This is a genomic window from Amycolatopsis sp. NPDC114484, assembly GCF_055633755.1.
Window position 1 is genome coordinate 284,232 of the sequence record NZ_JBVKDQ010000004.1, and the last position, 56,318, is coordinate 340,549.

The 56,318-nt window shown below is 69.1% G+C and carries 53 protein-coding genes and 1 riboswitch (1 of these 54 only partly in view); of the genes, 34 read left to right on the top strand and 19 right to left on the bottom strand.

The annotated features are described in order from the left end of the window. The 6 genes from ACZ7SW_RS13705 to ACZ7SW_RS13730 form a co-directional block, all read right to left on the bottom strand. A protein-coding gene (locus tag ACZ7SW_RS13705; protein ID WP_470230722.1) for an MCE family protein crosses the window boundary here: on the bottom strand, positions 1–366 show its start. Its footprint begins 876 nt before the window's first position; only the first 366 of its 1,242 coding nucleotides appear in the window; the start codon lies at positions 364–366; its stop codon lies off the left edge, out of view. Continuing rightward, the gene (locus ACZ7SW_RS13710; protein ID WP_037712855.1) at positions 363–1,205 is read right to left on the bottom strand and encodes an MlaE family ABC transporter permease; all 843 of its coding nucleotides are present in this window, start codon (positions 1,203–1,205) and stop codon (positions 363–365) included. Before ACZ7SW_RS13710 ends, ACZ7SW_RS13705 begins: the two co-directional genes overlap by 4 nt. Then, a complete protein-coding gene (locus ACZ7SW_RS13715; RefSeq protein WP_009074192.1) occupies positions 1,205–1,978 on the bottom strand; it encodes an MlaE family ABC transporter permease in 774 nt (257 codons plus the stop codon). Before ACZ7SW_RS13715 ends, ACZ7SW_RS13710 begins: the two co-directional genes overlap by 1 nt. Positions 1,979–2,267: 289 nt before the next feature. Continuing rightward, positions 2,268–3,071, bottom strand: a complete 804-nt coding sequence (locus tag ACZ7SW_RS13720; protein WP_470230723.1) for an alpha/beta fold hydrolase — start codon at positions 3,069–3,071, stop codon at positions 2,268–2,270. Beyond that, positions 3,071–4,066: an LLM class flavin-dependent oxidoreductase gene (locus ACZ7SW_RS13725; protein WP_470230724.1), complete on the bottom strand. Its 996-nt coding sequence runs from the start codon at positions 4,064–4,066 to the stop codon at positions 3,071–3,073. The genes ACZ7SW_RS13720 and ACZ7SW_RS13725 overlap by 1 nt, the downstream gene beginning before the upstream one ends. A gap of 40 nt (positions 4,067–4,106) precedes the next feature. Further along, a complete protein-coding gene (locus ACZ7SW_RS13730) occupies positions 4,107–6,230 on the bottom strand; it encodes a HelD family protein (protein WP_470230725.1) in 2,124 nt (707 codons plus the stop codon). A 125-nt stretch (positions 6,231–6,355) separates the two neighbouring features. On the opposite strand from ACZ7SW_RS13730, the gene rsmD reads away from it, so the two are divergent. The 8 genes from rsmD to mutM all read left to right on the top strand — a co-directional run bounded on the left by rsmD (position 6,356) and on the right by mutM (position 11,946). After that, positions 6,356–6,922 (top strand): 16S rRNA (guanine(966)-N(2))-methyltransferase RsmD, encoded by a 567-nt coding sequence (gene rsmD, locus ACZ7SW_RS13735; RefSeq protein WP_470230726.1) that lies wholly within the window; start codon positions 6,356–6,358, stop codon positions 6,920–6,922. 52 nt (positions 6,923–6,974) lie between these two features. Next, positions 6,975–7,457, top strand: a complete 483-nt coding sequence (coaD, locus tag ACZ7SW_RS13740) for a pantetheine-phosphate adenylyltransferase (protein ID WP_344285825.1) — start codon at positions 6,975–6,977, stop codon at positions 7,455–7,457. Positions 7,458–7,602: 145 nt separating this feature from the next. Then, the gene (locus tag ACZ7SW_RS13745) at positions 7,603–8,322 is read left to right on the top strand and encodes a ribonuclease domain-containing protein (protein WP_470230727.1); all 720 of its coding nucleotides are present in this window, start codon (positions 7,603–7,605) and stop codon (positions 8,320–8,322) included. A gap of 153 nt (positions 8,323–8,475) precedes the next feature. Beyond that, on the top strand, positions 8,476–9,201 hold the full coding sequence (locus ACZ7SW_RS13750) for a DivIVA domain-containing protein (RefSeq protein WP_344285830.1): 726 nt from the start codon (positions 8,476–8,478) through the stop codon (positions 9,199–9,201). Between the two features lie 145 nt (positions 9,202–9,346). Beyond that, positions 9,347–9,964: a YceD family protein gene (locus ACZ7SW_RS13755; protein ID WP_470230728.1), complete on the top strand. Its 618-nt coding sequence runs from the start codon at positions 9,347–9,349 to the stop codon at positions 9,962–9,964. 74 nt (positions 9,965–10,038) lie between these two features. Then, the gene (rpmF, locus tag ACZ7SW_RS13760; protein WP_470230729.1) at positions 10,039–10,221 is read left to right on the top strand and encodes a 50S ribosomal protein L32; all 183 of its coding nucleotides are present in this window, start codon (positions 10,039–10,041) and stop codon (positions 10,219–10,221) included. A 14-nt stretch (positions 10,222–10,235) separates the two neighbouring features. After that, on the top strand, positions 10,236–10,976 hold the full coding sequence (gene rnc, locus ACZ7SW_RS13765) for a ribonuclease III (protein WP_470230730.1): 741 nt from the start codon (positions 10,236–10,238) through the stop codon (positions 10,974–10,976). Positions 10,977–11,085: 109 nt separating this feature from the next. Continuing rightward, a complete protein-coding gene (gene mutM / locus ACZ7SW_RS13770; RefSeq protein ID WP_470230731.1) occupies positions 11,086–11,946 on the top strand; it encodes a bifunctional DNA-formamidopyrimidine glycosylase/DNA-(apurinic or apyrimidinic site) lyase in 861 nt (286 codons plus the stop codon). A gap of 169 nt (positions 11,947–12,115) precedes the next feature. On the opposite strand, the gene ACZ7SW_RS13775 is transcribed toward mutM, so the two are convergent. Next, complete coding sequence (locus ACZ7SW_RS13775) at positions 12,116–13,087, bottom strand: ketopantoate reductase family protein (RefSeq protein ID WP_470230732.1); 972 nt, start codon at positions 13,085–13,087, stop codon at positions 12,116–12,118. Between the two features lie 89 nt (positions 13,088–13,176). On the opposite strand from ACZ7SW_RS13775, the gene ACZ7SW_RS13780 reads away from it, so the two are divergent. Further along, positions 13,177–13,746 (top strand): TetR/AcrR family transcriptional regulator, encoded by a 570-nt coding sequence (locus tag ACZ7SW_RS13780; RefSeq protein ID WP_470230733.1) that lies wholly within the window; start codon positions 13,177–13,179, stop codon positions 13,744–13,746. Between the two features lie 101 nt (positions 13,747–13,847). Here the strand turns inward: ACZ7SW_RS13780 and ACZ7SW_RS13785 are convergent, their stop codons facing one another. Then, entirely contained in the window at positions 13,848–15,320 is a 1,473-nt protein-coding gene (locus ACZ7SW_RS13785) for a nitrilase-related carbon-nitrogen hydrolase (RefSeq protein WP_470230734.1), read from the bottom strand. Next, the gene (locus tag ACZ7SW_RS13790; protein ID WP_470230735.1) at positions 15,304–15,885 is read right to left on the bottom strand and encodes a TetR/AcrR family transcriptional regulator; all 582 of its coding nucleotides are present in this window, start codon (positions 15,883–15,885) and stop codon (positions 15,304–15,306) included. The genes ACZ7SW_RS13785 and ACZ7SW_RS13790 overlap by 17 nt, the downstream gene beginning before the upstream one ends. Before the next feature lie 160 nt (positions 15,886–16,045). Between ACZ7SW_RS13790 and ACZ7SW_RS13795 the strand changes: the two genes are divergently transcribed. Both ACZ7SW_RS13795 and ACZ7SW_RS13800 read left to right on the top strand, forming a co-directional pair. After that, on the top strand, positions 16,046–16,369 hold the full coding sequence (locus ACZ7SW_RS13795) for a PadR family transcriptional regulator (protein WP_470230736.1): 324 nt from the start codon (positions 16,046–16,048) through the stop codon (positions 16,367–16,369). 46 nt (positions 16,370–16,415) lie between these two features. Next, on the top strand, positions 16,416–17,639 hold the full coding sequence (locus ACZ7SW_RS13800; RefSeq protein WP_470230737.1) for an HAAS signaling domain-containing protein: 1,224 nt from the start codon (positions 16,416–16,418) through the stop codon (positions 17,637–17,639). 436 nt (positions 17,640–18,075) lie between these two features. Here ACZ7SW_RS13800 and ACZ7SW_RS13805 read toward each other — a convergent pair whose 3' ends face one another. Continuing rightward, the gene (locus ACZ7SW_RS13805; protein WP_344285862.1) at positions 18,076–18,597 is read right to left on the bottom strand and encodes a YflT domain-containing protein; all 522 of its coding nucleotides are present in this window, start codon (positions 18,595–18,597) and stop codon (positions 18,076–18,078) included. A 238-nt stretch (positions 18,598–18,835) separates the two neighbouring features. Here ACZ7SW_RS13805 and ACZ7SW_RS13810 point away from each other — a divergent pair, with 238 nt between their 5' ends. From ACZ7SW_RS13810 to ACZ7SW_RS13855, 10 genes are all read left to right on the top strand, one after another. Continuing rightward, complete coding sequence (locus ACZ7SW_RS13810) at positions 18,836–20,200, top strand: glutamine synthetase family protein (protein WP_470230738.1); 1,365 nt, start codon at positions 18,836–18,838, stop codon at positions 20,198–20,200. Continuing rightward, a complete protein-coding gene (locus tag ACZ7SW_RS13815; RefSeq protein ID WP_470230739.1) occupies positions 20,181–20,894 on the top strand; it encodes a gamma-glutamyl-gamma-aminobutyrate hydrolase family protein in 714 nt (237 codons plus the stop codon). Before ACZ7SW_RS13810 ends, ACZ7SW_RS13815 begins: the two co-directional genes overlap by 20 nt. Beyond that, positions 20,891–22,255 (top strand): aldehyde dehydrogenase family protein, encoded by a 1,365-nt coding sequence (locus tag ACZ7SW_RS13820; protein WP_470230740.1) that lies wholly within the window; start codon positions 20,891–20,893, stop codon positions 22,253–22,255. The genes ACZ7SW_RS13815 and ACZ7SW_RS13820 overlap by 4 nt, the downstream gene beginning before the upstream one ends. 6 nt (positions 22,256–22,261) lie before the next feature. Then, entirely contained in the window at positions 22,262–23,029 is a 768-nt protein-coding gene (locus ACZ7SW_RS13825) for a 3-oxoacyl-ACP reductase (RefSeq protein WP_470230741.1), read from the top strand. A gap of 242 nt (positions 23,030–23,271) precedes the next feature. Then, positions 23,272–23,371: riboswitch (glycine riboswitch) on the top strand. Positions 23,372–23,414: 43 nt separating this feature from the next. Further along, positions 23,415–26,246, top strand: a complete 2,832-nt coding sequence (gene gcvP / locus ACZ7SW_RS13830) for an aminomethyl-transferring glycine dehydrogenase (protein ID WP_470230953.1) — start codon at positions 23,415–23,417, stop codon at positions 26,244–26,246. 35 nt (positions 26,247–26,281) lie between these two features. After that, entirely contained in the window at positions 26,282–27,370 is a 1,089-nt protein-coding gene (gcvT, locus tag ACZ7SW_RS13835; protein WP_470230742.1) for a glycine cleavage system aminomethyltransferase GcvT, read from the top strand. Between the two features lie 15 nt (positions 27,371–27,385). Then, on the top strand, positions 27,386–27,763 hold the full coding sequence (gcvH, locus tag ACZ7SW_RS13840) for a glycine cleavage system protein GcvH (protein ID WP_067589411.1): 378 nt from the start codon (positions 27,386–27,388) through the stop codon (positions 27,761–27,763). After that, positions 27,763–29,040: a serine hydroxymethyltransferase gene (gene glyA, locus ACZ7SW_RS13845; protein WP_470230743.1), complete on the top strand. Its 1,278-nt coding sequence runs from the start codon at positions 27,763–27,765 to the stop codon at positions 29,038–29,040. Before gcvH ends, glyA begins: the two co-directional genes overlap by 1 nt. Further along, entirely contained in the window at positions 29,037–30,041 is a 1,005-nt protein-coding gene (gene lipA, locus ACZ7SW_RS13850) for a lipoyl synthase (protein WP_470230744.1), read from the top strand. The genes glyA and lipA overlap by 4 nt, the downstream gene beginning before the upstream one ends. 16 nt (positions 30,042–30,057) lie before the next feature. Further along, positions 30,058–31,431 carry an L-serine ammonia-lyase gene (locus ACZ7SW_RS13855; protein WP_470230745.1) on the top strand — a complete coding sequence of 458 codons (1,374 nt, stop codon included), beginning with the start codon at positions 30,058–30,060 and terminating at the stop codon, positions 31,429–31,431. 31 nt (positions 31,432–31,462) lie between these two features. On the opposite strand, the gene ACZ7SW_RS13860 is transcribed toward ACZ7SW_RS13855, so the two are convergent. After that, positions 31,463–31,642: a hypothetical protein gene (locus ACZ7SW_RS13860; RefSeq protein ID WP_470230746.1), complete on the bottom strand. Its 180-nt coding sequence runs from the start codon at positions 31,640–31,642 to the stop codon at positions 31,463–31,465. Then, the gene (locus tag ACZ7SW_RS13865) at positions 31,639–32,229 is read right to left on the bottom strand and encodes an ArsR/SmtB family transcription factor (RefSeq protein WP_470230747.1); all 591 of its coding nucleotides are present in this window, start codon (positions 32,227–32,229) and stop codon (positions 31,639–31,641) included. The genes ACZ7SW_RS13860 and ACZ7SW_RS13865 overlap by 4 nt, the downstream gene beginning before the upstream one ends. A gap of 72 nt (positions 32,230–32,301) precedes the next feature. On the opposite strand from ACZ7SW_RS13865, the gene ACZ7SW_RS13870 reads away from it, so the two are divergent. Beyond that, the gene (locus ACZ7SW_RS13870; protein WP_470230748.1) at positions 32,302–33,024 is read left to right on the top strand and encodes a FadR/GntR family transcriptional regulator; all 723 of its coding nucleotides are present in this window, start codon (positions 32,302–32,304) and stop codon (positions 33,022–33,024) included. Between the two features lie 52 nt (positions 33,025–33,076). Further along, entirely contained in the window at positions 33,077–34,900 is a 1,824-nt protein-coding gene (locus ACZ7SW_RS13875) for a transglycosylase domain-containing protein (RefSeq protein ID WP_470230749.1), read from the top strand. On the opposite strand, the gene ACZ7SW_RS13880 is transcribed toward ACZ7SW_RS13875, so the two are convergent. Then, a complete protein-coding gene (locus tag ACZ7SW_RS13880) occupies positions 34,901–35,710 on the bottom strand; it encodes an ABC transporter ATP-binding protein (RefSeq protein WP_470230750.1) in 810 nt (269 codons plus the stop codon). It lies immediately after the preceding gene. Between the two features lie 116 nt (positions 35,711–35,826). Here ACZ7SW_RS13880 and ACZ7SW_RS13885 point away from each other — a divergent pair, with 116 nt between their 5' ends. Continuing rightward, the gene (locus ACZ7SW_RS13885) at positions 35,827–37,155 is read left to right on the top strand and encodes an aminotransferase-like domain-containing protein (RefSeq protein ID WP_470230751.1); all 1,329 of its coding nucleotides are present in this window, start codon (positions 35,827–35,829) and stop codon (positions 37,153–37,155) included. Between the two features lie 33 nt (positions 37,156–37,188). On the opposite strand, the gene ACZ7SW_RS13890 is transcribed toward ACZ7SW_RS13885, so the two are convergent. Together ACZ7SW_RS13890 and ACZ7SW_RS13895 are read right to left on the bottom strand one after the other, a co-directional pair. Then, positions 37,189–39,159 (bottom strand): SDR family oxidoreductase, encoded by a 1,971-nt coding sequence (locus ACZ7SW_RS13890; protein WP_470230752.1) that lies wholly within the window; start codon positions 39,157–39,159, stop codon positions 37,189–37,191. A gap of 64 nt (positions 39,160–39,223) precedes the next feature. Next, positions 39,224–39,460: a hypothetical protein gene (locus ACZ7SW_RS13895; RefSeq protein ID WP_037810157.1), complete on the bottom strand. Its 237-nt coding sequence runs from the start codon at positions 39,458–39,460 to the stop codon at positions 39,224–39,226. 180 nt (positions 39,461–39,640) lie between these two features. On the opposite strand from ACZ7SW_RS13895, the gene ACZ7SW_RS13900 reads away from it, so the two are divergent. Continuing rightward, positions 39,641–40,885: an NAD(P)/FAD-dependent oxidoreductase gene (locus ACZ7SW_RS13900; RefSeq protein WP_470230753.1), complete on the top strand. Its 1,245-nt coding sequence runs from the start codon at positions 39,641–39,643 to the stop codon at positions 40,883–40,885. Here ACZ7SW_RS13900 and ACZ7SW_RS13905 read toward each other — a convergent pair. Continuing rightward, positions 40,839–42,035 (bottom strand): Bcr/CflA family multidrug efflux MFS transporter, encoded by a 1,197-nt coding sequence (locus ACZ7SW_RS13905; protein ID WP_470230954.1) that lies wholly within the window; start codon positions 42,033–42,035, stop codon positions 40,839–40,841. The genes ACZ7SW_RS13900 and ACZ7SW_RS13905 overlap by 47 nt on opposite strands. A 580-nt stretch (positions 42,036–42,615) precedes the next feature. Between ACZ7SW_RS13905 and ACZ7SW_RS13910 the strand changes: the two genes are divergently transcribed. The 6 genes from ACZ7SW_RS13910 to ACZ7SW_RS13935 are packed head-to-tail and all read left to right on the top strand — an operon-like array spanning position 42,616 to position 49,116. After that, on the top strand, positions 42,616–43,470 hold the full coding sequence (locus ACZ7SW_RS13910) for a fumarylacetoacetate hydrolase family protein (RefSeq protein WP_470230754.1): 855 nt from the start codon (positions 42,616–42,618) through the stop codon (positions 43,468–43,470). 1 nt (position 43,471) lies between these two features. Further along, positions 43,472–44,773 carry an enolase C-terminal domain-like protein gene (locus ACZ7SW_RS13915; protein WP_470230755.1) on the top strand — a complete coding sequence of 434 codons (1,302 nt, stop codon included), beginning with the start codon at positions 43,472–43,474 and terminating at the stop codon, positions 44,771–44,773. Further along, a complete protein-coding gene (locus tag ACZ7SW_RS13920; protein WP_470230756.1) occupies positions 44,770–45,528 on the top strand; it encodes an SDR family NAD(P)-dependent oxidoreductase in 759 nt (252 codons plus the stop codon). The genes ACZ7SW_RS13915 and ACZ7SW_RS13920 overlap by 4 nt, the downstream gene beginning before the upstream one ends. Before the next feature lie 39 nt (positions 45,529–45,567). Beyond that, positions 45,568–46,608: a sugar ABC transporter substrate-binding protein gene (locus ACZ7SW_RS13925; protein ID WP_470230757.1), complete on the top strand. Its 1,041-nt coding sequence runs from the start codon at positions 45,568–45,570 to the stop codon at positions 46,606–46,608. Next, positions 46,605–48,107, top strand: coding sequence for a sugar ABC transporter ATP-binding protein (locus ACZ7SW_RS13930; protein ID WP_470230758.1), 1,503 nt, complete (start codon positions 46,605–46,607; stop codon positions 48,105–48,107). The genes ACZ7SW_RS13925 and ACZ7SW_RS13930 overlap by 4 nt, the downstream gene beginning before the upstream one ends. After that, entirely contained in the window at positions 48,100–49,116 is a 1,017-nt protein-coding gene (locus ACZ7SW_RS13935; RefSeq protein WP_470230759.1) for an ABC transporter permease, read from the top strand. The genes ACZ7SW_RS13930 and ACZ7SW_RS13935 overlap by 8 nt, the downstream gene beginning before the upstream one ends. Before the next feature lie 1,152 nt (positions 49,117–50,268). Here ACZ7SW_RS13935 and ACZ7SW_RS13940 read toward each other — a convergent pair. Then, positions 50,269–50,985: a FadR/GntR family transcriptional regulator gene (locus tag ACZ7SW_RS13940; protein ID WP_470230760.1), complete on the bottom strand. Its 717-nt coding sequence runs from the start codon at positions 50,983–50,985 to the stop codon at positions 50,269–50,271. Positions 50,986–51,059: 74 nt separating this feature from the next. Between ACZ7SW_RS13940 and ACZ7SW_RS13945 the strand changes: the two genes are divergently transcribed. The 3 genes from ACZ7SW_RS13945 to ACZ7SW_RS13955 are packed head-to-tail and all read left to right on the top strand — an operon-like array spanning position 51,060 to position 53,190. Then, positions 51,060–51,392, top strand: coding sequence for an L-rhamnose mutarotase (locus tag ACZ7SW_RS13945; RefSeq protein WP_470230761.1), 333 nt, complete (start codon positions 51,060–51,062; stop codon positions 51,390–51,392). After that, positions 51,389–52,363 (top strand): aldo/keto reductase, encoded by a 975-nt coding sequence (locus ACZ7SW_RS13950; protein WP_470230762.1) that lies wholly within the window; start codon positions 51,389–51,391, stop codon positions 52,361–52,363. Before ACZ7SW_RS13945 ends, ACZ7SW_RS13950 begins: the two co-directional genes overlap by 4 nt. Further along, positions 52,360–53,190: an amidohydrolase family protein gene (locus ACZ7SW_RS13955; protein WP_470230763.1), complete on the top strand. Its 831-nt coding sequence runs from the start codon at positions 52,360–52,362 to the stop codon at positions 53,188–53,190. Before ACZ7SW_RS13950 ends, ACZ7SW_RS13955 begins: the two co-directional genes overlap by 4 nt. A 101-nt stretch (positions 53,191–53,291) precedes the next feature. Here ACZ7SW_RS13955 and shbA read toward each other — a convergent pair whose 3' ends face one another. Both shbA and ACZ7SW_RS13965 read right to left on the bottom strand, forming a co-directional pair. Further along, complete coding sequence (shbA, locus tag ACZ7SW_RS13960; RefSeq protein WP_470230764.1) at positions 53,292–53,948, bottom strand: RNA polymerase sigma factor ShbA; 657 nt, start codon at positions 53,946–53,948, stop codon at positions 53,292–53,294. A gap of 324 nt (positions 53,949–54,272) precedes the next feature. Further along, the gene (locus ACZ7SW_RS13965; RefSeq protein ID WP_470230955.1) at positions 54,273–54,689 is read right to left on the bottom strand and encodes a GtrA family protein; all 417 of its coding nucleotides are present in this window, start codon (positions 54,687–54,689) and stop codon (positions 54,273–54,275) included. Positions 54,690–56,318: the final 1,629 nt, after the last annotated feature.

Genomic DNA, 56,318 nt, shown 5'->3' on the forward strand with positions numbered 1-56,318 from the left:
CTGCCGGTCAGTGTCCGGAATGGACAGTTGCACGTACCGTTCGCCGAAGAGGGTCTTGGGCACGAGCAACGCGGAAACGTTGACCGGCAGCCACTTCACCTGCTCCGGCTCCAGCGCCAGCGAGATCTCCGCGCCGCCGCGGACCGCGTGCACGCCCCGGACCTCGCCGACGACCACCCCGCGCGCCTTCACCTGCCCGCCCGCGCGCAGCTGGTTGCCGACGCGATCGGCCCGCAGCGTCACCGGGACCGTGGTGGTGAAGTCCTTGTTGTAGATCTTGACCGTGAGCAGCACGAACGCCGACAGCGCCGCCAGGAACAGCACCCCGGCGGTGCGGACTCGGGTCTTGTGCCAGCGCCGGTTCATCCGGCCACCTGGACCGTCGTCGTGGCGCCCCAGATAGCGAGGCTGAGGAAGAAGTCGAGGACGCTGATCGCGACGATCGCCGTCCGCACCGCCCGCCCGACCGCGACGCCGACGCCAGCCGGGCCGCCGCTCGCGCGGAAGCCGTAATAGCAATGCGCGAGCACCACGACGACGCTGAAGATCAGCACTTTCCCGAATGACCAGAGCACGTCGCCGGGTGGCAGGAACAGCAGGAAGTAATGGTCATATGTGCCCGCTGACTGGCCGAAGCCCCACACCGTGACCTGCCGCGACGCGAGATACGACGACAACAGCCCCACCGCGTACAGCGGAATCACCGCGATGAACCCGGCGATCACCCGCGTGGTCACCAGATACGGCACGCTCGGGATGCCCATCACCTCGAGCGCGTCGATCTCCTCCGAGATCCGCATCGCGCCCAGTTGCGCGGTGAACCCGCAGCCGACCGTCGCCGACAACGCCAGCCCGGCTACCAGCGGCGCGATCTCGCGCGTGTTGAAGTACGCCGAGATGAACCCGGCGAACGCCGAAGTGCCCACCTGGTTCAGTGCCGAATACCCTTGCAGCCCAACGACAGTCCCGGTCGCGACGGTCATCCCGACCATCACGCCGATCGTCCCGCCGATGACCGCCAGTGCGCCGCTGCCGAAGCTCACCTCGGCCAGCAGCCGGACGATCTCGCGCAGGTACCGGCGCACCGCGCGCGGCACCCAGCCGAGCGCGCGCAGGAAGAACAGGATCTGGTCGCCGAGAGTGTCGAGGAAGCCCAGCCTGCGGTCGATGGCTTCGAGCACGCGCGTCGGAGTCGGGGTGGCCATCAGCTTCCCTTCGGCGGCACGAGCTGGAGATATACCGTGGTGAGGATCAGGTTCAGCACGAACAGCAGCAGGAACGTGATCACGACGGACTGGTTCACCGCGTCGCCGACGCCCTTCGGCCCGCCGCGCGGGTTCAGCCCGCGATACGACGCCACGACTGCCGCGACGAACCCGAACAGAAGCGCCTTGATCTCGCTGATCCACAGGTCGGGAAGCTGTGCCAGCGCGGAGAAACTCGCCAGGTACGCGCCCGGCGTGCCGCCCTGCATGATCACGTTGAAGAAGTAGCCGCCGAGGACGCCGACCACGCTGACCATGCCGTTGAGGAACACCGCCACGCCCATCGCGGCCAGCACGCGCGGCACGATCAGCCGCTGGATCGGCGAAACCCCGAGCACCTCCATCGCGTCGATTTCCTCGCGGATCGTGCGCGAACCCAGGTCGGCGCACATCGCGCTGCCGCCCGCGCCCGCGATCAGCAGCGCGGTCACGATCGGGCTGGCCTGCTGGATGATCGCCAGCACGCTCGCCGCGCCGGTGAACGACTGCGCGCCGATCTGCGTGGTCAGCGACCCGATGTGCAGCGCGATCACCGCGCCGAACGGGATCGACACCAGCGCGGTCGGCAGGATCGACACGCTCGCGATGAACCAGAACTGCTGCACGAGTTCACGGAACTGGAACGGACGGCGGAACGTCAGCCGGACGACGTCGAGCCCCAGCGCGTAAAGCCGGCCGGTCTGGTGCAGTGCCGCGGCGCCGGGAAACGCCATCGCCCGACCTCCCAGCAATTTCCGGGCACGGCGGAATGCCCGCCGAACGTCCGTTCCGGTGCTGATCCGTTTGGCGGACCGGTCCGGAAGGAAAGCGCCGGCGGGGTTACCGTGCGGTTTCGTTACTGGTCAGTACGCTAACGAGGGCCTTGCCCGCAGACAAGAACTTGCCCCGTCCCGCGGGGTCACGGCGTCGTAACCGCCGAATTCTTGTGCGGTTGTGACAACTGCCGGGAATGCGGTTGTCAGTGCCGGAGAATAAATACCGGTGCGGCGGTTTCCGGATATTTCAGCGGGCGAGCCAGCGGTGCAGCGAAGCCGTCAACGCCTCGGGCGCGTCCAGTTGGATGAGGTGCCCGGCCGAACGGACCAATTCCAGTCCGGCGCCCGGGATCGTCCCGGCGAGCCGGTGCGCGCGGTCGACCGGGATCCAGGTGTCCTCGGTGCCCCACACGACGAGCGTGGGCACGCTGACGTCGCGATAGCGCGGCTCGATTTCGTCGGTGTACCGCTGATCGGCCTGCGCGATCTGCCGGTAAAAGGCCGCTTGTCCAGCCTCGCCGAGCCACGGCGTGACAAGCATGTCGTGCGCTTCGGCGGACAGCGGACGGTGAGCCGCTCCGGCGATGTACTCGCGCACCAGCGCTTCGTGCAGATTCGGCGGCAGCTGCGCGAACACCGCCGCGTTTTCCGCCACCAGACGGAAGAACTCCGAACCCCACGGTGCCAGCGCGACGACGTCCACCAGCGCCAGCGACCGGTAAACCGCGCCGTGCAACAGAAACGCGCGCAGGCTGACCGCGCCGCCGTAGTCGTGTGCGACCACGTCCGGCTCATCGAGGTCCCAATGGTCCAGCAGCGCGGCGAACGTCTCGCCCTGCGCGGCCAGCGAAACGTCCTGGCCCTCGGCCATCGTGGAACTGCCGTAGCCCGGCATGTCCCACAGGTACACGGTGAAGTCCGGCGCGAACGTCGAGGCGATCGGTTCCCACAGCTTCGACGACCACGGCGTGCCGTGGCAGAACACGAGCGGCGGCCCCGAACCCTGCCGGGACCACCGCACCTGCTGGCCGTGCCAGTCGAAGACCTCCATCAGCGCTTCAGGTCCGCGACGATCTCGTACGAACGCACGCGGTCCTCGTGGCCGTGCACCATCGTGGTGATCATCAGCTCGTTGGCGTCGGTGTCGGCCAGCAGCTGGTCCAGTCCCTTCCGGACGCTCTCCGGCCCGCCGACGATGCTCGACCCGAACCGCTCGGAGAGGAACGCGCGATCCATCTCGGTGTACGGGTACTCGGCGGCGTCCTCCGGCGTCGGCAGCGCGATCGGGCGGCCGCGGCGCAGGCTGAGGAAGGTCAGCCCGCTCGGACCGGCCAGGTACTCCGCGCGCTCGTCGGTCTCGGCGGCGATCACCTGCACGCCCAGCATCACGTACGGCTCGGAAAGCACCTCGGACGGCTGGAAGTTCTCGCGGTACAGCCGCACCGCCGGAATCGTGTTCTCGGCCGCGAAGTGGTGCGCGAAGGAGAACGGCAGCCCCAGCCGTCCGGCGAGCTGCGCGCTGAAGCCGGACGAGCCGAGCAGCCACACCGGCGGCTTGTTGCCCTCGGCGGTGACCGCGTTGACGCCGCGCGCCGCGTCCGGCTCGAAGTAGCTGATGAGCTCCATCAGGTGCTCGGGGAAGTTCTCCGCGGACAGCCCGCCCGGCCCGCGAAGCGCGAGCGCGGTGCGCTGGTCGGTACCCGGCGCGCGGCCGATGCCCAGGTCGATCCGGCCCGGGTGGAACGCCTCCAGCGTGCCGAACTGCTCGGCCACCACGAGCGGCGCGTGGTTCGGCAGCATGATCCCGCCGGAGCCGACGCGGATGCTCTCGGTGGCGTCCGCGACGTGCCCGATCAGCACCGCCGTGGCCGAGCTGGCGATGCCGGGCATGTTGTGGTGCTCGGCGAGCCAGTACCGGTGGTAGCCCAGCCGCTCGGCGTTGCGGGCGAGATCGAGCGTGTTGCGCAGCGCCTCGCCGACCCCCTTCCCTTCGGAAACGGGGGACAGGTCGAGCACGGACAGCGGCACGTCAGGCAGGGAAGTCACGTACAGCAGTAACGCGCGCGGCCGCGATTCCCTTCCCGCCTTACGCGTGCGGCAGCCAGTCCGGGTTCGAGGCGAGCACGATCAGCTGCTGCGTCGCGCGGGTGAGCGCGACGTAGAGCACGCGCCGCCCGGTCGAGGACTCGGTGACCAGGTCCATCGGCTCGACCAGCACGACCGCGTCGTATTCGAGGCCCTTCGAATCGAGACTGCCGACGACCTTGAGCCGCTCGTCGGTCTGCCCGGCGAGCCAGCCTTCGACCTCTTCGACGCGGTCCATGGCAGTGATCACACCGACCGTGCCCTCGACCGCGCCGAGCAGTTCCTTCGCCGCGGTCTGCGTCGCCGTCACCAGCGCGGCCTGGTCGACCGGCCGGACCTCCGGCTCGATTCCGGTGGTGCGCACGGCCTTGGGCAGCTCGTCGGCCTGCGCGTGGCCGGCCACGACCTTCGCCGCCAGGTCGAAGATCTCCGCCGAGTTCCGGTAGTTCGTGCGCAGCGTGAACCGCCGCCGCGTGGTCTTCACGCCGAACGCCTGGTCACGCGCCTGCGCCGCCTCGTCCGGATCCGGCCACGAACTCTGCACCGGGTCGCCCACGACGGTCCAGCTCGCGTACTTGCCGCGACGACCGACCATCCGCCACTGCATCGGCGAAAGATCCTGCGATTCGTCGACGACCACGTGCGAGTACTCGTCGTAATGCTCCGGACGGTGCGGCGCGCCCCCGGAACTGCCGCGCTCCGGGGCCACCTCGACCACGGTCTGCCGACGACGCCGCTTCGGCTCCGGCCCGACCAGCACGCGCAGCTCGTCCAGCAACGCTACGTCGGCCACCGACCAGCCGCGCGAACGGTCCGCGAAATCGGCCGCCAGCAAGCTGATCTCGTTGCGGTTCAGGATGCCCTTGGCCGCCGCGGCCAGCCGCTTCTCGGCACCGAGCCACTTGAGCACCTGCGCCGGGTACAGCACCGGCCACCACACCACGAGAAAACGGTGGAAGTCGATGCGCTCGCCGAGATCGGTGATCAGCTCCGCGCGGTCGATCTCCTTGCCGTCCGCCTTCGCGTACTCCTCGGCCTTGTCCGCGAGCGCGGCCAAAAGCAGCTCTGCCACGCGTACGCGCGACCGGTTCGGCGGCGCGCCCTGCGTGTGCGCCTTGCGCCGTACCTTCTCCAGCTCGCGCGCGGTGAGCTTCAGGACTTCGCCGCGGTACACGATCTTCAGCTCCGTCGCCGCTTCGGGCGGGGTGTCGCGCAACGCGCGCAGAAGCACCTTTCGCATCCGCAGCGAGCCCTTGATCGCGGCCAGGGCCGCTGTGTCCTGTCGCGTCGCTTCGAGACCGTCGAGCACTTCGCCGAGCGCGCGCAGTTCTACGTTCGTTTCGCCCATCGACGGCAACACGCGCGAGATGTACGTCGTGAAGACGCCCGACGGGCCGATCACCAGCACGCCCGCGCCGCCGAGCTGACGGCGGTGCCGGTACAGCAGGTACGCCGCGCGGTGCAGCGCGACAGCCGTCTTGCCGGTGCCCGGACCGCCGGTGATCTCGGTGACCCCGCGCCACGGCGCGCGGATGACGTCGTCCTGTTCCTTTTGGATCGTGGCGACGATGTCGCGCATCTTCTCGCCGCGCGAGCGGCCGAGCGCGGCCATCAGCGCGCCCTCGCCGACGATCTGCATGTCCTCGGGCACGGCGTCGGCGATCAGCACGTCGTCGTCCACGTCCAGCACCGTCTGCCCGGAGCAGCGGATCACCCGGCGGCGCACGACGTCCATCGGCTCTTCGGCGGTGGCCTGGTAGAACGCGGCGGCGGCGGGCGCGCGCCAGTCGGTGACCAGGTTGTCGAACTCGGTGTCGCGGATGCCGAGGCGGCCCACGTAGATGTGCTCGCGGTCGAGGTGGTCGAGCCTTCCGAAGACCAGGCCCTCGTACTCGGCGTCGAGCGTCTGCAGGGTCTGGTTCGCGTGGTAGACCATCATGTCGCGTTCGAACAGCATCGACGCCTGCTCGAAGATCGCTTCGCGCTGGGCGCCCTGGCCCAGCTCGTAGCCCTTGGCCCGCATCGCCTCGGCCTGGGTCCGCAGCTCGGCGAGCCGCGTGTAGACCCGGTCGACGTGTGCCTGCTCGACGGCGATCTCAGCCCGTCTCACCCGGGGTTCCGACACGCAACGCTCCCTTGAACACCATGACTTCGCCTCTGGAGGGCGAAGAACGACTCTACGCGCCCGCGCGCGAGGGTTCGGCAAGTCCTGCCCAACGCCACATCGCGACCTTGGGCGAAGATGGCCGGGTGACGAGGATCGTGGCGGGCAAGGCGGGCGGACGGCGGCTGAAGGTGCCGCCCAAAGGCACCCGTCCGACGTCGGAGCGGGTGCGCGAAGCACTGTTCAACGCCCTCGAAGTGGCCGGTGAGCTGGACGGGGCCCGCGTGCTCGACCTCTACGCCGGCTCGGGCGCGCTCGGTCTCGAAGCGCTTTCGCGGGGTGCCGCGGACGCGTGGTTCGTAGAAGCCGACCGTCGGGCGGCAGACGTGCTTCGCGGCAACGTCGCTGATCTACGGCTAGGCGGAACGGTGCGCGCCGGCCAGGTCGAGACGGTCGTCGCCACTCCTGCGGCGGTGCAGTTCGACGTCGTGCTCGCAGACCCGCCGTACGCGGTCGACGCTGCTTCGCTGGGCACAGTGCTCGCTTCGCTGCACAGTGGTGGCTGGCTCGCGGACGGCGCGTTGGCAGTGATCGAACGAGCTGCGCGCGACGGTGCTCCAGATTGGCCGTCGACCTTTAAGCCGCTTCGCGACAAGCGCTACGGAGACACGGCGTTGTACTGGGCGGAGTACGACAGCTCATCTGGGGTGTGACGCAGTCGTCACGAGTGCGCGCGCGACCGCGTGGCTTGATAGCGTCCGCGCCATGCGGCGTGCGGTCTGTCCCGGTTCTTACGATCCGGCTACCAACGGACATCTCGACATCATCGAGCGTGCTTCGGCGCTCTTCGACGAGGTTGTCGTCGCGGTGGGGGTGAACAAGAGCAAGAAGGGCCTCTTCAGCGTCGAGGAACGCATGGAGATCCTGCGCGAGATCACCGCGAAGCTGCCGAACGTACGCGTCGATTCGTGGCAGGGCCTGCTCGTGGACTACTGCCGCGACAACGACATCGCCGCGGTCGCGAAGGGCCTTCGCTCGGTCAGCGACTTCGACTACGAGCTGCAGATGGCTCAGATGAACCGCGAGCTCACCGGCCTCGAAACGCTGCTGATGGCCAACAACCCGGCGTACGGCTTCGTGTCCAGCTCGCTGGTCAAGGAGATCGCGGCGCTCGGCGGCGACATCGAGAACCTGGTGCCGCCGGTGGTGTACGAACGCCTCGTCGCGGTCTACGCCAAACAGGACTGAGCCCTTCACGGACTTCGGCCGAAGGCCAGCCCACCGGCCGATTTAGCCTGAACGGATTACAGCCTTCGTCGGGACTTCGGCCGCGGCCCGAAGCTGTTCACCTCGCGTCATTCTGCAGACCACCCCACCGGGTTACCGTCCGAAAATGACCAACAACCGCAGCCGCATAGTCGGTGTCCTTTTCGCACTGCTGGTCGGTTTCCTGGGGTTCGGCACGGCCGCGGAGGCCGTCCCGATGTCCCCGGCGGCACCGGCGTCGGTGCAGCCGAAGCAGAACTCCTGCGGGGATCTGTCCGGCTTCACGCACGTCAAGCTGTCGGCGCTGCCCGCGCAGGCGACTGACACCTACAAGCTCATCCAGACGAACGGGCCGTTCCCGTACCCGAAGAACGACGGCGTCGTCTTCACCAACCGCGAGGGGATCCTGCCCTCCTGCGCGTCGAGCTACTACCACGAGTACACCGTGCCCACGCCCGGTTCGAGCAACCGCGGCACCCGCCGGATCGTGACCGGCCAGGGCGGCGAGTACTTCTACACCGGCGACCACTACGCGACGTTCCAGGTCATCGACATCGACGGCGGCAGCACTCCGACGAAGTGCGGCGACCTGTCGAAGCTGAGCCCGGTCGGCTACTCGACGCTGTCGGACGAGGCCAAGAAGGTCGTCGACGGCGTGCGCGCGGGCACCCTCAGCGACGGCACGACCTACCAGAACCGCGAGGGCGTCCTTCCCGCGTGCGACGCCGGTTACTACACGCTGTACGACGTCGGCTCGGAGGACCGCGTGATCTCCGGCGACGGCGGCGAGCTCGTCTACACGCCGGACCACTACGCCACCTTCCAGAAGATCGATCTCAACGGCTGATTCCGCCGCGAAGGGGCGGTCCCGCCAGCGGGTGGGGCCGCCCCTTCTGTTCTGCGCCAGGACACGCCCGGTCGGGTGCTCGTTCACCGGTTCAGGCTGCGAAGCGGGCAGACTGGAAGCCAGTGATCGGGGAAACTGCTTGAGGGAGTTGCCGTGTACCGGGTTTTCGAGGCACTCGACGAGCTCGTCACGATCGTCGAAGAGGCCCGTGGGGTTCCCATGACGTCCAGCTGCGTGGTGCCCCGCGGCGACGTCCTCGAGCTGCTCGACGACGTCCGCGACGCGCTTCCCGGCGAAGTGGACGACGCGCAGGACGTGCTCGACAAGCGCGACGACCTGCTGCTGGCCGCGCGCAAGGAGGCGGGGGAGACCGTCGCCGGCGCGAACGAGGAAGCCGAGCGGACGGTGTCGGACGCCACGTCCGAGGCCGAGCGGATCCTCGCCGACGCGCGCGCCCGCGCGGAGCAGATGCTGGGCGACGCCCACAACGAGGCCGAGCGCATGGTCGCGGGCGGGCAGGCCGAGTACCAGAACCTCACCGAACGGTCCCGCGCCGAGTCCGAGCGGATGATCCAGGCCGGCCGCGACGCCTACGACCGCGCGATCGAGGACGCCCGCGCCGAACAGGCCCGGCTCGTTTCGCAGACCGAGGTCGTGCAGGCCGCGCACGCCGAATCCGCGCGCATCGTCGACGAGGCGCACGCCGAAGCCGACCGTCAGCGAGCCGACTGCGACGCGTACGTGGACGGCAAGCTGGCCGAGTTCTCCGAACTGCTGGCCACCACGCTGCGCACCGTCGACTCCGGCCGCAACCACCTGCGTTCGCCGTCCACCGGCCACGGCGGCGGCCGCTCGACGCTGTACGACTACCAGGTCTGAGGGTTCTGGCCGGTAAAGCCCGCACCCGGCCTGAGCGCGGGCGGTGCACGCCCGGCGGCGGGAGTCCCGCCGCCGGTGCCCGCGTTCACCACGTCTGGCCAGCCGCCGCAGCGACCTGCGCGGGGCCTGCGTACGCTGGTGGGCGATGTCCGAAAACCCTGCCCAGAACCCCCGCCCCGCGCAGCTCGACAACCGCAGCCCGTGGGTGGTCGACACCCGTGAGCTCGGCCGCCGCGCGGGACTCAGCCGGGAGCTGCGCCGCAGCGCGCCCGTGCCGACCGCGCTCGGCGTCCCCGGCGTGCTCGAAATCCGCGAAGGCGAGCCCGTCGAGCTCGACCTGATGCTCGAATCCGTCGTCGAAGGCGTCCTCGTCACCGGCACCGCCGAGGCCGTGGCCGCCGGCGAGTGCTCGCGCTGCCTCGACCCGGTCGCCGAGACCATCGAGGTGGACCTCACCGAGCTGTTCGCCTACCCGGGCTCGGCCACCGAGGAGACCACCGACGAGGACGAGATCCCTCGCCTGGTCGACGACCGGATCGACCTCGAGCCGACCGTCCGCGACGCCGTGGTGCTGGCGCTTCCGCTCGCCCCGCTGTGCCGCGAGGACTGCCCGGGACTGTGCATCGAATGCGGCGTCAAGTGGGCCGATCTCGAGCCCGGACACGGGCATGAGAAGATAGATCCTCGGTGGGCCGCGCTGGTCGAGCGATTCGACGAGAACGCGGGCGAAAAGCCTGCGCACGGCTCCGGAGAGCAAGCCTGACGAGCGTCCAGCTCGATCCGGGAGAAGTAAGTTCGCTCGCATCCGCGAGCAGACCGTTTGAAGGAGATCTACTCGTGGCCGTCCCGAAGCGGAAGATGTCGCGATCCAACACGCGCTCCCGCCGCAGCCAGTGGAAGGCGGCTCCGGTTCAGCTGGTGCCCTGCTCCAACCGCGCCTGCCGCCAGCCGAAAATCCAGCACATCGCTTGCCCGGCTTGCGGCCAGCACAACGGCCGCCAGGTCGTCGAGCCCGCCTGAGCGGGCAGCCGACCATGGGGGGTAAGCCCGTCGGAGGACCCGCGGCCGAACCCGCATCGTTGCTCGAGGCGCTCGGGGTCGTTCTCGACCCCGAGCTGCTCCGTCTTTCGCTCACGCACCGCTCGTACGCGTACGAGCACGGCGGCCTGCCGCCGAACGAGCGACTGGAGTTCCTCGGAGACGCGGTGCTCGGTCTCGTCGTCACCGACCACCTCTACACCACCCACCCCGACCTGCCCGAGGGCCAGCTCGCGAAGCTGCGCGCCAGCGTCGTCAACATGCACGCGCTGGCGGGCGTCGCACGCGGGCTCGGCGAGGGCGGGCTCGGGGCGCACCTGCTGCTGGGCAAGGGCGAAGAGCTCACCGGCGGCCGGGACAAGGCGAGCATCCTCGCCGACGGTCTCGAAGCCGTCATCGGCGCCACGTACCTCGCGCACGGCATCGAGGTCGCGCGCAAACTGGTGCACCACCTCTTCGACGGGTTGCTGGCCGAGGCTCCGCTGCGCGGGGCAGGCCTCGACTGGAAGACCAGCCTGCAGGAGCTGACCGCCTCCGGGGGGCTCGGCGTGCCCGAGTACCGCGTCGAGGACAGCGGTCCCGACCACCGCAAGGAATTCACCGCTACCGTGCTGGTGGCGGGCCGGGCGCTGGGCAAAGGCAACGGCACCACGAAGAAGGAAGCCGAGCAGAAGGCCGCGGAGACCGCCTGGCGGGCGCTGTCGGAGGAACTCGGCACGGGCGACGACGCGAGCTGAGTCGTTTTCTCTCTTCCCGGGGCTGGTCGGCACACTGTGTCGGCCAGCCCCGTTTTCGCTGCTGAGGACCGGCCCGTTTTTTGTCGGGGGCGCCGGGCAGAATGAGCGCATGCCCGAACTACCCGAGGTCGAGACCGTCCGCGCCGGTCTCGAAGCGCACGTCGCCGGCCGTACCGTCCGGGCCGTCGAGGTGCTGCACGACCGTGCCATCCGGCGGCACGCCCAAGGAGCCGCCGACTTCACCGGACGGCTCGCCGGAGTCACGATCGAGGCGGCCCGGCGGCGCGGCAAATACCTGTGGCTGGAACTGTCGGACGGCGAGGCGGTGCTGGCGCATCTCGGCATGAGCGGCCAGATGCTGGTGCAGGCCGAGGGCTCGCCGGACGAGAAACACCTGCGCGTCCGGGTCCGTTTCGCCGACGGCGGACCAGAACTGCGTTTCGTCGACCAGCGCACGTTCGGCGGCCTGGCACTGGACGAACTGGTCGAGGTCGACGGCGACAGCCTGCCCGGCACCATCGCGCACATCGCCCGGGACCCGATGGATCCGAAGTTCGACCCGGAGGCCGCCATGCGCGCGTTGCGTTCGCGGCGGACCGAGGTGAAACGCGCGCTGCTCGACCAGACGCTGGTGTCCGGGGTGGGCAACATTTATGCCGACGAGGCGTTGTGGCGCTCCAAACTGCACTGGTCGCGGCCGACCGAGAAACTCACCGCCGCACAAGGGCGAACGCTGGTGTCCGCGGCCAGCGACGTGATGTCGGCGGCGCTGGTCGCGGGTGGCACGTCGTTCGACGCGCTTTATGTGAATGTGAACGGAGAATCGGGGTATTTCGAGCGCTCGCTCGACGCGTACGGCCAGGAAGGGATGCCGTGCCGCCGATGCGGTTCGCCGATCCGGAGGGAGCCGTTCATGAACCGGTCGTCGTTTTCGTGTCCGAGGTGCCAGCGACGGGCGCGGGCGGCTTAGCTGCTCGGCGTGAGTGCCGGGACAGTGGCTATGACGTGACTTTCCGGCTGTCGCAGTCGGTGTCGCCGTGCTGGCCCGCGTCGACCTCCATCGTCAGCTACCGCGTGGGGACGCGGCGGAACAGCGGGTCCCGGCTTGCCGAATAACCGAGCGCCTTCGCCCGCACGGATCAGCTGTCCGCCGTCCGCGACGCCTCACGGGCAAAGAGCGGTTCCGCAGCTTCCAGCCGTGGTGCCGAGATGCCTAGCCGTCGTGCTTCGGCCAGCGTGTCCCGGCAGACCTCGCGCGGTTCCTCCGCGTCGGGGTCGGAATGCGCCGTGAAACTCATGCGCACGAGTGCGACATGAGCAGTCAGCCAGGCGAGCACGGGGGCCGTCAGCCAGGTGGGCGCTCGCAGCAGAAGCACGCCGCCTCGGTTACGTCGCAGGTCAAGGCCGCGCGCCTGGAGGAGCGGCAGAAGCTCGCGGCCGGCGAGCAGTCCCTCGCGCAGGTCGCCCGTCGCCCCGGCCAGCTTGGACAGGGAACCCCGCCGCAGGCCCTGCGAGAACAGGCCGGCGTCCGACACGAAATGGACCCACAGCCAGCTGCGGAAGTCAGGACGCTCCTTAATCCGGAGCCCCGCCTCGCGAAACGCCTGGCGCACGGCCAGTTCCCGGTCGGTCGGGGGCTGGCCCAGAGTGCCGAAGATGACCGACGGCATCAGCACGCCACGGAGCACGCCGTCCTCGCCGAAACCGCCACCGGCCTGGGGAAAGCCCCAGGCGACCTGGTCGACGGGGAGGGTGCCGATCGCGTCGAGCGGCTCGGTCCAGAGGTTGCCGAAGACCAGCACCGTGGCCTTGCCGACGCGCGAGGACAGGAAGGCTGTCGCCTCCGGGAGGCGATGGTGCGGCACGCTGAGCACGATCAGGTCGAAGTCGTGGTCCGGCTCCAATTCCTCGCGGAGGCGCACCGGCCACTTCTCGACGACGCGCTTCCCCCGCCGCCGGTGCCGTGTATCGAACAGGTCGAGGTCGACGGTGTCTCCGTACGTCGCCGCGCGGCCCGGCCGGACGTAGAACTCGACGTCGTGTCCTGCCTGTCGCAGGGCCCGGCCGTAGACAGTGGCGACCACGCCTCGGCCGAACATCAGGATCTTCATGGGGTGCCTCGCGGGGTACGATCGAAGTGGAGGTAATCTCCACTTTCAAAATATGGAGATGATCTCCACTTGTCAACGCGAGGGAGCGCATGACCGCCGACAAGCCGCTGCGGGCCGACGCCCGGCGCAACCGCGAGGTCCTGATCGCCAAGGCGCGAGAGATCTTCGACGCCGGCGAGTTCTTCGACCTGCGCTTCGACGATTTCGCCCGCTTGGCCGGGGTGGGCACCGGCACGCTGTACCGGCATTTCCCCACCCGGGAGGCGCTGGCCGAGGCGGTCTACCACGGGGAAGTCGCCGCGCTGTGCGACCGCGCCCGTCAACTGCGGGCCACGCTGCCCGCGGCGGAGGCTTTGGCCACCTTCCTGCGCGGCATGGTCGACCACATCGAGGCCCACGAGGGCCTGGCCCGGACGCTGGCCACGCTCATGGCCGAGCGCTCGGGCGACCTCGCCGCGGGTAGCCAGGCGTTGGAGCAGGCTGTCGCCGACCTGGTGGCCGCCGCTGTTCAGGACGGCACCGTTCGCGACGACGTGGATTCCGGTGCCGTGATGATGGTGCTGCACGGCATCGGCGCGGCCCACGATCGCCCCGGTTGGCGGGCCGAGGCCGACGATGTCATCACCCTTGTGCTGGACGGGCTGCGCCGCCCGTTATGACAAGGCGCGGCACGCGATGAAGCAGTCGGGCGGCGGCGATGCGGTTATGCAGTTTCAGAATGGGTGCGGGCGCGGCTCTGCGATGGGGTCGCCGGAGCCGTTCAGGAGCCGATCGTGGTCGTGTCGGCGGTGGGCTGCGTAGCCGCGCGGAGGCGAGCGAAAACCAAGCCAGCAAAGGTGATCGTAAGCGCGAGCCAGGCGAACCAATCACCGAAGCGCGTGTGGAACGTCTTGCCGGGACCGGCGGGAACGTCGGCAACGACCGTCGTGAACGGGGCTGGTCCGCCGGTGCGGGCTTCGCCGAGGACGCGGCCGTAGCCGTCGGACAGCAGCAGGCTGCCGTTCGCGTCGGAGAGCGCGATCGACTGTCCACTTTCGACACCCCGGAGCAGTGCGTTGCGGGTGTGCTGCCAGCCGCCTTCGTCGTTGTTGCCCGGAGGGACCGCCAGTTCCGCCGGGATCGCGAGCACCCGCGAACCGGCGGCGGCGTAGTCGCGGCTGGGGGAGGCGAACGTCGTGTCGCCGCAGATCACCAGTCCGGTCGGGGCCTCGGTGCCCGGGACGAACACCAGGTCCCGGCCCGGCGGGCTCACCAGGTCGTGGTGCTTGAGGTACCGAGCGGGCGCGGCGCCGTCGGCGAGGAAGGCAAGCGCGTAGTCGTAGTTGTGCTTGCCCGGCCGGTCGTAGTACTCGAAGCCGACCACAATCGCCGCGCCGCGGGCCTTGGCCGCGCGCCGCATCGGCTCTACCAACGCCGCTGGCCATTCTTCCTCGGCGCTAAAAGCGGCTTCGGGCAATACGACGAGTTTCACGCCGTCTGGCATCGCTGAGATCTGCTGGAGGTAGCCGTGGACCAGGGCACGGCCGCGATCGGTGCCGAGCTCAGGACCCCAGTGATAGCCAGCGTTTTGCGTAATAGCGGCCATTCGTGCCGGCGGACCGCCCGTGCCGGAAAGCCGTAGCGCGCCGCCGCCAAGAGACAAAGCCACAGTGACCGCAGCGACAAAACCAATGCGCAGCCGGGAAGCTCCGGGTGCGCACATCGCGGCGACCGCACAAGCGGGCAGCAGCACCAGGAACTCGACGCCCCACATTCCCGCCCACGAAGCAGTTTGCAACACGAGCGGGGCGTCACCCTGGTCGTTGGCGAGAGAACCCATCATCCCCATCGGGTTCAGCGTGGCGATCAGGTACAAGAGGGCGGTCCACGCCGCCGGTGCGGCCAGGCTGGCCAGCAGCGTCCGGCGGCGGCGCACCAAAGCCCAGAACAGCCACACTGCGAACGTGAACACGAGCGACATCCCGACATCGATGGCGGCACCGAACGGCCACAGCGGTTCATCGCCGGAATGTGTTTGGTAGGCCCACATATTCGCGGTGCCGAGCAGGAAGGCGCCGAACGCGGTGCTCACGGTGGTCCAGCCGCTGGCGCGGGTTGCCAGCAGCAGCACGGGAAACGGCGCGAGCCAGGTAAGCGCGGCGATCGGGGCCAGTCCGGTGCCGAAGTAGAAGAGCGCCGCCGAAGACAGCAGCGCGGCCGGGGTCTGCCAGCGGGCATTACGTTCTGAGACCATCGAAAATCCTCCGGGAGGTACGTCGGCACAGCGCGCGGAACTCGGGTTCCGCCGCCCCCATCCGGCCGGCGAGATAGTGCAGCACCATGCCCTGCGTTTGCGTGCTGACGGTCAGCGCGGCTTCCAGCGGATCGTCGTCGCGCAGCATGCCGTCGCGCATGCCTTCTTCGATCAGCCGGACCAGCGCGGTGAACGGCGGCGAGCCGGGTTCGCGGAACTCGTCCGGGTACAGCCGGGCCCGCGCCCAGCCGTCGGTCATCAGGAAGCGGTACAGATGCGGCTGGCCGAGGGCGAAATCCAGGAACCGCTCCAGCAGCGCGTCGAAGCGGTCGAGCCATTCGCCGTCCGGCGCCGGGTCTTTCCACGCCGTGCCCAGTTCCCTGCCGGTGGCGTCGGCGACCGCGCGCAGCAGGACCTCGCGATTCTCGTAATGCCGGTAGATCGCCATCGCGGTCACTCCGGCGGCTTCGGCGACCCGGCGCATGCTGACCGCCGCCGCCCCCTCGGCGGCGATGATCTCGCGCGCCGCCGCCGCGAGCCGTTCGGCTGTCGGGATCTCGACCATGTCTACACTGTAGACCTCGATGTCTACGCTGTATACCTGACCATTCGTCTCCCGCCGACCTGGCCGAATGGGCAGCGATACCGCCGAACGGCCGCTCGCCGCGCACACTACTGCGCTATGCGTGGTAGCTTCTCTCGCGCAGGACCGGGGAAGGAACGCCGTGGAGATCAGTCAGCTGCTCAAGGGAGTGCTGGACCTGGCGGTCCTCGCGGTGCTGCGCGACGACGACGGGTACGGCTACGACGTGCTGCGAAGACTTCGCGTCGCCGGCCTGGAGGAGGTCGGGGACGCCTCGGTGTACGGCACGCTGCGGCGGCTGTACAAGGCGGGATTGCTGACGTCGTACGTGGTTCCGAGCGAAGAGGGCCCGCACCGCAAGTACTACAGCTTGAACGACCGGGGCCGGGCGCGGCTCGCCGAATCGGCGCGCACCTGGCGCAGCTTCGCGTCCATTATGGACAGTTTGGTGAAAGAGCGGGCCTGACCGCGCGGACAGGCGAAACCGCGGGCACGAATCGGGGAGAGGCAGCATGAGCACGGACAAGCCGACGGCCGCGCGGGTGTACCTGTCGAGGGTGCGCACCGCGCTCGCGGACCTGCCCGCGAACGAGATCGAGGAACTGCTCGAGGACGTCCGGCCGCAGCTGGCCGAGATGGAGTCGGAGGCGGGCGCGGCGGCGCGGGTCGAGGACCTCGTCGCGCGGCTCGGCACTCCGGAGAGCTACGCGGCCGAGCTGCGGGCCTCCGGCGGCTACCCGTCCGCCCCGGCGGCTCCGGAAGCGGCGACCGAGGTGCTCCCGACAGCGAGGCCGGGCCGGGTCGGACCGCGGCTTGCCTTGTGGGGCTTGGTGTTCTGCGCGGCGGGTACGGCGCTGGTCGCGTTCTACACCGCGGTGCGGTTCGACGCCGAAGCGCTGGCCGGGATGATCTTGCTGGCTCCGGTGTTCGCGGTGAGCGTGGCGTTCCTGTTGCTCCGCGGGGTCGACGCGATGCGGGAGCTGCCGGAAGTGGTTCGCGCGCGGGCGATGGTGAAGTCGATGCGGGAGGACCGGTCGGCCGACCGCGCGCTCACGTATCTCAACTCGCTGAAGCCGGCCTGGTGGGTGGTCTGCGGGTTCGCGCTGCTGGCGTTCGGGCTGCTGCTGATGATCCGGGACCTGCACGCGGTCCTGCTGCTGCCGGTGCTGCTGGTCGGCGCGGGCCTGGTGATGTGGGCGGGCCCGCGGATCAAGGTCGACGGCCGGATGCTGTGGATCGCGGTGCCGGTGTCGGCGTTCGTGGTGGGCAGCGCGTTCGGCGGCCTCGGCGCGGCGGTCCACCTCGTTCGGGACCGCACGTATTCGTCGAGTTCCACCCCGGCGTACGCCTCGTCGATGTACGAGGACGTCCACGGCAACGAGGCGCTGCGCTACGGCTCTCACGAGCTGAGCAACCTGTACGTCTTCGACGCGAACGGCAAACCGCTGGAGGACGTCTACCTGTACGACGACCGCGGCCGCCCGCTCACCATCACGCGCTACGGCTGCGAGAAGGACACCGGCACGAGCCAGATGACCGGACAGGACAACCAGTTCCCGCGTCCGAAGGTCGTCGAGGGAGTGCAGGACAATCGTGGGAATGTCAACGGCTACAACGGTTATCGCGGGTATTGCCGGGAGGACGCGGGGGTGCCGTTCGCGGCGGTGATCCCGAAGGCTCCGGCGACGTCGGTTCCTCCGGCCACTCCGACGAAGGCCGCTCCGCCGACGAGGTAGCAGCTCGCCGGGGGTGAGGTCGGCCTCGTGCGGGTTAATCCCGGTTAGAACCGGCAAAGGCGCTCACGAGACCAGCACCGCGACGGCCGCCGCATCGACTCCGGCAACCGCCTCCGACGCTGACCCGGTTGCTGCTCTGGCTCTGGCAATCGCCTCCGACGTTGGCCGCCGCCCCGGCTCCGGCAACTGCCTCCGACGTTGACCCCGGTCGCTGCTGGGCGCTCGACAGGGGCGGGGTTGGGTTCGAGAAGCGGGCTGGGAACGCCGGAGGTTGGCCAGGCCGGTCTCTTGCTGTGTCCTGTGAGAAGGCCCCGGAACGCGGCTGGTGGTTGGCCAGGCCGGTCTCTTGCTGTGTCCCGCGAAAAGACCCCGGAACGCGAAACCGGGCGCCAAGGCCGCGAACGGCCCGGGCGCCCGGGAGGCGAGTCGGCGAAACTCAGTGGTTGAACGCCGAGCGCGCGGCCAGGTCCGCCAGCAGCTGGCGGCCCTTCTCGGCGTTGCGCGGCTGCGACAGCACGTCGTAGCGCTGGGCGACCAGTTGGCTCTGCGAGATGAACCCGCGCTTGTTGCGGTTCGCCGCGTAGCCCAGCGCGCCGAAGGCCACGTTGAACACGACACCCGCGGCGAGGCCGAGCACGATGGACAGCAGTCCGGCGGCCGGGTTGAGCATGCTCAGCACCAGGCCGAGGAACAGGCCGAACACCGCGCCGGACATGGCCGCGCTGCTGAGCATCCGGCTCCAGCTCATCTTGCCCGCGATGCGCTCGACGAGCATCGGCTGGACGCCGACGATGGTGACGTCGGCGACCGGGAAGTCAGCGTGCGCGAGGTGGTCGACGGCCTGCTGGGCCTGCTCGTAGGACTCGTAGGACCCGATCGGCCACCCGGTGGGCAGCGTCGGGAGCTGCGGCCGCGCCTGCTGCTGGCTGAACGTGGTCTGCGTGAATGCTTCAGTCATCCCTCTCACCTCTCTTGCCCGGTCCAACGCACGAGGCGGCGGATTTGGTCCCGGACGCACCCGATTCACAGTATCTTCTCAGCCGGGCAACCCGGACATAGCAGGCGCCGCGTGGGTGAGCCGTGCGAAGCTCGCGGTTAAAGGTATAAAAGAGTACCTTTCAGTGGATTGACCCTGGCAGGACGGCCCGGTAAGAAGAAGCCGCAAAGGACCTGATCCGAACCTTTGGGGCGATGCGATGGCGGCCAGGCGAGGAATGCTCACGCTCGAAGATCTCCGCGAACGGGTGACGGCGGGCACGATCGACACGGTGCTCGTCGCGCTCACCGACATGCAGGGACGGCTCCAGGGCAAGCGCTGTTCGGCGGAGTACTTCCTCGAAGAGGTGGCCGGCCACGCCACCGAGGCGTGCAACTACCTGCTCGCGGTGGACGTCGACATGAACACCGTCGACGGCTACGACATCTCGTCCTGGCAGAGCGGCTACGGAGACTTCGTCCTCCGGCCGGATTTCGCGACGCTGCGGGAGATTCCGTGGCAGGAGGGCACCGCGCTGGTGCTCGCGGACGTCGAGCGCGTGCAGGGCGGCCCGGTTTCCGTTTCGCCGCGCCAGGTCCTGCGCCGCCAGCTCGACCGGCTCGCCGAGCACGGCCTGAAGGCGTACGTGGGCACCGAACTCGAGTTCATCGTGTTCGACGACTCCTACGAGTCCGCCTGGGACAAGCGCTACCACGACCTCAAACCGTCCAATCAGTACAACGTCGACTACTCGATGCTCGGCACCGCGCGCATCGAGCCGCTGTTGCGCCGGATCCGCAACGGGATGGCGGGCGCTGGCCTGTATCCGGAATCGGCGAAGGGCGAGTGCAACCCGGGCCAGCACGAGATCGCCTTCCGGTACGCCGAAGCGCTCGCGACCTGCGACAACCACGGCATCTACAAGAACGGTGCGAAGGAGATCGCCGCGCAGGAGGGCAAGAGCCTCACGTTCATGGCGAAGTACAACGAACGCGAGGGCAACTCCTGTCATATCCACCTGAGCCTGCGCAGCAAGTCCGGCGAAGCGGTGCTTCCCGGCGACGGCGACCACGGCTTCTCGAAGCTGATGCAGCACTTCCTCGCCGGACAGCTGGAAGCGTTGCGTGAGCTGACGTACTTCTTCGCTCCGAACATCAACTCGTACAAGCGTTACGTCCCTGGCAGCTTCGCGCCGACAGCGATCGCGTGGGGCACGGACAACCGTACGTGCGCGTTGCGCGTAGTCGGGCACGGTGACGGGTTGCGCGTCGAGAACCGCGTACCTGGCGGTGACGTGAACCCGTACCTAGCTGTCGCCGCGATGATCGCTGCTGGGCTGCATGGCATCGAGAACGAACTGCCGTTGGAGCCTGAGTTCGTAGGCAACGCGTACGCGTCCGACAAGCCGACTGTGCCCGTCACGCTTGCTGAGGCCGCAGAAGTCCTCGAAGGCAGCCGTATCGCGCGAGATGCCTTCGGTGCCGATGTAGTCGACCATTACCTCAACGCCGCGCGGATCGAGCGCGAAGCGTACGAGCGAGCTGTGACCGATTGGGAGCGCATCCGTGGTTTCGAACGACTCTGACCCACCCGTCATCGGGCTCAGCACCTATTCGGAACGGGCGGAGTTCCTGGCCTGGGACACCGAAGCGACGCTGCTGCACCGGGTGTACGCGGACTGCGTGGTCAAGGCGGGCGGGATTCCGGTGCTGCTGCCGCCAGTGAGCACGAAATACGACGCGCTCGTGGGACGCATCGACGGCCTCGTCCTCACCGGTGGCGCGGACGTCGAACCCAGCCGTTACGACCAGGAGCCGCACCCGGCGACGTACATCCGCCCGGAGCGCGACGCGTTCGAGTTCGGCCTGTTCGAGGCGGCGCGGGCGGCCGGAAAGCCGGTGCTCGGGGTGTGTCGCGGGCTGCAGGTGATGAGCGTCGCGCTCGGCGGCTCGCTCTCGCAGCACCTGCCGGAAACCCTCGGCGACGCAACGCATCAGCCAGCTCCGGCGACGTTCGGCACCAGCACCGTCAGCCTCGCCGACGGCACGCGGGCGGCGGAGATTCTGGGGCGGGAAACGAAAGTCCAGTGTTACCACCATCAGGCGATTGACCGGCTCGGCTCCGGCTTGATCGCGTCCGGGCACGCGGCGGACGGGACGATCGAGGCCGCGGAGGTGCCGGGGGAGTTCGTGCTCGGCGTGCAGTGGCATCCGGAACAGGACAGCGACGACGTCCGGCTGTTCGCCGCGCTGGTGAACGCCGCGCAGGAGGGGAAATGACGACGTTCGAGGTGCGCAATCCGGCGACCGCGGAAGTGGTGCGCCAGGTCGAGCTGGCCACCGAGGCGGAGACCGACGCCGCGATCGCCCGCGCGCACGCCGCGTTCCCCGCTTGGCGGGCGGTCGCCCCGGGCGACCGGGCACGGCTGTTGCGCCGGTTCGCGGACGCGGTCGACGCTGACGCCGAGAATCTGGCGCGGCTGGAGGTCGAGAACTCCGGGCACACGATCGGCAACGCCCGCTGGGAAGCGGGCAACGTGCGCGACTTGCTCGAATACTCCGCGGGCGCGCCGGAACGGTTGCTGGGCAAACAGATCCCGGTCGACGGCGGCGTCAACGTGACTTTCCACGAGCCGCTGGGCGTGGTCGGCGTGATCGTGCCGTGGAACTTCCCGATGCCGATCGCGGGCTGGGGCTTCGCGCCCGCGCTCGCGGCGGGCAACACGGTCGTGCTCAAACCGGCCGAGCTGACTCCGCTCACCGCGCTGCGGCTGGCCGAACTCGCTCGCGAGGCAGGGATCCCCGAAGATGTCTTCCAGGTCCTTCCGGGCAAGGGATCCGTTGTCGGGCAAAGGTTTGTCACGCATCCGGCGGTGCGCAAGGTCGTGTTCACCGGGTCCACCGAGGTCGGCAAACAGGTGATGGCCGGCTGCGCGGCGCAGGTCAAACGGGTGACGCTGGAGCTGGGCGGCAAGAATGCCAACCTCGTGTTCGCCGACGCCGACCTGGAGAAGGCCGCGGCGACCGCGCCGTACGGAGTGTTCGACAACGCCGGGCAGGACTGCTGCGCGCGGTCGCTGATCTTGGTGCAGGACAACGTTTACGACCGGTTCCTCGAACTGCTGGAACCCGCGGTACAGGGCGTGGTGGTCGGCGATCCGGGCGACGAGGCGACCGAGATGGGCCCGCTGATTTCCGCGGACCACCACGCGAAAGTCTCCTCCTACGTCACCGAGCAGACGCCGGTCGCTTTCCGCGGCAACGCGCCGTCCGGGCCGGGCTACTGGTTCGCGCCGACCGTCGTGCTCCCGCCGGGCTTGGACGATCCGCTGGCCCGCGACGAGATCTTCGGCCCGGTCGTCGCGGTGGTCCGCTTCCGTGACGAAGCCGACGCGGTGCGGATGGCCAACGACACCGAGTACGGCCTGTCCGGCTCGATCTGGACGCGCGACGTCGGCCGCGCCTTCCGAGTGGCGCGCGGCGTCGAATCCGGGAACCTGTCGGTGAATTCGCACTCGTCGGTCCGTTACTGGACGCCCTTCGGCGGCTTCAAGCAGTCCGGCCTCGGTCGCGAGCTGGGCCCTGACGCCGCCGCCGCTTTCACTGAAACCAAGAACGTTTTCCTGAGCACGGAGGAATGACCCACGATGGTGCAGCGTTTTGACGGCCGCGTCGCGGTGATCACCGGCGGCGCGAGCGGCATCGGCCTCGCCACCGCCAAGCGACTGGCGAGCGAGGGCGCGAAGGTCGTGATCGGCGACGTCACGCCGGAGCAGGGCAAGGCGGCCGCCGACGCTGTGGGCGGGGCCTTCGTCCAGGCCGACGTCACCGACGCGGACCAGGTCGAGGCCCTTTTCCAGACGACGGTCGACGAGTTCGGCGCGGTCGACGTCGCGTTCAACAACGCGGGCATCTCGCCGCCCGAGGACGACTCGATCCTCACCACCGGCATCGAAGCCTGGGAGAAGGTGCAGCGGGTCAACCTGACCTCGGTGTACCTGTGCTGCAAGGCCGTGTTGCCGCACATGCAGCGCCAGGGCCGCGGTTCGATCGTGAACACCGCGTCGTTCGTGGCCGTGATGGGGGCCGCGACGTCGCAGATTTCGTACACCGCCTCGAAGGGCGGTGTGCTCGCCATGACGCGCGAGCTGGGCGTGCAGTTCGCGCGCGAGAACATCCGGGTCAACGCGCTGTGCCCGGGGCCGGTCAACACTCCGCTGCTGAAGGAGCTGTTCGCGAAGGATCCGGAGCGCGCGGCTCGCCGTCTGGTGCACGTTCCGGTGGGCCGGTTCGCCGAGCCCGAGGAGATCGCCGCCGCGGTGGCGTTCCTGGCGAGCGACGACGCCAGCTTCATCACCGCCGCGCAGTTCCTGGTCGACGGCGGCATCTCGGGTGCCTACGTAACCCCGTTGTGACCGTCTGTGAGGGGAACCCTGGGGGAATCAGAGTCCCTCAGGGTTCCCCTCACGGACCTTCGGCAAGGGGTGTGGCGTAGGTCGGGAGCGCTAGACTGGTGTGCGAAGCGGCAGGTAGGGTGGCCGCAACCACAATTGAACACAGGGCCGTTCGAGCCGGAGCGGGAGAGTCCCATGCGAGCAGTGGGACACCGAAGGAGCAAACTCCCCGGAATCTCTCAGGTAACCGCTACCGCTTTTGGCGAGGCCACTCTGGAAAGCAGGCGCACCCGCGCCTCACCCAAGGTGAAAGCCGCGCCGAGCGCGGTGAAACTCTCAGGTGCCCATGACAGAGGGGGAGTTCCCAGTGCACCGCCGCGCCCGGTGCCCGTCCCGAGGAGCTCCCATCACCTCCACCCCCTTCGACACCCGCCACATCGGTCCCGGCGAGGCCGAGCGGGCGAAGATGCTCGCCGAATGCGGTTGCGGAAGCCTGGACGCCCTCGTGGAAGCGGCGGTGCCGACCGCCATCCGCACCGCCGGCGACCTGGCGCTGCCGGAGCCCGCGTCCGAGGAAGAGGCCACCGCTGAGCTGCGCGCGCTCGCCGCGCGCAACCGGCCGATGACGCAGATGATCGGCCTCGGCTACTCCGACACCGTCACCCCGGGCGTGATCCGCCGCAACGTGCTCGAGAACCCGGCCTGGTACACCGCGTACACGCCGTACCAGCCGGAGATCTCGCAGGGTCGTCTCGAAGCGCTGCTGAACTTCCAGACCGCGGTGTCCGACCTGACCGGGCTGGCGATCGCCAACGCCTCGATGCTCGACGAGTCCACCGCAGTCGCCGAGGCGATGACGCTGATGCGCCGGGCGGCGAAGTCGAAGTCCAATGTGGTCGTTCTCGACTCCGAATGCCTTCCGCAGACCATTGAGGTCGTGCGGACGCGCGCGGCCGGTCTCGGCATCGATGTGCAGGTGCGCGACCTGCTCACCGGTCTGCCCGAGGAGTTCTTCGGCGTCGTCGTGCAGTACCCCGGTGCGTCCGGCGTGCTGCGCGGACGCGGTTTCTACCACGCGGTTTCCGAAGCGGCGAAGGCCGCGGGCGCGCTGTACACGGTCGCTGCCGACCTGCTCGCACTCACTTTGATCGCCGCGCCCGGCGAGTTCGGCGCGGACGTCGCCGTCGGCTCTACGCAGCGCTTCGGCGTGCCGCTGGGCTACGGCGGCCCGCACGCCGGGTACATGGCGGTGCGCGCTGGCCTGGAGCGCTCGCTGCCCGGTCGGCTCGTGGGCGTGTCCGTGGACGCGGACGGAAACACTGCGTACCGCCTCGCGCTGCAGACGCGCGAGCAGCACATCCGTCGCGAGAAGGCGACCTCCAACATCTGTACCGCGCAGGTGCTGCCCGCGGTGCTGGCGTCGATGTACGCGGTCTACCACGGTCCCGAGGGCCTGAAGGCGATCGCGACGCGGGTGCACGAACTCGCGGCCGGTCTCGCGAACGCGCTGCGCGCCGGTGGCGTCGAGGTCGTCCACGAGGCCTTCTTCGACACTGTCGTCGCGAAGGTGCCTGGCCGTGCCGCTGAGGTGCACGCGGCTGCGCGCGAGGCGGGGATCAACCTCGGCCACATCGACGCCGACCACGTCCGCATCGCCTCCGACGAGGTCACGCGTCCCGACACGCTCGCGAAGGTGCTTCGCGCCTTCGGTGTCGACAGTGCATGGGAAGCCGCGCAGGCGCTCCCGAACGGTCTCGCCCGCGAGAGCGGCTACCTGACGCACGAGGTGTTCAGCAGCCACCGGTCCGAGACGTCGATGCTGCGTTACCTGCGCCGCCTCGCCGACCAGGACTTCGCGCTCGACCGCGGGATGATCCCGCTCGGCTCGTGCACGATGAAGCTCAACGCCACCACCGAAATGGAGCCGATCAGCTGGCGCGAGTTCGCCGGCATCCACCCGTTCGCGCCCGCCGGGGACGCCGAGGGCTACCACGAGCTGGTCCGCCAGCTGTCCGGCTGGCTGTGCGAGGTCACCGGCTACGACCAGGTGTCGCTGCAGCCGAACGCGGGCAGCCAGGGCGAGCTCGCCGGGCTGCTGGCCATCCGCGCCTACCACCAGGCGAACGGACAGCCCGAGCGCGACGTCTGCCTGATCCCGTCGTCCGCGCACGGCACCAACGCCGCGTCCGCGGTGCTCGCCGGGATGCGCGTGGTCGTGGTCAAGTGCACCGACGAGGGCAACGTCGACCTCGAAGACCTGCAGTCCAAAGTGGACCAGCACAGTTCCGACCTCGCCGCGATCATGGTCACCTACCCGTCCACGCACGGCGTCTACGAGCACGGCATCGAGCGGCTCGCCAAGATCGTGCACGACGGCGGCGGCCAGGTGTACGTCGACGGCGCGAACCTCAACGCCCTGCTGGGCCTGGCGAAGCCGGGCGAGTTCGGCGGCGACGTCTCGCACCTGAACCTGCACAAGACGTTCTGCATCCCGCACGGCGGCGGCGGTCCCGGCGTCGGCCCGGTCGCGGTGCGCGAACACCTCGCGCCGTACCTGCCGAACCACCCGCTGCTCGCGCAGGCCGGACCGGACACCGGCGTCGGCCCGATCAGCGGCGCGCCCTACGGCTCGGCTTCGATCCTGCCGATCTCCTGGGCGTACGTCCGGATGATGGGCGCGCCCGGGCTCACCGAGGCCACCAAGGTCGCGGTGCTCGCGGCCAACTACATCGCCGCCCGGCTCGCGCCGCACTACCCGGTGCTCTACACCGGCCAGGACGGCCTGGTCGCGCACGAGTGCATCCTCGACCTGCGCGGCATCACCAAGGAAACCGGCGTGACCGTGGACGACGTCGCGAAGCGGCTCATCGACTACGGCTTCCACGCGCCGACCATGTCCTTCCCGGTCGCGGGCACGCTCATGGTCGAGCCCACCGAGAGCGAGGACCTCGCCGAGATCGACCGGTTCTGCGAGGCGATGATCGCCATCCGGCACGAGATCGACGAGGTCGCGGCCGGCCGTTGGACCGCCGAGACGAGCCCGCTGCGCGGCGCGCCGCACACCGCTTCGTCGGTGATCGGCGAGTGGACCGCGGACTACGACCGCGAGCTGGCGGCGTACCCGAGCGGCGTGGCGCGCAAGACCAAGTACTGGCCGCCGGTGCGGCGGATCGACGGTGCGCGCGGCGACCGCAACCTCGTCTGCTCCTGCCCGCCCCTCGACGCGTACGACGCGTGAGCGCGACCTCCGCTCGCGACAACGAAAGGCTTCCTGTGACGGAAACCCCCCTGCACCAGGTCCACCAGGACCTCGGTGCGCTCTTCACTGATTTCGCCGGCTGGTCGATGCCGGTGCGCTACGCCAGCGAACTGGCCGAGCACAAGGCCGTGCGCGAGGCGGCCGGGCTGTTCGACCTGTCGCACATGGCCGAGATCCACGTCCGCGGCGCGCAGGCCGCCGACGTGCTCGACTACGCGCTGGTCGGCAACCTGACCGGGGTGAAGCCGGGCCGCGCCCGCTACACGATGATCTGCGACGCCGACGGCGGCGTGCTGGACGACCTGGTCGTCTACCGGCTCGCCGACGAGGAGTACCTGGTCGTGGCCAACGCGGGCAACGCGACCGTGGTCGCGGACGCGCTGGCCGAGCGGGTCGCCGGGTTCGACGCGGTGGTGGAGAACCGGTCCGCGGACACCGCGCTCATCGCGGTCCAGGGCCCGAAGGCGGTCGAGGTGCTCGCCGCGGTCACCGACGCCGACCTCGCTTCGCTGAAGTACTACGCGAGCGTGCCCGCCGTCGTGAAGGGCATCGACGTGCTGCTGGCCCGCACCGGCTACACCGGCGAGGACGGCTTCGAGCTGTTCGTGCCCGCCGCTCAGGCTCCGGCGTTGTGGCAGCTGCTGACCGAGGCCGGCCAGGAGCACGGCCTGGTCCCGTGTGGACTCGCCTGCCGCGACACGCTGCGCCTGGAAGCCGGAATGCCGTTGTACGGCAACGAACTCAGCCGCGAGCTGAACCCGTTCGCCGCCGGTCTCGGCCGGGTCGTGAAGTTCGAGAAGCCGGGCGACTTCGTGGGCCGCGCGGCTCTGGAGGAGCTGAAGAAGGCCGACGTCCCGCGCGTGCGGGTCGGCCTGCGCGGCACCGGCCGCCGCGCCCCGCGGCACGGGTACGCCGTGCTGTCCGGGGATGCCACTATCGGGGAGATCACCAGCGGCGCGCTGTCGCCGACGCTGGGCTACCCGATCGCCATGGCGTATGTAGACCGGGAGCACGCCGAGCCCGGCACCGCGCTGTCCGTCGACATCCGGGGCCGCGTCGAGCCGGTCGAGGTCGTCGCCCTGCCCTTCTACTCCCGAGCCTGAGAGGCCCTCGAACCGATGAGCATCCCCCAGAACCTGTCCTACACGAAGGAACACGAGTGGCTGTCGGTCTCCGACGGCGTCGCGACGGTGGGCATCACCGCGTTCGCGGCCGGCTCGCTCGGCGACATCGTGTTCGTGCAGCTGCCCGGCGTCGGCGACACCGTCACCGCGGGCGAGGTGTTCGGCGAGGTCGAGTCGACGAAATCGGTCAGCGAGCTGTACTCGCCGGTCAGCGGCGAGGTGGTGGCGGTGAACGAGGCCACATCGGACACCCCCGAGGTCATCAACTCCGACCCGTACACCGAAGGATGGCTGCTGCAGGTGCGGCTCTCGGGCGACGTCCCGGAGCTGCTCGACGCGTCCGCGTACGCCGAGCTGACCCAGGAGAACTGATGAGCGCCCCGTTCGACGCCCCTCTGTCCGAGGCAGACCCCGAGGTCGCCGCCGCGGTGGCCGCGGAGCTGGACCGCCAGCAGTCGACGCTCGAGATGATCGCCTCGGAGAACTTCGCGCCGGTCGGCGTGCTCGAGGCGCAGGGCTCGGTGCTGACCAACAAGTACGCCGAGGGCTACCCGGGCCGCCGCTACTACGGCGGCTGCGAGCACGTCGACGTCGTCGAGCAGCTCGCGATCGACCGGGCCAAGGCGCTGTTCGGCGCGGAGCACGCGAACGTGCAGCCGCACTCGGGCGCGCAGGCCAACGCGGCGGCGATGTTCGCGGTGCTGAAGCCGGGCGACACCATCCTCGGCCTCGACCTCGCGCACGGCGGGCACCTGACGCACGGGATGAAGATCAACTTCTCCGGCAAGCTGTACAACGTGGTCGCCTACCACGTCGACAAGGAGACCGGGATCGTCGACGTCGCCGAGATCGAGCGGCTGGCGGTCGAGCACAAGCCGAAGCTGATCGTCGCCGGCTGGTCGGCCTACCCTCGGCAGCTCGACTTCGCCGAGTTCCGCCGGATCGCCGACCTGGTCGACGCCAAGCTGATGGTCGACATGGCGCACTTCGCCGGTCTCGTGGCCGCCGGACTGCACCCGTCGCCGGTGCCGCACGCGGACATCGTCACGACCACCACGCACAAGACCCTCGGCGGTCCGCGCGGCGGGCTGATCCTGTCCCGGCAGGAGCTGGCGAAGAAGATCAACTCGGCGGTGTTCCCCGGCCAGCAGGGCGGGCCGCTGGAGCACGTGATCGCGGCCAAGGCCGTGGCGCTGAAGATCGCCGCGACCGACGGGTTCCGCGAGCGCCAGGAGCGCACCCTGGAAGGCGCGAAGCTCCTCGCCGACCGGCTGTCGCGCACCGACTGCGCCGAGGCGGGCGTCCGCGTCCTCACCGGCGGCACCGACGTGCACCTGGTGCTCGTCGACCTGGTGAACTCCCAGCTCAACGGCCAGGAGGCGGAGGACCGGCTGCACTCGGTCGGGATCACCGTCAACCGCAACGCGGTGCCGTTCGACCCGCGCCCGCCGATGGTGACGTCGGGGCTGCGGATCGGCACCCCGGCGCTGGCCACCCGCGGTTTCGGCGCCGACGATTTCACCGAGGTCGCCGACATCATCGCCGAGACGCTGAAGCCGGACTTCGACGAAGCCGCGCAGCAGGCGTTGCGCACCCGGGTCGAGCTGCTGGCGAAGAAGCACCCACTGTACGCGGACCTGAGCCGATGAGCGCGCAGCCCGAGGGGCGGAAGCTGTTGCGGCTTGAGGTGCGCAACAGCGAGACGCCGATCGAGAGGAAGCCCTCCTGGATCAAGACGCGCGTGCGGATGGGTCCGGAGTTCACCGAGCTGAAGGGCTTGGTGAAGCGCGAGGGTCTGCACACGGTTTGCGAAGAAGCGGGCTGTCCCAACATTTACGAGTGCTGGGAAGACCGGGAAGCCACGTTCCTGATCGGCGGGGACCAGTGCACCCGGCGGTGTGATTTCTGCCAGATCGACACGGGCAAGCCCGCTGCGCTGGACCGCACCGAGCCGCGGAAGGTCGCCGAATCGGTGCAGGCCATGGGCTTGCGGTACTCGACGATCACCGGCGTGGCTCGCGACGACCTGGCTGATGGCGGTGCCTGGCTGTACGCCGAGACCGTGCGGCAGATTCACGCGTTGAACCCGGGCACGGGTGTCGAGCTGTTGATCCCGGACTTCAACGCGGAGCCGGATCAGCTGGCCGAGGTGTTCGGGTCGCGTCCGGAGGTGTTGGCGCACAACGTGGAGACGGTGCCGCGGATCTTCAAGCGGATCCGTCCCGGGTTCCGGTACGCGCGGTCGCTGGACGTGATCACCCAGGCCCGTGCGGCGGGTTTGGTGACGAAGTCGAACCTGATCCTCGGGATGGGCGAGACTCCGGACGAGGTCACTGTCGCGTTGCAGGACCTGTTCGACGCGGGCTGCGAGATCATCACGATTACCCAGTACCTGCGGCCCTCGCCCCGGCACCACCCGGTCGACCGCTGGGTCAAGCCGGAGGAGTTCGTGGAGCACGCGAAAACCGCTGAGGCGATTGGATTCCCGGGTGTGATGGCGGGGCCGCTGGTGCGGTCGTCGTATCGCGCGGGCCGGTTGTACGCGCAGACCAAGGCCCATCGGGGCGAGGAACTGCCGGAGAACCTGGCCCACCTGACCGCCGAGGGACCGGCGGCGCAAGAAGCCAGCAGCGTGCTGGCGAGGAACTAAGAGAAGGGGCGGATCAATGGCGATCAGCGTCTTCGACCTGTTTTCGATCGGCATCGGGCCGTCGAGTTCGCACACGGTCGGCCCGATGCGGGCGGCCAAGACCTTTGTGGACGGTCTGGTCGAGGACGGCGTGCTGGAGCGGGTCGCGCGGGTGCAGGCCGAGTTGTTCGGTTCCCTCGGCGCGACCGGGTTCGGGCACGGCAGCGACAAGGCGGTGCTGCTCGGGCTTTCCGGGGAGCGGCCGGAGGAGATCGACACCGGCACGGTGCCCGCCAAGGTAGCGGCGATCCGGGAGTCCGGACGGCTGGCTGTCGGCGGGACGCATTCCGTGGCGTTCGCCGAGGACACCGACCTGACGATGCACCGGCGGAAGTCTCTGCCCGCGCATCCCAACGGGATGGTGTTCCGGGCGTTCGCTTCCGACGGTTCGCTGGTGCGGGAACGGACGTATTACTCCGTCGGCGGCGGATTCGTGCGGGACGAGTCGTACGAGACCGACACGGTGTTCGTGGAGGATTCCACGCCGGTGCCTTATCCGTTCCGCACTGGGGCGGATCTGCTGAAGCATTGTGCGGACACCGGGCTGCCGGTCAGCGAGATCATGCTTCAGAACGAGCTTTCCTGGCGCAGTCGCGAGGAAGTTCGGGACGGGCTGCTCGGCATCTGGCAAGTGATGGCCGAATGCGTGCAGAACGGCTGCGCTCACGAAGGCGTGCTGCCCGGTGGTCTGAAGGTGCCGCGGCGGGCGAAGTCGTTGCACGACAAGCTGCTCGCTGAAGACGGCGCGGACGATCCGTTGTACGCCATGGATTGGGTCAGCCTGTACGCGCTCGCGGTGAACGAGGAGAACGCCGCGGGCGGTCGCGTCGTCACTGCCCCCACCAATGGCGCGGCGGGGATCATTCCCGCGGTATTGCACTATTACCAGCGGTTCGTGCGCGGGGCGTCGGACGACGGCATCGTCACCTTCCTGCTCACCGCGGGCGCGATCGGCTCGATCCTCAAGCAGACCGGGTCGATCTCGGGCGCCGAGGTCGGCTGCCAGGGCGAGGTCGGTTCGGCCTCGGCGATGGCCGCCGCCGGACTGACCGAGGTGCAGGGCGGATCGCCCGCGCAGGTGGAGAACGCGGCTGAGATCGGGGTCGAGCACCACCTCGGGCTCACCTGCGATCCGGTGGGCGGGCTGGTGCAGATCCCGTGCATCGAGCGGAACGCGGTGGGAGCGTCCAAGGCTATTCATGCTGCGCGGATGGCGTTGCGCGGCGACGGCAGCCACGTGGTGACGCTGGACAAGGCGATCAAAACGATGCGCGAGACCGGCGCGGACATGTCGGTGAAGTACAAGGAGACCGCGCGCGGCGGACTGGCCGTGAACGTCATCGAGTGCTGATTTTCGTTCCGTGAAGGACTCCTTGAGGGAATCAAATTCCCTCAAGGAGTCCTTCACGGCGTTTTGGCGTGGCGAGGCGCAGGCCCAGCTCCATGAGCCACCAGCCGAGCCGTTGCCGGGCGGGCGCGCGGGGCGTGGGCGGGTAGCGGACGGCGGCGGCTCGCAGCTCGTCTTGCCGGGCGGCGGCCAACGCTTGCAGGAACGGGTTCATCGGGATTCCCCCTGGTCTTCGGATGGGACAGTCGCGTGCGGGAACGCCGCCCACTGCGCGATCACCGTCTCGTCGCCCGGACGGGCCGGACGGCGGTAGCGGTCGATCACCGCTTCGATTTCTTCGATCAGCCGCTGGGATTCGCCCGGGGTGAGCGGCATCCGGGTGCTGCTCAGCGTCGCGCTGTCCTGCCACTCGCCGGCCCAGCGCGGCAGTTCCGAGACGAACTGCGCTTGTTCGCGATAGCGGATGTCCACGTGCTGGTGCAGGAAAGCCATCAGCGGTCCGGCCATGTCCGGGTCGTCGACGAAGTCGGCCGCGCGCATCCGGGTCGAGTCCTGCGCCGCCTTCCACCAGCGTTCGCGCTTCGAGCCCCGGCTGGTGTCTTCCGCGACCAGTCCGGCGTCCGCGAGCTGGCGCAGGTGCCACGACGTGGTGCCCGAGCTTTCGCCGACGCGCTTGCCGAGCCCGGTCGCGGTGGCCGGGCCGTCGACGGTCAGCAGGTCGAGCAGTTCCATGCGCAGCGGATGCGCCAGCGCACGCAGGGTGCGGGCGTCGATCTGGCGGGCGCGGCGTTCGTCGGGCATGCTCCGTACTCTAGATCGCAGAGAAAGCTTTGCAAAGAGTTCTCTGCGATTAGGCAGCATAGAATCGGACAGGTGGAGTCGACCTCGGTGGTGAGCGCGAACGCGGCCCTGTTCCGGCCGGTGCGTGCCGGGAACGCCTTCGAGGAGACCGTCGAGCGGCTGTTGCAGGCGATCCGCCTCGGTGTCGTCGGCGCGGGGGACCGGCTGCCCTCCGAACGCGAGCTGGCTGAGCGGCTCGGCGTCAGCCGGGTGACCTTGCGCGAGGCGATTCGCGCGCTGGCCGACGCGGGGTACGTCGAGTCGCGGCGCGGGCGGTACGGCGGCACGTTCGTGAACGAGAAACTGCCGGATCCTGCTGAGCGAGCGGTCGGCGAGGTCGACGCGGCGGGGTTGGAAGACGCGCTCTGCCTGCGGCATGTGCTGGAGACCGGCGCGGCGGAGGCGGCTGCGGCGCGGACGTTGAGCCCGGCTGATCGGCAGCATCTCACCGGCACGCTCGCCGAGGCGTCGGCGGCCAGTCTCGCCGATTACCGGCGCAAGGATTCGCGGCTGCACCTGGCGATCGCGGAGGTCACCGCGTCCGCGTCGCTGACCAGCACGGTCGCCGACGCGCGGACGCGGGTCAACCAGCTGCTCGACCGGATCCCGCTGCTCGAACCCAATCTGGAGCATTCGAACGCGCAGCACGAGGCGATCGTCGACGCGATCCTCGCCGGCGATCCGGAGGCCGCGCGGCAGGCGATGGCTGAGCACATCGAGGGCACCGCGTCGCTGCTGCGCGCGTTCCTCGCGTGATCAATTCACCGGATCAGCAGAACCTTGTCACCGGTTCAGTCGTCCTTCATTCGTGGAGTCAGCCCCGGAGAGTGACCGATCCGCTGTTGTCCGTCGCAAGTGGCGCCGCGTCCGCAGGGGCGCCTACTACCTGACCGGCTTCGCGGTCGGCGTGCCGCTGATCGCGTTCTGGATCGCCTACCTGCTGCTGGACGTCCGCAGCCCGCAGGACGTGCTCGCCTCGCTCGGCAAAACCGTCACGCTGAAGTACGCCGACGGCAGCGAGCTGCTGCGCGTCGTGCCCCCGGGCGGCGACCGGCGGTTCGTGCCGTTCGACCAGATCCCGCGGAAACTGCGCGACGCCATCGTCGCCACCGAGGACCCGACCTTCTGGGCCAACTCCGGCTTCGACCCGACCGGGATCGGCCGCGCGTTCCTGACCGGCGTCGGCGGCGGGTCCGGGATCACCCAGCAGTACATCAAGAAATCGACCGGCGACGAGGATTCGACGCTCTCCCGGAAGATGCAGGAACTCGTGCTCGCCACGAAGATCACCCAGCGGCAGAGCAAGGAACAGATCTTCGAGAGCTACGTCAACATCATTTCCTTCGGCCGCAACACTTTCGGCCCGGCGGCGGCGATGAACGCGTTCTTCGGCCGTCCGCTCGACAACAGCATCACCTGGAGCGAGGCCGCGTTCCTGGCCGGGATGATCCAGTCGCCGTCTGTGCACGATCCGGCCGCGTCCGGCGACGAGCACGCGGCGAAACGCTGGCGATACGTACGGGACAAGCTCGTCGAACGCGGTTATCTGGAGACCGCCGACGGCATGGCCTATCCGGGTGCGGAGATCAAGCCGCCCGCCGAGACGCGAGTGAGCCTGAATTACGACCAGTACCACCTCAAACAGCGAGTGCTCACCGAACTGGAGACCGCCGGGTTCTCGATTTCCCGGTTGCAACAAGGGAATCTGACTGTCCAAACCACCCTCGACCCTGGCTTGCAGAACGCCGCGCACGCCGCGCTGAGCGACCGGCTGAAGGGCGAGCCGGCGGAGTTCCGCGGCGCGCTGGTGGCGGTCGATCCGACGAATGGCGCGGTGCGTGCGTACGACGGAGGCAACAACGGCGTCCGAGATTACGCGGCGACCGGGCACGCACTCGGCTCCGCGTTCTACCCGTTCACTGCGGCCGCTGGCTTGAAGAACGGGATATCGCTGGAGGAGAAAGTGGCTGCTCCCAGGGAGATTCAGTACCTCGGCGAGAAGTTCGAGTATCCGCCGAAGTGCCCGCAGCCCTGCACCTTGCGCAGTGCGTTGACCTCAGGCGCGGACACGCCGTTCGTTTCAGTGTCCAAGAAGGTCGGTGTCGACGAGGTGAGCGCGGCGGCGCGTTCGGCGGGGATCCCGGACGAGGCGGACGGTACGCCGACCATGCGCGAGCAGGACGGCGTCACGATCGGCTCGGGCATCGTCGTCGGCCGGTATCCGATGCGGCCGCTCGACGTGGCCGGGGCGTACGCGACCTACGCCGCCAACGGGAGGCACGCGGCGGTCCACCTCGTGGACAAGGTGCTCGATCGGTCGGGGAAAGTCGTGTGGCAGCACGAAAACCAGCCGGTTTCCGCGGTTCCGGAAACGGTGGCGCAGGACGTGACTTCGGCGTTGCATACGACGCTGCCGGACGGTCGCGCGGCGGCTCTGCGCACTGGCGAGTTCGAGCGCGGCAACTCGCGCGACAACCAAGACGCCTGGGCGGTCGGCTACACGCCGCAGCTGGCGACAGCGGTGTGGCTCGGCTCCGACGACGACCGCAAGCTGGTCGACGGGGACGGCAAGAAGGTGACCGGTTCGTCGGTCCCGGCGGACGTGTGGCGGTCCTTCATGGCCCGCCGCTGATCAGGCGGCCCGGCGGCTGACCTTCGGGATCACCATCGGGCTCCCGCTCTCCGGGCACTCCATCACCCGGCACGGCAGCTCGAAAATCCGCTCGACGTTCTCCGCTGTCACGACCTCCTCCGGCGTCCCGGTGGCCAGCACCTTGCCGTCGCGCATCGCGATCAGGTGCGTCGCGTACCGGGCCGCGTGGTTGAGGTCGTGCAGCACCGCGACCAGCGTGCGGCCCTGTTCGCTGTGCAGGGTCGCGCAGAGGTCGAGGATGTCGAGCTGGTGCGCGATGTCCAGGTACGTCGTCGGCTCGTCGAGCAGCAGCAGATCGGTCTGCTGGGCGAGCGCCATCGCCATCCAGACGCGCTGGCGCTGCCCGCCGGACAGTTCGTCCACCATCCGCTCGGCGAGGTCGTCGACGCCGGTCGCGCGCATCGAATCGGCGACGACCGTCGCGTCCTCGCGGGACCACTGGCGCAGCAGTTTCTGGTGCGGGCAGCGGCCGCGCGCGACGAGGTCGGCCACGGTGATCCCGTCCGGCGCGATCGAGCTTTGCGGCAGCAGCCCAAGCCGCCGCGCGACCTCCTTCGCGCCGTAGCTGGAGATCACCTCGCCGTCGAGGTAGACCGAGCCCTCGCGCGGCTTCAGCATGCGGGCGAGCGCGCGCAGCAATGTCGTCTTGCCGCAGGCGTTGGGGCCGACGATTACCGTGAACGACTTGTCCGGGATGACCACGCCGAGTCGTTCGGCGACCGTGCGGCCGTCGTAGGCCAAGGTGAGGTTCTCGGCGTGCAGCCGGGTGTCTTCGCTCGTCAGTGCCACACAGGTAAGGCTAACCTAGTGACCCCTGTTCGGGGAGTTCCGTGGGTCGCATTAGCGAACAGCGACCGGCCGGTGCCATGATGCGTCCGGGAGAATCCCGGCAGAGCGAGGGTGGGATGGACGACTACCGCGTCGTCGCGGACGAACTCGCCGCCGACATCGAAGCCGGACGGCTGCGGCCCGGCGACAGGCTGCCGCCGCAGCGCCGGTTCGCGCGCGATCGCGGCATCGCGGGCTCCACCGCCGCCCGTGTGTACGGCGAACTCGTCCGGCGCGGCCTGGCGATCGGCGAGGTCGGCCGGGGCACCTTCGTGCGCGCGGCCAAGCCCGGACCCGAACCGGCGCTGTCCGAACCCGGCGAAGCGCGCGTGGACCTCGAACTCAATTTCGCCGTGCTGCCAAGCCAATCCGCCAAACTTGCCCAAGCGCTCGAACCCGTGCTGCGCGCGGACGTCTTCACCGACGCCCTGCATCCGCTCGGCGCGGCTGGCACCAAGGCGGTCCGCGCGGCCGCCGTCACCATGCTCGCCCGCGGTACTTGGAAGCCGGATCCGGACCAGGTGCTGGTCGCGGGCAACGGACGGCAGGGCATCGCGGCCGCGCTCGCGGCGTTCGTGCCGACCGGCGAGCGGCTGGCGGTCGAATCCCTGACGTACCCGGTGGTCAAAGCCGCGGCGACCCGGCTCGGCATCGAGCTGGTCCCCATCGAAACCGACGCCTACGGCCTGGTCCCGGCCGCGCTAGCGGCGAGCGCTCCGGTGCGGGCGCTGTACGTCCAGCCGACCCTGCACAATCCGCTCGGCACCACGATGCCGCCGCAGCGCCGCGCCGAACTGGCCGCGACCGTCCGCAGGCTGGACCTGCCGGTGGTCGAGGACGGCATCTACACCTTCCTCCGCCCGGACACCGAACCGCTCGCCGCGCTGATGCCGGAGCGGACGGTTTTCGTGGACAGCCTTTCGAAACGCGTCGCGCCCGGGCTCACCGCAGGATTCCTCGTAGTGCCGCCGCCATGGGTCGCACGGCTGGCGAGCGCCATCCGGTCCGGCGGCTGGGCGGCGTCGCGCTTCTCGGTGGAGGCGGCGCGACGGTGGATCACCGGCGGCGTGCTGGCGGAGGTCGAAGCGGCGAAGCGCGCGGATGCCGGTGTGCGGGCGAGGATCGTCGCCGACCGGCTGGCGGGCTTCCAGGTGTACGGCGACTCCTCGGCTTACCACCGGTGGTGGGTGCTGCCGGACCAGTGGCGGGCCGAGACTTTCGTGGCCGCGGCGGCTCGCCGGGGGATCGCGTTGTCCCCGGCGGCGGCGTTCTCGGTGGTGCCGGGACACGCGCCGAACGCGGTGCGGATCGCGGTTTCCGCGCCCGCGGAGGAGACGCTGGGGAGTGCGCTGGAAGTGCTGGCCGGGCTGGCTGGCGGATCGCCGGACGACACGTTGGTGGAGTAGGTGTTCGTGCCGGTCCTCACCGGCACGAACACGTCAGGCCTTCCGCCGCCACACCAGCCGCGCGAGCGTCCCCGCCACCGCTGCCGGAGCGGGCTGCCGGGGCCGCCTTTTGGCCTCCGGCGCGGATTCCGGCATCACCCGGTACACGAGGTGCGCCGCGAACCGGGCGAGGTTCGGCGTCGCCAGCGAAGCCAGTTCCGCGGCGCGGCCCTCGGGCAGGCTCAGGATCTGTGGCCGCCGCTCGATCGCCTTCACCACCAGCGCCGCCGCGCGTTCCGGCGAACTCGCCGGCAGCCCGCGGTAGGATCCGGTCGGCGCGATCATGTCCGTGCGCACCAGCGGCATCCGGACCGAAGAGAACGTGACGCCGTCGGACAGTGTCTCGCGGCCGGCGGTCAGGCTGAACTCCTCTAGCGCTGCTTTCGAGGCCAGGTAAGCGGAAAACCGCGGGGTGTCGGTCTGCAGGCCCTGCGTGGTGACGTTCACGACGTGGCCGAACCGGCGTTCGGTCATCGACGGCAGCAGCCCGAGGATCAGCCGCACCGGGCCGAAGTAGTTGATGGCCATGGTGCGTTCGTAGTCGTGGAACCGTTCGGTCGACAGCTGCACCGAGCGTCGAATGGACCGTCCGGCGTTGTTCACCAAGACGTCTACCGCACCGTGGTCGGCTAGAACGGCCTTCACAAGACTGTCGACCGCGTCGCCGTCAGTGAGGTCGCACGGGTACGTCGCTGCTTCGCCGCCAGCTGCGGTGATCTCGCTACGCACGCCTTCGAGTTCTTCGACGCGGCGCGCGACGAGAAGCACCTTCGCACCGCGACGCGCGACAGCAAGCGCCGAAGCACGGCCGATGCCGGACGAGGCACCGGTGATGAGGACAACGCGTCCTTCGAGCCCTGGACGGCGAGCGTGGTCCGGGTCGAGATGCGCGCGCCAGTACCGGTACAGCGGTTCGGCGTAGTCGCGAAGCTCGGGAAGGTGGACGCCGCTGCCGTACAGCTCCGAAGTGGTGCGCGCGGTGTCGAACTCCACCTCCATATTCAGGTGGGGGAGTACTTCGAGCGGAATTCCCAGCTCTGTCAACACTGCTGCGCGCGTTGCACGTCCAGTCGGCAGGCGGTCCACGGCGGTCGCGAGGCGGGACGCTGTTGTGCGAAGCAGGCTAGACGGCACCGTCGTGCGTACGCGCGGCGCTCCGGCAACGCGGGCGAAGGCGTTGTAGACCTCGTGCAGCTTCTGCGGTCGCGGCGAGGCGAGGTGATACGTACTGCCCGAAGGTGCTTCGCGGTGCATGAGGCTTTCCATCGCGGCGATGACGTAGTCGACCGGGACGAGGTTGGTAGCCCCGAAGTCGGGCGCGACGAGCGGCAGTTGCCTCGGCAGCGCGGCGAGCCGCGAGATGGCGGGCAGGAAGTAGTACGGGCCGTCGATCTTGTCCATCTCGCCGGTGCGCGAATCGCCGACGACCGCCGAGGGCCGGTAGACGCGGAACGGCACGTCGGACTGTTCGCGGACCAGCTTCTCGGCCTCGAATTTCGTGGCGTGGTAAGGAGAACTGAAGGACTGCCCGAGGTCGAAGTCGGCCTCGGTGAAGCGCCCCGCGTGGTCGCCCGCGACCGCGATGGACGAAACGTGGTGCAGGAGTCCCGCACCGGCGACCGCGGCGAAGGCGAGCAGGTTCCGGGTGCCCTCGACGTTCGCGGCCCGGTTCGCCGCGTCGTCGGCGGTGAAGTCGTAGATCGCGCCGAGGTGGACGACGTGATCGATCCCGCCGATCCCGTCGTAGCCGGCCGGATCGAGGCCGAGCAGCGGTTCGGTGAGATCGCCGACGGCGGGGACCAGGCGGTCGGCGTTCGGCCAGTCCCGCGAGAGCTCGGCGAGGCGGTCGCGCGAGGTGTTGCGGACGAGCACGTGGACGGCGGTGGTGTCCCGCCGCGCGAGCAACCGGGCGACCAGGCGCTTCCCGAGGAAGCCCGTCGCGCCCGTGACGAAGTAGGTGGTCATGGCCGGCACCTTTCGGGGTCTGCGGGTGCCGACTCTACCTACTCATGAGTAGGAACGGTAGTTGTCAGTCGGTTCCGGTGCGTCGCGCCGACGTCGCGGTGGCCACCACGGCGTCGCGCAGGGCCGCGCGCAGCCGCCCGACCTCCAGCGGCCCCAGCACCGCCGCCTCTCCCGGCGGCGCGACCAGCACGACTTTGTCGTCACTGCTCACGAACACCGTCACGTCCCGGCGCCTGCCCGCCAGGTCCCGGCAGCCGACCGTCCACTCGTTCCGTACCGCACTGTCGTCCCGCGCTGTCACGACCCTCGCCCTCCGATCACGTCGTACCCGTGTCCTTCGTGCGGGGGTGTGACCGGGCCCTCCGGGGCGTCTTACGCCGGTTCACCCGAATTGCCTACCGGCCGGTTTTCCACGGGGTGTGACCGGCCGGATACCGGAGTAGCGTCGGCGACCGCACGCCGCGGGCACTCGGGAGGACGGATGTCGGAACCTCGGAAGATCGTCGTCGTCGGATCCGGACTGGCCGGTGCCACTGCGGCGGCGACAGTCCGGGAGCGCGGTTTCGACGGCGACGTCCTGCTGCTCGGAGCCGAAACGCACCGGCCGTATGAGCTGCCGCCGCTGTCGAAGGCAGTGCTGCTCGGCAACGCCGAGGAACCGGATTGGGTGCGTGACGGGGGCTACTGGGACGAGCACGACATCCGGCTGCTCTCCGCCACCACAGCGACCCGAGTCGAACTGGGCGCACGCCTGGTCCTCGACGACGCTGGCGGCGAACACCGCTACGACCGTCTGGTCTTAGCGACCGGCTCGCGCCCGCGGACGTTGAAGGTGCCCGGCGGCGACCTTCCCGGCCTCTACACGCTTCGCACTCTCGACGACGCACTGCGGCTGCGCGCGGCCTTCGAAGCAGCGAAGCGAGTACTGATCGTCGGCGCGGGCTGGATCGGCACTGAAGCCGCCGCTGCCGCGCGTACGCACGGTGCTGAGGTGACTGTGGTCGCGCCGGAAAGGCTGCCGCTCGCGAACGTCCTCGGCGACGAGGTTGCCGGAGTGTTCTACCGCTTGCACGAAGAACACGGTGTGCACTGGCGGCTCGGCGAAGGCGTCGCAGCGATCACCGGTGACAAAGCAGCGACCGGCGTCCGACTGTCGAACGGCGAAGAGCTGTACGCCGACGTTGTGCTCATCGCGGTCGGCGCGGCCCCTCGCGTCGAGTTGGCACACGACGCTGGCCTGGAGCTGGCAGACGACGGTGGCGTTGACGTCGATGCAGGTCTGCGTACAGCGGCACCTGACGTCTACGCGATCGGTGACATCGCCTCGGAGTTCCATCCGCGCTACGGCCGCCGCGTACGCGTCGAGCACTGGGCGACAGCGCGTACGCAGGGCGAGCACGTGGCGGCCAACCTTTTTGGCGCGAACGAGCCGTACTTGAACAGCCCGTACTTCTTCTCCGACCAATACGACCCGGACCGCGGCGGCCCGGCGATCGGCTGCGAGTACCGCGGCCTGCCCGTCTTGGACCGGGACCGCGTCGTAGTGCGCGGCGACCTCGCGGCTTACGACTTCACGGCGTTCTGGGTGACCCCGGGCAGCGAGGTTTCGGCCGCGATGAACGTAAATCAGTGGGACGACGGGGACGCGCTGCAGAAGCTGGTCGACGAACGAATCGCGGTCACCGACGACCAGCTGCGGAGCGGGAATCTCGCCGATTTGGGCTGACCGACAGCGTCGCGAACGACGGCAAGGCGAGCACCCCGAACCCGGCCATCGTGGCGGCCATCGGAACCGCTGTGCCCGATCCGCCGAGCCCGACCAGCGGCGTCGCGATCCCGCCGATCGCGAACTGCAGTACCCCCAGCAGCGCGGACGCCGATCCCGCCGTGCGCGCGTGCCCGGCCAGCGCGAGCGAACTGGCGTTCGGGCTGATGATGCCGATGCAGGAAACCATGAGCAGCAACGGAATCAGCAACGCTGGCAACGGCAGCCGCAGGACGGCGGCGGCCAGTGTCACGAGGCCGGAAATCGTCGACACGGTCAGCCCCGCGCGCAGCAGCGTCCGCTCTGGGAACCGGCCGACGAGCCATCCGTTGAGCTGCCCGGCGAGCACGATGCCAACTCCGTTGAGCCCGAAGACGACGCTATATTCCTGCGGGCTCAGGCGGTAGACATCCTGCAGCGCGAACGACGAACCCGAGATGTACGCGAACAGTGCGGCGAAGTTCAGGCCCGCAGTGAGCGCGTAGCCGAGGAATGTGCGATCGGTGAGCAGTCGTCCGTACGTCCGAAGCACCCCGCCCAGCCGCGCCGGATGCCGACGCTCGACCGGCAACGGCTCCGGCAGCGCGAACGCGACCGCGCAAAGCAGTAGCGCCCCGAACGCGGTGAGGACGACGAACACGCCGCGCCAGGACGTGAACGTGAGCAACTGCCCGCCGAGCACCGGGGCGAGGATCGGCGCGAGACCGTTGACGAGCAGGAGGAGCGAGAAGAACTTCGTCATCGCGGTGCCGGTGTAGAGGTCGCGGACGGCCGCGCGGGCGATTACGATCCCCGCTGCCGCGCCGAGCGCCTGAACACTCCGCGCGGCGATCAACAGCTCAACTCCCGGGCTTGCCGCCGCCGCGATCGACCCGGCGATGTACAACCCGAGCCCGACCAGCAAGGGTCTCCGCCGTCCGAAGGAATCCGACAACGGCCCGGCGATGATCTGCCCGACCGCCAGCCCGACGACGAACGCGGTGAGCGTCAGCTGGACGGTGGTGTCGGAGGCCTGGAAGTCGCCCGCCATCCGGGGGAGGGCGGGGAGGTACATGTCGATGGAGAGGGGTCCGAAGGCGGAGAGACCGCCGAGGATGAGGAGACGTCGGATCTTGCCCTGGCGGGGGTGCTCGGGGAGGGTGGCGGGGTGTTCGACGGCGGAGTGCTTCGTGCTGGAGGGAGCTGCGGTGGAGTATTCGGCCGCGGAATGACCCGGAGTGGCGCGGTCTGCTTCGGAGTGATCGGGCGTGGAGTGCTCCGTCGCGGGACGATCGACAGCAGTCGAACGATCAGTCGCGGGCCGCGGCACGCCGTCGGCTTCCCGTTCAGCGGCACCCTCGATGGCAGGTCTGTCCGCGTCGCCGGGATGCCGCCCGTTCTCCGCACCGGAAACGTCAACGGCCCGCCCGCCGCCCGCTTCACCAGTGCTGCTGCTCGACCTTCGAGCGCCTTCTCCGCCGCCGTGCGATCCCCCGTCGGGCCCTGTCGCCTCTTCTGGTCCCATCCGCGCCGCACCGTCTCCCTCGTCCTGGCGGGACCTCCCCGCCAGGACGAGTGTCCGTTATCCACCCGGCAGCCTGGTGATCGGATCAATTTCCGCACCAAATCCCGCTTCCCTCTAGATCTGCCACCCTCCGATGCGCTATACATCGGATGTATCGCGAACTGGGTGTCGAGAGAGGGGTTCGTCCGTGCGGTTTGTGCGTCTCGGGGCAGCGGGGGCTGAGCGTCCGTTCGTCCGTGCCGGTGACGGCACCCTCCACGACCTCTCCGGGGTCACGCCGGACATCGACGGCGCGTTCCTCGCCGGCGACGGGCCGGCGAAGGCCGCGCAGGCGCTCGAAGCCGGGGAACTGCCGGTCGTCGACGGGGCCGGGCCGCGGGTCGGCGCGCCGATCGCCGCGCCGGGCAAGATCGTCTGCATCGGCATGAACTACCGCCGCCACGCCGAGGAAACCGGCGCGGCCGTGCCGGCCGAACCGGTGCTGTTCATGAAGGCTCCCGACGTGATGGTCGGACCGTTCGACGAGGTGCTCGTCCCGCGCGGCTCCACGGCCACCGACTGGGAGGTCGAACTCGGCGTCGTCATCGGGAAAACCGCGCGCTATCTGGAAAGCGCGGACGAGGCGCTGGCGCACGTCGCCGGGTATGTCGTGTCCAACGACGTCTCCGAGCGCGATTTCCAGCTGAACCGCGGCGGCCAGTGGGACAAGGGCAAGAACTGCGAGACCTTCAACCCGCTCGGCCCGGAACTGGTGACCGCCGACGAGATTCCCGACCCGCAGGCGCTCGGCCTGCGCACCTGGGTCAACGGCACGAAGGTGCAGGATTCGTCCACAAAGGACATGGTGTTCGGCGTCGCCGAGATCATCCACTACCTGAGCCAGTTCATGGTGCTGCGCCCCGGCGACCTGATCAACACCGGCACCCCGGAGGGGGTCGCGCTCGGGCAGCCGGAGCCGAAACCGTACCTGCGCGCGGGCGACGTCGTCGAGCTGGAAATCGACGGCCTCGGCAAGCAGCGCCAGACCTTCGGGCAGGCCTGACATGGCGAAAATCGTGGCCATGGAGGTCCGGGACGTCCGGTTCCCGACGTCGCGCGACCTCGACGGTTCGGACGCGATGAACCCGGATCCGGACTATTCGGCGGCCTATGTCGAACTGCACACCGACGCCGGACCGGACGGTTACGGTCTCGCGTTCACCATCGGCCGCGGCAACGACGTGCAGGCCGCCGCCATCCGCGCGCTGGCGCCGCATGTGGTCGGCCGCGACGTGCCGGAAGACGCGGAAGCGCTCGGCGCGCTCTCGCGGGCATTGGTCGGCGACTCGCAGTTTCGTTGGCTGGGCCCGGAAAAGGGTGTCGCGCACATGGCGATCGGCGCGATCGTCAACGCCGCGTGGGACCTCGCCGCACGCCGTGCCGGACTGCCGCTGTGGAAGTTCGCGTCGCGGATGACGCCGGAGGAGTTGGTGTCCCTTGTGGACTTCCGCTACCTCTCGGACGCGCTTACCGAACAAGAAGCGCTCGACATCCTGCGCGCCGCCGAATCCGGGAAAGCGGAACGGATTGCTCGGCTCGAGGCCGAGGGCTACCGCGCGTACAGCACGTCGGCGGGCTGGCTCGGCTACTCCGACGCGAAACTGGTGCGGCTGGCCGAACAGGCGGTGGCCGACGGTTTCGAGATGATCAAACTGAAGGTCGGCGGAAATCTCGAGGACGATGTCCGGCGGATGAAGCTGGCTCGCGAGACCGTCGGCGCGGACATTCGGGTCGCGGTCGACGCGAACCAGCGCTGGGATGTCGCGACAGCCGTGTCATGGATGACCGCACTGGCACCGTTCGATCCATATTGGATTGAAGAGCCGACCTCGCCGGACGACGTGCTTGGGCACGCGGCCATCGCGAAGGCACTCGCGCCGATCAAGGTGGCCACCGGCGAGCACGTCCAAAACCGGGTGGTATTCAAGCAATTGCTGCAGGCCGGTGCGATCGACGTGCTCCAGCTGGACGCCGCGCGCGTCGGCGGAGTCAACGAGAATCTCGCGATCCTGTTGCTGGCGGCCAAATTCGGCGTTCCGGTGTGTCCGCACGCCGGCGGGGTCGGGCTGTGCGAGCTCGTGCGGCATCTGTCCATGTTCGACTTCGTGGCAGTGTCCGGTTCGGACGAAGACCGCAGCATCGAATGGGTCGACCACCTGCACGACCACTTCACCGACCCGGCCGTCGTGCGCGACGGCCGCTACCTCGCTCCGACCGCACCGGGCTTCTCCGCGCGCATGCACGACGCTACGCTGCGCCGGTTCAGCTTCCCGGACGGTCCTGAATGGACGGAGAACGCGCAGTGAGCGAATTCGACGGCCTGGTCGCCGCGGTCACCGGCGGTGCCTCGGGCATCGGACTGGCCACGGCGAACCTGCTGGCCGAGCGCGGCGCGCAGGTGGCTGTGCTCGACCTCAAGACCGACGAGGTTCCCGAGCCGCTGACCGGATTCCGCTGCGACGTGACGTCCGACGCCGAGGTCCGCGCCGCTGTCGACGCGGTGGCCGAACGCTTCGGCCGGCTCGACATCCTCATCAACAACGCGGGCATCGGCGCGCAGGGCGACGTCACCGCGAACGACGACGACGAGTGGCACCGCGCGTACGACGTGAATGTGGTCGGCATGGTGCGCACGGCCCGGGCCGCCTTGCCGCACTTGAAAAACTCGCCGGCGGCGGCGGTCGTGAACACTTGCTCGATCGCCGCGTGGGCCGGATTGCCCGCGCGGGCACTGTACTCGGCCACGAAGGGCGCGGTGCTGTCGCTGACCCTCGCGATGGCCACCGATCACCTGCCGGACCGGATCCGCGTCAACTGCGTGTGCCCCGGCACCGCGGACACCCCGTGGGTCGGCAGGCTGCTCGACACCGCCGCGAACCCCTCGGCGGAGCGGGAAGCACTCGCTGCCCGCCAGCCGATGGGAAGGCTGGTCACCGCGGACGAGGTCGCGAACGCGATCGCGTACCTGGCCAGCCCGGTTTCGGCATCGACTACCGGCACCGCGCTCGCGGTGGACGGCGGCATGTACGGCCTGCGCCCGCGCGGACCCGTGCAGAACTGATCTGCTTAGCCAAAAAGGCCTGTCATCAAGGAGGATGCGGTGCGTACGAAGGTGATCCGGCTGGCCGCCGCGGTGGCCGCCTGCGGTTTGGTGCTCGGTGCGTGCGGGTCCACTAAGGACAAACCGGCGGCCGCGGCGAACAGCGGCGGCACCGGCAAGGTCGGGGCCACGCTGCCCCTGCTGACCTCGCCGTTCTGGCAGGCCTACAACAAATACGTGCCGCAGATGGCGAAAGAGCAAGGGCTCGACGCGCTGCCAACGGTGAACGCCGACAGCGACCCGGCGAAGCTCATCACCGACATCGGCACGCTGCTGAACCAGGGCGTGAAGGGGCTCGTCGTCACGCCGCTCGACTCGGCCGCGGTCGTCGCCGGGCTGAAGCAGGCGGAAAACAAGGGCGTCCCGGTGGTCGCGGTGGACGTCGCGCCGGAGAGCGGCAAGGTCGCGATGGTGGTCCGCGCCGACAACAAGGCGTACGGAACCAAGGCGTGCGAAGAAATCGGCAAGCGCGTGAAGAGCGGCAAGGTCGTGCAGGTGATGGGCGACCTCGCGTCGGTCAACGGCCGCGACCGGTCGGCGGCGTTCCGCGAGTGCATGAAGCAGAAGTACCCGGACGTCAAGGTGCTCGAGGTCGCGGCGGAGTGGAAGGCGGACAAGGCGTCGTCCGGTTTGGACAGTCTGCTCACCGCGAACCCGGACATCAAGGGCGTCTACATGCAGGCGGGCGGTGTCTACCTCGCGCCGACCGAGCAGGCGCTCAAGCGCAAGAACCTGTTCTTCCCGGTCGGCGACCCGAAGCACGTGGTGCTGGTGAGCAACGACGGCATCCCGCAGGAGCTCACCGCGATCCGCAACGGCGAACTCGACGCGACCGTTTCGCAGCCCGCCGACGCCTACGCCAAGTACGGCATGTACTGGCTCAAGAAGGCGATGGCGGGCGAGACGTTCAAGCCGGGCCCGACCGACCACGACTCCACGATCGTCGAGATCAGCCCCGGCATCCTGGAAGACCAGCTGCCCGCGCCGGTCGTGACCAAGGACAACGTGGACGACAAAGCGCTGTGGGGTAACAACCTGTGAGCGCCCCGGTAGTGCAGGCGGACGGCGTCGGGAAGCGGTACGGGCCAACCGTGGCGCTGCACGACGTCAGCCTCACCGTGCGGCCCGGCGAGTCACACGCACTCGTCGGCCGCAACGGGGCGGGCAAGTCCACCCTGGTGTCCATCCTCACTGGACTGTCCGAAACGGACACCGGCAGTGTTTCCTTCGGCGGTGTCCCGGCTCCTTCCCTGTCCAAACAGGACGACTGGAAGGCGCGCGTGGCGTGCGTGTACCAGCACGCGATGGTGGTGCCGCAGCTGACGGTCGCGGAGAATCTGTTCCTGAACCGGCAAGCACAGGGCGGATTCTCGATCGGCTGGAAGAAGCTGCGCCGTCAGTCGCGGGAGCTGCTGGACTCGTGGGACGTCCGGGTCGATGCGGACACTCCGGCGGGCGATCTGTCCGTTGAGGACCGTCAGTTCGTCGAGATCGCCCGCGCGTTGAGTTATGGCGCCCGGTTCATCGTGCTGGACGAGCCGACCGCGCAGCTGGACAGCCAGGCCATTGAGCGGCTTTTCGACCGCATGCGGCAGATGCAGGAAAACGGCGTCACGTTCCTGTTCATCTCGCACCACCTGCACGAGGTTTATGAGGTGTGCCAGGCGGTTACCGTCCTGCGCGACGCCCGGCACGTGCTCACCGCACCCGTCTCAGAGGTCAGCCGCGCGGCGCTGGTTGACGCGATGACGGGGGAGCAGGGCGGCCTCGCCGTGCGCGACGCAGCCACCCGCGACCCGCTGGCGGTGGACGCCGAAGAGGTGCTCACCGTCGACGACCTGTCCGGCGACGGCTTCCACGACGTTTCGCTCAGGGTCCACCGCGGTGAGGTAGTCGGTCTCGCCGGCAGCAACGCGAGCGGCAAACACCAGGTGGCCGAGACGGTATACGGCCTGCGCGCACCCACCGCGGGAACCGTTTCCGTAGAGGGAAAACGGCTTCCCCCTGGTGACATTCCCGCCGCCCTGCGCGCCGGAATCGGCTGTGTCCCCAGGGATCGGCACCACGAAGGTCTCGTCCTGGAACACTCCATTATGGACAACGCGACCCTCTCTGTGCTCGACCGGATGGGCCGCGGCGGCCTGGCGTCCCCGAAGGTCCGCCGCGAACGCGGAACCCGCGCCCTGACCGCTTACGACATCGTGGCGGCCAGCGCGGACCAGCCCGTTTCCGATCTGTCCGGCGGAAATCAGCAGAAAGTAGTGCTCGCCAGGGCCTTGGAGAGCGACCCGCGCGTGGTGGTGCTGATCAATCCCACCGCGGGGGTGGACGTGAAGTCGAAAGAGGCCCTGCTCGCGGTCGTGGACCGGGTGCGGGCCGAGGGGAAGGCGGTGCTGCTCGTGAGCGACGAGCTGGACGATCTGCGCCTGGCCGACCGGGTGCTGGTGCTGCGCGCGGGTGCGGTGGCCGCCGTCCACCAGGCCGGCTGGTCCGACGGGGACCTGGTGGCGGATATCGAAGGAGTCGGGCTCCATGACTGACCTGATGAGCGACCCGCAGACGGCGCTGCCCGCGGTGCGGGCGAAGCGCCGGAAGTCGGCGTGGCTGCGCGAACTGGCGCTGCTGCCGGCGCTGGTGGTGGTGTTCGTGATCGGCGGGTTGATCAGCGACACGTTCTTCACCTTCGACAACATCATCAGCATCCTCTCCGCGGCGGCCGCGCTGTCGCTGGTCGTGCTGGGCGAGTCGCTGGTGCTGCTGACCGGGAAGTTCGACCTGTCGCTGGAATCCACGATGGGCATCGCTCCGGCGATCGGCGCGATGCTGGTCATCCCGGCGGCGTCCGCCGGTTTCGGCACCGAATGGCCCTCGGTGCTCGGCCTGGTGGCGATTCCCGTGGTGGGCGCGTTGATCGGCTTCGTGAACGGTTTCCTGATCGTGAAGCTGAAGCTGAACGCGTTCATCGTGACGCTGGCGATGCTGACGGTGCTGCGCGGTACCCAGATCGGCACGACGAACGGCAAGACGCTGTTCGATCAGCTGGACGCGTTCACCGCTTTGGCGACCACGACGTTCGCCGGACTGCCGATGTCGGTATGGCTCGCGGCGGTGCTGTTCGTGGTCTTCGGGCTGGGCCTGCGCTACCACCGAGTCGGCCGCTCGCTGTATGCGATCGGCGGCAACCGCGAAGCAGCGCGGGCCGCGGGCATCCGGGTGGACCGGATCTCGTGGGCGGTCTTCGTAGTGGCCGGGGTACTGGCGGCGATCGGTGGCCTCGCGTACACGGGTTACGTCGGCGCCCTCGGCGCTGACCAGGGCGACGGCTTGATCCTGCAGGTCTTCGCCGCCGCGGTGATCGGCGGCGTCTCGCTGGACGGCGGCCGGGGCACGCTGGTCGGTGCGCTGACTGGGGTGCTGTTGCTGCAGTCGGTGGACAGCCTGCTGCGCATCGCACAGGTCCCGGCGGAATGGCTGAAGGCGATTTACGGCGGGATCATTTTGATCGCGTTGATCATCAGCCGATACGCCGGCGGAAAGCCCCAGACCTGACCGGTGGAGGTTCGGTGATCATCCGACCTTCTCGACTCGCGGCTTCGGTGGGTGGCTTGGTGGGTTACGCGGTGGCTGGTCCGGCGGGTGTCTTGTCGGGCTGTGCGGCGGGTGGCCTGGCGGGTTGTCTCTTGGGCTATCCGGCGGTGGGCCTGGCAGGTGACTTGTTGGGCTGTGCGGCGGGTGGTCTGTTGGGCTGTGCGGTGGTGGGCCTCGCAGGTGGTCTGGTCGGCTGTGCGGTGGTGGGCCTCGCAGGTCGTCAGGTGGGCTGTCCGTTGGCGGGCCCGGCGGATGGCCTGTGGAGTCGCCTCGGTAGGTGGTCCTTTGGCTAGGGCAGTGGGCGACCCGATGATTGATGCGATGGCTGATCCGGCGGGCGGCATACGGGCAGCGGTTGTCTCGGCGGACGACTCCATGCCCGGCGCCATGACTGGCGCGGCGGTCGGCTCCCTGGGGCGGTCCGTGAGGGGTCCCTTCACCGCACAAGCACTGGAGTCGATGAAGGGACCCCTCATTCCGACGACCGGCGAACGAGTCCCCGCCGCTTCAGCCGGGCGTGCGCGATGGGTTCCGCCACCCCAACCGGTTCGGTGCCCGGCAGTCCCCGTCCGGCCACGTGCGCGAAAGTCCCCATCACTCCGGCCGGGCGTGTGTGATGGGTCCAGTCGCTTCGCCCGTCATCGTGTGAAGGGTCCCGTCATTCCCGCTGTGTGGATGCGGAAGTCCCTTTCGCTCCGGCTGGGCATGCGTCATGAGTCCAGCCGCTTCAACCGGGCGTGCGCGATGGGTCCCGCCATTCCGGCCGTGCAGTTGCGAGAGTCCCCTTCGCTCCGGCTGGGCGTGCGTGGTGGGTCCGGTCGCTTCGCCTGTCGTGGGTTGAGGGGTCCCGTCACTCCGGCCGCGCAGTTGCGAAAGTCCCCTTCGCTCCGGCTGGGCGTGTGTGATGGGTTCAACCGCTTCGCCCGTCCTGGCGTGAGGGGTCACGCCATTCCCGCCGCGCAGTTGCGAAAGCCCCCTTCACCCCAGCCAAGCGCGAGCGAAGGGTCCCCTCACACCAACCAGCAAGGAATGAAGGGACCTGTCACCACGACAAGCCTCGCGGAAACCGCCGCCGTGCTCGTTCGGCCGGGGGCCGTGGTGCTCACCGTCCAGTCAGGACGCGGCGGGTTCGGCGTCGTCGCCGGTCGCGTCGTCCTCGACCAGCGTGCTGCGCAGCCACTGCTCCACTCCGGCCACGTGCACCGTCGCCCACGAGCGGGCCAGTTCTGGTTCCCGGGCGGCGATGGCGTCGTAGATCGCGGCGTGTTGTTCCCGGGTCCGGGCCACCGCGCCTTCCTGGGTGAGGCCGCGCCAGATGCGGGCTCGCGCCGTCGGGCCGGAGAGGCTTTCGAGCAGCGAGCACAGCACCGGATTGCCCGAGCCGTCCGCGATTTTCCGGTGGAACTGCAAATCATTGGCCACCAGCGCCTCGACGGTCGGCGATTCCTCCAGTTCGCCCAGCATCGCACCGAGCTCGGCGACGTCCTCGTCGCGCATGTGCAGCGCCGCCATCGCCGTGGCCGCGGGCTCCAGAATCCGCCGCACGGCAAGGAAATCGAGCACGGTGTCGTCGCGGTGGAAATCGACGACGAAGGTCATCGCGTCGAGCAGCAGGTTCGGCTCCAGGCTGGTGACGTACGTGCCGTCGCCCTGGCGCACGTCCAGGACCCGGATCAGGCACAGCGCCTTCACCGCTTCCCGCAGCGAACTGCGGGACAGCCCCAGCCGCTGCGCGAGCTCGGCCTCCTTGGGGAGCCGGTCGCCCGGGGCCAGCTCGCCCGAAATGATCATGTCCTTGATCTTGTCGATCGCGACATCGGTGACGGGCATCGGGACCGCCCTCCCTGCAGAGACCTCGGATGTTTACCCCCTACAGCGTGCCACGACTCCCGTCAGGAGGAACGATGACCCACGGCCCGGCGCCGCAAACGGTCGCATTGCGCACCCGGCTCAAGCCCGGAACGGAGAAAATCTACGAGGAGGTGCACGCGGTGATCCCGCAGGACCTGGACGCCGCATTGCGCCGCGCCGGGGTGCGCTCGTGGCGGATCTGGCGCGACGGGCTCGACCTGTTCCACTTCGTCGAGGTGGACGATTTCGAGCAGATGCGCGCGAAACTCGCCGACGACCCGGCCGACATCGCGTGGCAGAAGCGGATCAACGAACTCCTCGACCTCGACCATTCCGACGTCGCCCACGGCCTCGGGCTGGTGTGGCAACTCCCGGCGGAGGCGTGACCGTGGACCTTCCTCCGCTGGGACTCGGCGGCGCGCAGCTCGGCAATCTCTACCACGCGGTGCCGGACGAAACCGCCGCGGCGAGTGTGCGGCGGGCGTGGGACGAGGGCATCCGCTACTTCGACACCGCGCCGCACTACGGGCTCGGGCTGTCCGAGCGCCGGCTCGGGGCCGTGCTGGCGGCGTATCCGCGCGCCGAATATGTCCTGTCCACGAAAGTCGGACGAGTGCTGGAACCGCGCGCGGTGGCACCCGGGGAACGCGACGATCAGGGCTTCGACGTCCCCGGGACTTACCGCCGCCGCTGGGATTTCAGCCGCGACGGGGTGTTGCGTTCGCTGGAGTCGAGCCTGGAACGGCTGGGCCTCGACCGCATCGATCTGGTGTACGTGCACGATCCGGACGATCATTTCGAGGAAGCGGTTTCCGGAGCGTTCCCGGCGTTGCTGGAGTTGCGCGAGCAGGGTGTCGTGGGCGCGATCGGGGCCGGGATGAACCAGGCGCCGATGCTGGCGGAATTTGTGCGCCGGTTCGACCTCGACCACGTCCTGATGGCCGGGCGTTACACCTTGCTGAACCAGCCAGCGTTGGACGAGTTGTTGCCGCTGTGCGTCGAACGGGGCGTCGGGGTCGTGGCGGGAGGGGTGTTCAACGGTGGAATTCTCGCCACTGAACAACCCGGCACTATTTACGATTACACGGCCGCGCCTGCGGATCTCGTTGAGAAAGCGCAGAAAATAGCGGAAATCTGCGCGCGACACGGTGTTTCGCTGCCGGAGGCCGCGCTCGCCTTGCCGCGCACGCACCCCGCGGTGGTGTCGGTGGTCGTCGGTGCGCACGACGCCGAGCAGGTGTCGCTGAACGTTCGCCGGGCAGCGGCGAATATCCCGGCCGTACTGTGGGACGACCTCGCCGACGCCGGCCTGCTGCGGTCGGCCGCCCGTCCCGTCGTGTCCGGAGGAGCCCAGTGATCGATTCGCACCACCACCTGTGGGATCCGACGCGCCGCGAGTACCCGTGGATGTCCGGCGACGCGCTGGCTCCGATCCGCAAGCCGTACACAGTGGACGATCTGCGCACGGTGACCACTGCGGCCGGCGTCCACGCCACTGTGCTGGTGCAGACCGTTTCGGACGAGGCGGAAACCGAAGAGTTCCTGGCCACGGCCGCGTCCGAGCCGCTGGTGGCGGGCGTGGTCGGCTGGGTCGACCTCGCCGCCCCGGACGTGTCCGACCGGCTCGCCCGGCTGCGCGAACTGGGCCCGCTGGTCGGCATCCGGCACCAGGTCGAGGACGAACCGGACCCGGATTGGCTGCTGCGTCCGGAAATCCTGCGCGGCCTGACCGCCGTCGGCGCCGCGGGCCTGGTCTACGACCTGCTGGTGGCACCAGCGCAGCTCGCTGCCGCTCGGCAGGTCGCCGAACGCTTGCCGGAGCTGCGACTGGTCCTCGACCACGCCGCGAAACCTGGCATCGCGGCCGGCGTATGGCAGCCGTGGGCAAACGGCGTCGCATCGCTGGCCGCGCACGACAACGTGCACTGCAAGCTGTCCGGCTTGGTGACGGAAGCCGACTGGCGCGAATGGCAGGTAGGCCATTTGCGCCGCTACGCAGACCACGTTTTCGAGTCGTTCGGCGCGAACCGGGTCATGTTCGGCTCCGACTGGCCAGTGTGCGAACTGGCTGCGGCGTACGAAGTCGTGCTGGACGCGGCGGTGTCGCTGACCGGAGTGCTTAGCGACCCGGAACGGCTGGACGTCTTCGAGCACACGGCGGCACGCGTTTATGAGTTGAGCTGAAAGATGCGGCGGGCTGAATCCAGAGTGCCGTGCGAAGCAGAGCCTGTCGACCTATTCAGCGGTCCGCGGCGGCGTTCCAGCCGTTCGAGTGACGAGACGGCTCAGAAGTCCTGGCCCTGCACCATCTCGCGGAGCTTGGACAGCGCGCGGTGCTGCGTGACGCGGACGTTGCCGGCCGAAATGCCCAGCGTCTCGGCGGTCTCGTTCGCGCTGAGGCCGACGACGATGCGCAGCGCCAGGATCTCCTGCTGCAGCGGGGCAAGGCGGGTGAGCAGCTCCTGCAGCCGGCTGCCGAGGTCTAGGCGCAGAGCGTGCGACTCCGGCTCGTTGCCGCCGGCGAGCGAGTGTTCGGGCAGTTCGGGCACCGGCTCGGAACGGTCGCGCGCGACTGCCCGGTAGGCGTCGGCGACCTTGTTGGCCGCGATCGCGTGCACGAGGTAGAGAAACGAGCCGCCGCGGTCCTGGTAGTCGGGAAGGGCCTTGAGCACGGCCATGCAGACGTCCTGCGCGACGTCGTCGGCGGCGAGGTAAGAGAGGTCGCGGCCGCCCATCCGGGCCCGGCAGTAGCGGGCGACGACGGGGCGGAGCACGAGCAACAGATCGGCGATCGCGGCTTGATCGCCCTGTCCCGCGGCGCGTACGAGCGGGTCGAGGTCTTCCTTGGTGAGACGTCCACCGGACCGGGGCAGCGTCGCAGGGCTCACGTAGCCCGCGACGTTGGACACCGCAGTACGGGACGTCTTCGACGGTGCTGTCATGGTCGTCTCCCCGGCAACCCTGCGACCGTCGCTGTCTTGGGGTCAACACTCTGTGATGTTGCGGTTGCAGATTTTTCGATCGAATGAGGGATCGCTGCGGTTATTGCGACGCTCCGTAACCTTAAGCGGCCGGAGGTCGACCGTCCACATTTCAACTACGAATACCCCGTTAGCAGCAGTGGTCTTGACACAAACGAGACCAGTCGACGCACAGTACGAGTCTGGTCTCGCAGCATGTGCGGATGTCCGATTTGATGCGTCACGAAGAGTGACGGACGGATAGCACAACAGGGAGTGGTCGCACTGCGGGTAGAACGGGTTCCACTACCGTTGGTGATCTTGCCGAGCGTCACTTCGCCCTGTCCGGGCGAAAACCCACCAGCGCAGAACGGCGAACCGGACGACCCCGCCGACGAAACTGGCCGCGAGAAGCACTGCGGTCTGCTGTCCGGCAGACGGATGCGCGACGACGGCGTCGAGGACCGCGAGGACGGCCGATCCGTAGCCGGCGTAGAAGGCGAACGTGACGAGATCCTGGAGATGGCGCTTGCCCGCGCGGCTGCTTCGCTTGGCGAACGTGACCCGGCGGTGGAACTCGGTGTTGCCGACCGTCGTGATCGCGAGCGCGGCGAGATTCGCCCATTGCGCGCCGATTTCCGGACGGAAGGCGAGGAAGAGGACGGCCTGCAGCCCGGTGGTGACGACACCGGCGGCCAGGTACCAGGCCGCGTGACCACCGATCTCGCGGCGGCGGGCGGTGCGGTCGGCGGAGTGGTTTGGCCGATTATCGGCGACGGTCGGGAGTGCTGGATGCGCAGCGAGGACGGCGGCTCGATTCGGGTGGGGTAGGTCGGGGTCGGTTCCGGTTGCAAGATCCATTGCGGATCGGGGCGGACGGCTGGTTTCAGCGGCGATGTCGTTGGCGGGCTCTGACGGGCGCAGGTCGGGGGCGCCGGTTACCGCCATGTGGCGAGAGCTGTTCGGATTAGCCATTGAGTGGCGACTGGTTTGTTGACTGCTGGTGTCTGGGTGCCGTGGTGCGGTGTGGTCGGTTGGCGCTTCGAAGTGGAGGCTGTTCGGATTAGCCGCTGAGTGGCGACTGGTGTGTTGGCTGCTGGTGTCTGGGTGTTGCGGGTCGGTTGGCGCTTCGAGGTGGGCGCTGTTCGGGTTGGCCGTTGAGTGGCCACTGGTGTGTTGGCTGTTCGTGTCCGGGTGTCGTGGTTCGGTGTTGTTGGTTGCCGCTTCACGGCGAGAGCCAGTCGGATTAGCCACCGAGCGGCGACGGGCGTGTTGGCTGCTGGTGCCCGGGCGCTGTGGTTCGGCGTGGTCGATTCCCGCTTCGCGGCGGGCACCCTGAGGGTCAGCCGCTGAGTGGCGACTGGTGACCTCCGACTGCAGAGGCGTGGCATTGCCCGTGGCCGCTTGGCGGCGACTGGCGTTCGTGTCGGTCACCTGGTCGTGGCTGGCGAGCTCATCCCCGGGACGGGGCGGCAGCGCGGCCGCAGGGGCAGTTGCCGTGCCGTGGCGATTCGCGTTCGCCGCCAGGTGGCGACGGGCGCTCTCGTCCTCGGGCTCTGGTGGGAGCGGATCGGCGGCACCGTCGGTTGTCCCTCGATGGTCGGCGCTCGGATTCGCCGCTAGGTGGCGACGGGCGTTTTCCTCGCGGCCGTCGGCATCGGAGTCCGGCGAGGCGCGGCGAGTGTTGAGCTCGTCGGCGAGTGCGGCTGGGTAGTCGTGCTCTGCGTGGCACTGGTCGGACTGCGAGGACCGGCCCGAAGGCTCGTCGAGCGTGCGGAATTCCGGCATGGCGTCGGTCGCGGCGTCGCCGAGCGGGGCGTTGCTGGCGGCGTCCGGGCCGGGTTTGCGCCGGGGGCGGATTCCGATCCGGCCGCGCGGCATCCACCTGGTGGTGGTCATGGGTCCGACGCTAGCTCCGCTTCGCCCGTCGATGCCCGGGCAGACCGCAGGAACCACTGTGATTCCGACGACAGCCGTTCGGCCCGTTTCATCGGATGACGTCTCGGGTAGCTCACACGCACAATCCGGACTTTCGGGAGGTGCCCGTGAGCAATTCCGGTGACGACGCTCCCCGTGAGAGTCAAGCACCCGGTGCGGACAGTTCCCGTGTCGATTCGTTCCGTACGCCCGCGCCCAGAACTGCGGTGCGTGCTGGAACAGGCTCTGGCCAGGTCCGCGAAAGTCAGCGTGCGGGGGAGCGGCCGGAGGCCCGGCCACCCGTGTCCGGCGGGGCAGCCGACGGATCGGCGAGCGCTGACGTGGCCGGGGAGCCGGTCAGCGCCGGCGAGGCAGGACCGGGGCAGTTCGAATCGGCCGGCTCTGGCTGGCCCGCGGATCCCAGACCGGGCGAGC

Excerpts from the sequence above, each read along its gene's own strand:
- ACZ7SW_RS13800 (WP_470230737.1), top strand. The coding sequence starts at position 16,416 with ATGAGCACGGACAAGCCGACGGCCGCGCGGGTGTACCTGTCGAGGGTG.
- gcvH (WP_067589411.1), top strand. The coding sequence starts at position 27,386 with ATGAGCATCCCCCAGAACCTGTCCTACACGAAGGAACACGAGTGGCTG.
- ACZ7SW_RS13755 (WP_470230728.1), top strand. The coding sequence starts at position 9,347 with ATGTCCGAAAACCCTGCCCAGAACCCCCGCCCCGCGCAGCTCGACAAC.
- ACZ7SW_RS13715 (WP_009074192.1), bottom strand. The coding sequence starts at position 1,978 with ATGGCGTTTCCCGGCGCCGCGGCACTGCACCAGACCGGCCGGCTTTAC.
- ACZ7SW_RS13720 (WP_470230723.1), bottom strand. The coding sequence starts at position 3,071 with ATGGAGGTCTTCGACTGGCACGGCCAGCAGGTGCGGTGGTCCCGGCAG.
- ACZ7SW_RS13855 (WP_470230745.1), top strand. The coding sequence starts at position 30,058 with ATGGCGATCAGCGTCTTCGACCTGTTTTCGATCGGCATCGGGCCGTCG.
- ACZ7SW_RS13825 (WP_470230741.1), top strand. The coding sequence starts at position 22,262 with ATGGTGCAGCGTTTTGACGGCCGCGTCGCGGTGATCACCGGCGGCGCG.
- ACZ7SW_RS13915 (WP_470230755.1), top strand. The coding sequence starts at position 43,472 with ATGGCGAAAATCGTGGCCATGGAGGTCCGGGACGTCCGGTTCCCGACG.
- ACZ7SW_RS13890 (WP_470230752.1), bottom strand. The coding sequence starts at position 39,159 with ATGACCACCTACTTCGTCACGGGCGCGACGGGCTTCCTCGGGAAGCGC.
- ACZ7SW_RS13865 (WP_470230747.1), bottom strand. The coding sequence starts at position 32,229 with ATGCCCGACGAACGCCGCGCCCGCCAGATCGACGCCCGCACCCTGCGT.
- ACZ7SW_RS13785 (WP_470230734.1), bottom strand. The coding sequence starts at position 15,320 with ATGGTCTCAGAACGTAATGCCCGCTGGCAGACCCCGGCCGCGCTGCTG.
- ACZ7SW_RS13885 (WP_470230751.1), top strand. The coding sequence starts at position 35,827 with ATGGACGACTACCGCGTCGTCGCGGACGAACTCGCCGCCGACATCGAA.
- ACZ7SW_RS13935 (WP_470230759.1), top strand. The coding sequence starts at position 48,100 with ATGACTGACCTGATGAGCGACCCGCAGACGGCGCTGCCCGCGGTGCGG.
- ACZ7SW_RS13860 (WP_470230746.1), bottom strand. The coding sequence starts at position 31,642 with ATGAACCCGTTCCTGCAAGCGTTGGCCGCCGCCCGGCAAGACGAGCTG.
- coaD (WP_344285825.1), top strand. The coding sequence starts at position 6,975 with ATGCGGCGTGCGGTCTGTCCCGGTTCTTACGATCCGGCTACCAACGGA.
- ACZ7SW_RS13820 (WP_470230740.1), top strand. The coding sequence starts at position 20,891 with ATGACGACGTTCGAGGTGCGCAATCCGGCGACCGCGGAAGTGGTGCGC.
- lipA (WP_470230744.1), top strand. The coding sequence starts at position 29,037 with ATGAGCGCGCAGCCCGAGGGGCGGAAGCTGTTGCGGCTTGAGGTGCGC.
- rnc (WP_470230730.1), top strand. The coding sequence starts at position 10,236 with ATGGGGGGTAAGCCCGTCGGAGGACCCGCGGCCGAACCCGCATCGTTG.
- ACZ7SW_RS13945 (WP_470230761.1), top strand. The coding sequence starts at position 51,060 with ATGACCCACGGCCCGGCGCCGCAAACGGTCGCATTGCGCACCCGGCTC.
- ACZ7SW_RS13745 (WP_470230727.1), top strand. The coding sequence starts at position 7,603 with ATGACCAACAACCGCAGCCGCATAGTCGGTGTCCTTTTCGCACTGCTG.
- ACZ7SW_RS13710 (WP_037712855.1), bottom strand. The coding sequence starts at position 1,205 with ATGGCCACCCCGACTCCGACGCGCGTGCTCGAAGCCATCGACCGCAGG.
- ACZ7SW_RS13780 (WP_470230733.1), top strand. The coding sequence starts at position 13,177 with ATGACCGCCGACAAGCCGCTGCGGGCCGACGCCCGGCGCAACCGCGAG.
- shbA (WP_470230764.1), bottom strand. The coding sequence starts at position 53,948 with ATGACAGCACCGTCGAAGACGTCCCGTACTGCGGTGTCCAACGTCGCG.
- ACZ7SW_RS13810 (WP_470230738.1), top strand. The coding sequence starts at position 18,836 with ATGGCGGCCAGGCGAGGAATGCTCACGCTCGAAGATCTCCGCGAACGG.
- mutM (WP_470230731.1), top strand. The coding sequence starts at position 11,086 with ATGCCCGAACTACCCGAGGTCGAGACCGTCCGCGCCGGTCTCGAAGCG.
- ACZ7SW_RS13805 (WP_344285862.1), bottom strand. The coding sequence starts at position 18,597 with ATGACTGAAGCATTCACGCAGACCACGTTCAGCCAGCAGCAGGCGCGG.
- ACZ7SW_RS13790 (WP_470230735.1), bottom strand. The coding sequence starts at position 15,885 with ATGGTCGAGATCCCGACAGCCGAACGGCTCGCGGCGGCGGCGCGCGAG.
- ACZ7SW_RS13940 (WP_470230760.1), bottom strand. The coding sequence starts at position 50,985 with ATGCCCGTCACCGATGTCGCGATCGACAAGATCAAGGACATGATCATT.
- ACZ7SW_RS13900 (WP_470230753.1), top strand. The coding sequence starts at position 39,641 with ATGTCGGAACCTCGGAAGATCGTCGTCGTCGGATCCGGACTGGCCGGT.
- glyA (WP_470230743.1), top strand. The coding sequence starts at position 27,763 with ATGAGCGCCCCGTTCGACGCCCCTCTGTCCGAGGCAGACCCCGAGGTC.
- ACZ7SW_RS13775 (WP_470230732.1), bottom strand. The coding sequence starts at position 13,087 with ATGAAGATCCTGATGTTCGGCCGAGGCGTGGTCGCCACTGTCTACGGC.